Origin of the sequence: Pseudomonas sp. B2021 (genome assembly GCF_018135665.1) — a bacterium.
Taxonomy (GTDB): Bacteria; Pseudomonadota; Gammaproteobacteria; order Pseudomonadales; family Pseudomonadaceae; genus Aquipseudomonas; species Aquipseudomonas lactis.
Genome location: NZ_SMOF01000001.1, coordinates 421,398 through 479,068, shown reverse-complemented (window position 1 = coordinate 479,068; position 57,671 = coordinate 421,398). Strand labels below are relative to the sequence as shown.

Genomic DNA, 57,671 nt, shown 5'->3' with positions numbered 1-57,671 from the left:
CGGTGAACACATCAGCCTGATACAACTGGGCTGCATCGCCCTGTGCTTGATCGGCGTTGTGCTGTCCAGCATCCACAAGGACAACGGTACGCCCCACAACAACCCGCGCCTGTCGATTGCCTACGCCATGTTCGCCGCAACCTTGTACGGCACCAGTTTCTGGCTGCAAGGCCGCTACACACTGCCGGCGTTGGGGCCGATCAGCATGTTGTGGCTGGGTTACCTCGTGGGCCTGTGCGTGCTGGTGGGGATGGTGCTGAAGATCAAGGATGGCCTGAAGATCCCGCCACTGAAAAACTGCGCGACGTTGACCGGTGCGAGCTTGATGAACCTCGGCGGGTTCTCGGCGTTTTCGTGGGGCGCGATGGCCGGCTCGGTGTCGGTGGTGACGGTGATCAGTACGCTGTCGGGAGGGATTGCGGCGATCCTGGGGTTTGTGTTTTTCAAGGAACGATTGTCAGCGGTGCAGGTGGCAGGCGTCGTGCTGGTGCTGGTCGGTGCAGTGGTACTGCACATCGCCGACTAATCGTTCGCCCATAAAAAAGCCGCCTGCTTAAGAGGCGGCTTTTTTACAACCAGCGAATCTTACAACTTAGGACCCGCCGCCTTGATCGCATCACTGACTTCAAACTTCTTGAAGTTTTCGATGAACAGGCCAGCCAGCGCCTTCGCCGCTTCGTCGTAGGCAGCCTTGTCAGCCCAGGTGTTGCGTGGGTTCAACAGGCCGGTTTCAACGCCCGGTACGGCCAATGGCACGTCGAGGTTGATGGTGTCCAGGTGTTCGGTTTGCGCACCGATCAACGCGCCGCTCTGGATCGCTGCAATCACGCCGCGAGTGGTCGGGATGTTGAAGCGTTTGCCGACGCCGTAGCCGCCGCCGGTCCAGCCGGTGTTGACCAGGTAGACCTTGGAGCCGAAACCACGGATGCGCTTGATCAGAAGCTCTGCGTATTCGCCGGCCGGGCGCGGGAAGAACGGTGCGCCGAAGCAGGTGGAGAACGTCGACTTGATGCCGCTGCCCGAACCCATTTCGGTCGAGCCCACCAGAGCGGTGTAGCCGGACAGGAAGTGGTAGGCCGCTTGTTCTTCGCTGAGGATCGACACAGGCGGCAGTACGCCGGTCAGGTCGCAAGTCAGGAAGATCACCGCGTTTGGCTCGCCGCCCAGGTTCTTTTCGGAACGCTTGGCAACGTGCTCCAGCGGGTAGGCGGCACGGCTGTTCTGGGTCAGGCTGACGTCGGCGTAGTCGGCGTGCTTGGCCTCGTCGATCACGACGTTTTCCAGCACCGCGCCATGCTTGATGGCTTTCCAGATAACGGGCTCGTTCTTCTCGGACAGGTCGATGCACTTGGCATAGCAACCGCCTTCGATGTTGAACACCACGCCTTCGCCCCAGCCGTGCTCGTCGTCACCGATCAGGTAGCGGCTTTCGTCGGCCGACAGGGTGGTCTTGCCAGTGCCGGACAGACCAAAGAACAGGGTCACGTCGCCTGCTTCGCCAATGTTGGCGGCGCAGTGCATTGGCAGCACGTCAGCAGCCGGCAGCAGGAAGTTCTGCACCGAGAACATGGCTTTTTTCATTTCACCGGCGTAACGCATGCCGGCAATCAGTACTTTTTTCTGGGCGAAGTTGAGGATCACGCAACCGTCGGAGTTGGTGCCGTCACGCTCTGGCACGCACTCGAAGTTGGCCACGTTGAGCACTTGCCACTCGTCACGACCGGCCGGGTTGTACTGGGCCGGGTTGATGAACAGGCAACGACCGAACAGGTTCTGCCAGGCAGTCTGGGTGGTCATTTTCACGGCCAGGTAGTGGTCTTCTGCAGCCCCTACGTGAACATGGGAAACGAAATGCTCTTGCGCGTTGTTGAAGGCCTCGACGCGAGCCCACAGAGCATCGAACTTGTCGGCCGGGAACTTGCGGTTGATCGGGCCCCAGGCAATGGCGTCCTGGGTGGAAGGCTCTTCAACGATGAAACGGTCAACCGGCGAACGACCGGTGCGATGACCGGTTTCTACGACCAGCGCGCCAGTATCGGCAAGCACGCCTTCACCGCGCTGCAGGGCTTCTTTGACCAGATCGTCAACACTCAGATCGGTGTATACGGCGTTATTGGCTTGCGTCATGAGGTTCCCCGTCGGCCTATGGCCGAGTGCTCCAAACGTTTTGTAGTAGAAAGTTGCGCACTACTACCGCGAAAAAAGTGGGCCGGATTATGCCAGAAAAGCCCAAAAAGAGTAGGGCCCTCCCGTCAGAACACCTCTAATCCGGCGTTTGTCAGGTGATTTACCTGTGCTTAAACGTTTTAGTGGCGGGTGTCGGAAGGGGTGTCGCTGCCTGCGCCAGCGAACAATTGCGCTACATCAGCCGCATCGAACAGGTAGCGCTGGTTGCAGAACTGGCAGTCGATCTCGATATGGCCGCCGTGTTCCACCACCAGATTTTGCGCATCTTCCAGGCCCAGACTGACCAGCGCGTTGCCGGAACGCTCGCGCGAGCAGCTGCAATTGAAGCGCAGGCCTTGTGCGTCGAACAGGCGCACGGCTTCTTCGTGGTAGAGGCGGTGCAGGATGGTTTCGTTGTCCAGGCCCAGCAGTTCTTCGGCCTTCAAGGTGTCGGCCAGGGCGATGATATGCCGCCAGCTTTCGGCACGGTCATCCTCATCCTTGATGCGATCGGCCGGCAGTTGTTGCACCAGCAAACCGCGAGCGCGCTTGCCGTCGGCGTTAAGCCAGAACTTGGTGCCCACTTGCTGGGACATGACGAAGTAGTTGGTGAAGCATTCCGACAGGGTCTGGCCGTCGAGGTCGACAATACCCTGGTAGCGCTGGCCTTCGGTCGGGTCGACAGTCAGTGCCAGGACGCCGTTGGGCATCAGGTCGGCCAGGGTAGCGTCTGCAGCAATCTGCTCAGCGTCATAACGAGCCAGGCCACGGATCTCGCGCTCGCTCGAGCACTCGATCATCAACATGGGCACCGGCCCTTCGGAACGCGCCTGCAAGATCAGCAAACCGTCGAACTTCATGGTGCCCACCAGCAGCGCCGCGGCGGCCATCAACTCGCCGAGCAATTGCGCGACCGGCTCCGGATAGGCGTGTTTGGCAAGGACTTCGGCATAGCTGAGCTCCAACGAAACCATCTCGCCGCGGGCATCGCTCTCATCGAAGATGAAGCGTTGGGTGAAGTCGGTATCCGGTAGATCAGTCATAGGTCTGGGTATCTGAAGTGATGACAAAATGATTACAAGGTTTATAAAATTAAACGCTTTAGCACCATCTTGGTGCGACTTCTCCTGAATTCAAGGAGCACAATAGAGCGATGAGGGACAGTTTATGAACAATCCGGGTTTGTTCCAAGCCAACTGGAACCTCCGGCGATGGGCTCTTTGCAATCTACTCGCTATCGGGCTGCTGTGTTTTTGGCTGTGGCCCACGGGCCAAATGCTCTGTGTAATTTTCGACGAGTGGCTGTTTCACCTGCTCAATGGCCCATTGGCCACAAACTCGACCTGGTTGCATGTATGGGCCGTGGCCAGCCTGCGGCCGTTTGATGCAGTGGTCGGCGTGATCTTGCTGGCACTGCTGATTCGCGGCGACTGGGTGTTCAAGGCCGTGCAGGTGCGCCAGGCGTTTTTTGGCTTCCTTGGCATCCTGCTGCTGTTGCTGTTTATCCGCATGCTGTTCTCCAAACTCGCGGCGCACATGGGCTGGCAGCACAGTAGCCCGTCGATGGTCATCAGCGGCGCGATTCAAATGAGCGACTTTTTCCCAGGGCTGGAGAAAACCTGGGAATTGAAGGACCGTTCGAGCCAGAGCTTCCCCGGCGACCACGCTTCGGTGCTGTTGATCTGGGGGATGTTCATGACCGTATTTGCCAAGCGCATCGGCCAGGTGCTGGTGATCTGGGGCCTGGCGCTGCTGTTCATGATGCCGCGGCTGGTCGCGGGCGCGCATTGGGGACAGGACGACTACATCGGTGGCGTACTGCTGGCGCTGCTGGCGTTGGGCTGGGGATATTACACGCCGTTTGCGGCGAAGGTGTCGGGCGCCTTGTTGCGCATGACGGCGCCGCTTTTCGGGCTACTGAGCAAGTTGCCCGTTATTGGGCGGTTGAGTGTGATGCGCACAACTGCGTAACTCCTCAGGGCTAAAAGTGGGAGCGGGCTTGCTTGCTCCCACTTTTGATCGAGTTTGCATAGGCGATTCGTGCAATCAATCGTCATTGCCGCTGCCGCGGAATTTGAACAGATCGCGGCGCTGCTTCTTGCTCGGCTTGCCATCGGTGGTCAAGCCTGAAGCACCCGCCTTGCGCATGGCCGCAGCGTTCTCACGCTTGGCGATACTGGCTTCGGTTTCCGCATACAGCACCTGCGCTTCAGGCGCGCCGCGGCGTACGATGGAAAGTGCCTGCACCACGATGGTTTTTTCATCAAAACCTGTACGAATCTGATACTCGTCACCGACGCGTGGTTCCTTGCCCGGTTTGCAGCGCTCGCCGCGATGGTGCACCTTGCCGCTCTCTATAGCCGCCTTGGCCAGGGCGCGGGTCTTGTAGAACCGGGCTGCCCACAACCACTTGTCCAACCGGACCTTCTCTTGCTCTTCCTGCTTTTGAGCCACTTGAATTCCTCGCTCTGAAAAATGTCGCAACTTTACCGTTGAAACCCTTCGACGCATAAACCCCAAGGCTCACCTAAGATACGCCAGGTAGCACCCTGTTTTCGCGAGGATACGCCGTGACCGACTTTCCTATTTCACTCACCTCGCCCAACCAGCGGTGCGTGGGTTGCCAGCAAAGCGAGCCGCTGGGGTTCGATTTTGCGTTCGCCTACCAGCCTATCGTAGACCTGCGCGATCATTCTATTTTCGCCCACGAAGCCTTGGTACGCGGCACCCAGGGAGAAGGCGCGCTGTCGGTGCTGGCTCAGGTCAACGAAACCAATCGCTACCGCTTCGACCAGCGCTGCCGGACCAAAGCCATCGCCGGTGCCGCAGCCCTGGGCCTGCAGACTCACCTTTCCATCAACTTCATGCCCAATGCCGTATATCGCCCGGAACTGTGTATCCGCAGCACTCTGGAGGCAGCCCGGGCGCACAATTTCCCGCTGGACCGGCTGATTTTCGAGACCCTGGAAAGCGAGCACGTAGATAACTATCGCCATTTGACGAATATTCTGCGTGAATACCGCGAATTCGGCTTCAAGACCGCCATCGACGATTTCGGCGCGGGCTATTCGGGGCTGAACCTGCTGGCCGATTTCCAACCTGACTTGATCAAGCTCGACATGGCGCTGATTCGCGATGTCGACCAGGATCGTGTCCGTCAGGTGATCGTCCAGGGAATTGTCACAATCTGTGAGCAGTTGGGGGTTACTGTCATCGCCGAAGGCATCGAAAGTGCCGGCGAGCGCGACTTCCTATCCGACTGCGGAATATTTCTGATGCAGGGCTTCTGGTTCGCCAAGCCTGCATTCAAAGCGTTGGCTGAGGTATCTCCTCAAGCCTGGGCAAATTGACCGGTTAACCCTATTGAAGACATTTGACCATTTGACCGTTGTAGGTCTGCGTGAGTGGGTGGCACTTCCCGACTTGGGAGTGGCGGGCCTGCGCGCGAAGATCGACACCGGCGCCAGCACCTCAAGCCTGCACGCCACCGATATCGAGCCCTTTGAGCGCGACGGTGAAAAGTGGGTGCGATTTACCGCGCACCTGGGCAGCGTGGTGCAATTGCGTCACCGGCGCTGTGAAGCGCCCCTGGTGACGATGAAAACCATCAAGAGCTCCAACGGCCATGCGCAGGTGCGCTACGTGATCAGTACCACCCTGGCCCTGGGTGATCGGGTATGGCGGGTGGAGTTCACCCTCGCCTGTCGCAAAGCCATGCGTTACCGCCTGCTACTGGGCTCCAAGGCGCTGATTGACGGCCAGTTGGTGGTCAATCCGGGCCTCAAGTACGTTCAAGACAAGCCGGTGTTCCCGGTCTCCACTATTTCTACCCCAGGTGCTGCATGAAGATTGCTGTGCTGTCGCGAAACCCGCGTCTGTATTCCACCCGCCGCCTGGTCGAGGCCGGCACTGAACGTGGCCATGAAATGGTGGTGATCGACACGTTGCGTGCCTACATGAACATTGCCAGCCACAAGCCGCAGATCCACTACCGGGGCAAACCCCTGGAAGGCTTTGATGCGGTGATCCCGCGTATCGGCGCTTCGGTGACGTTCTATGGCTGCGCGGTACTGCGCCAGTTTGAAATGATGGGCGTGTTTCCGCTGAATGAATCCGTGGCCATTGCGCGCTCGCGGGACAAGCTGCGCTCCCTGCAACTGCTGTCGCGCCGGGGCATCGGCCTGCCGGTCACCGGTTTTGCCCACTCCCCGGATGACATTCCCGACCTGATCGAGATGGTCAACGGCGCACCGCTGGTGATCAAGGTGCTGGAAGGTACCCAGGGCATCGGCGTGGTGCTGTGTGAAACAGCAACGGCAGCGGAGTCGGTGATCGAGGCGTTCATGGGCCTCAAGCAGAACATCATGGTGCAGGAATACATCAAGGAAGCTGGCGGCGCGGACATTCGCTGCTTCGTGGTGGGCGATAAGGTGATTGCGGCCATGAAGCGCCAGGCCAAGCCCGGTGAGTTCCGCTCCAACCTGCACCGTGGCGGCAGCGCCAGCCTGATCAAGATCACCCCGGAAGAACGCATGACCGCGCTACGGGCGGCCAAGGTGATGGGGCTGAGTGTGGCGGGTGTGGACATCCTGCGCTCCAACCATGGCCCGCTGGTGATGGAAGTGAACTCATCGCCAGGCCTGGAAGGAATCGAGACCACCACCGGTAAGGATGTGGCGGGGATCATCATTCAGCATCTGGAGAAGAACGGCGGCCCGAATATGACTCGGACCAAGGGCAAGGGCTGAATACCCCCACCTACCACCCATCACAAAACACCTGTGGGAGCTGGCTTGCCTGCGATAGCGGTAGCTCAGTCAACAACGATGTTGAATGTGCCGCCCTCATCGCAGCATAGGTATCTACACACTGACCCTGTGGCGAGGGAGCTTGCTCCCGCGACCTGACAGCCGACGCCTATCTACCTGACGCCCCGCGATCTAATTGTGGGAGCTGGCTTGTCGGGTCGCCGCATCGCTGCGAAGACGGCCTGACAGCCGACGGGGATGTTGGATTTGACCGCGTACATATCCGTTATTTAGGTAAAGGCCACTTAGGGTTCCGCCCTGACGGCGGCTCACTTTCGAAAAGCGCGAAAGTAAGCAAAGCGCTCTTGCCCCACCACTCGGCACCTCGCCTAGGCTCGGTGTGCCCGTAATCCGCCAGCGTGGTTTAACGGGGCGCCTAAGATCAAAAGCAGATCAAGATCAAGAGCGACTCGCTTCGCATCGTAGTTACCGTCGGCTGCTACAACGTACAAAATTGTGTAAATACCTATGCTGCGATAGCGGTAGCTCAGTCAACAACGATGTTGAATGTGCCGTCCTCATTGCAGGCAAGCCAGCTCCCACATTTGCATTCATATTGCTTGTTAGACAGCGTCTCTAGGCAACATCAACCCCAGCGGCAGCCGCACTCGTGCTTCCAACCCACCGCCTTCCCGGTTGCGCAACTCAACATTGCCGCCATGCATCGACGCAATCCGCCGCACAATAGCCAACCCCAACCCGGTGCCCTTGCCACCTCGGGCTCGGTCGCCACGGGTGAAGGGGTTGAAGATACCTTCCAGTTCCGCCGGATCGATTCCTGTGCCACGGTCCATCACGCTCAGCACCACGTAAGGGGCGGCACTGTCGCCAGAAACGTACGCCGCCACTTCTACATCGGAACCGGCATGGTGCAAGGCGTTGCCAATCAAGTTGTTCAGCAGGCGCTTCATCGACACCCGGCGTAAGGCGAACGGCTGGATCGGCTCCAGGCGCGTGCGCACCTGCTCACCGTTCTGGTTATAGGGCGCAACCACCTCACGCACGAGGTCGGTGAGGTCGACCTCCTCGACCACCTCATCCCGCCCGTCGCGGATGAACGCCAGGAACTGGTCCAGGATGGCGTCCATGTCTTCGATGTCGCGCACCATGTCATCGGTGAGGTCGGTATGGTCACCCATCAGTTCCAGGGACAAACGCAATCGCGTCAAGGGTGTGCGCAAGTCATGGGACACGCCCGCCAGCATCAACTCGCGCTCGCGCCCGGCCTGTTCGACATCTTCCGCCATCTGGTTGAAGGCGCCGTACACCTCGGTCATCTCACTAGGGGTGTCGCTGACCGGCAGGCGCACACTGCGCCCCTGGCCCAGTTGGCGAGCGGCAAACACCAGGCGTTTGAGGGGTTGGTTGAGCTGGCGGACGAAAATCCACGCAGACGCCGTTGAGAGCAAGCCAATGGCCAGGAACCAGCCCAATACGTTCCAGATTTTTTGCCCACGCAGCGGGTGCGGATAAAGCGGAACCTTGATCCACGCATCCCCCAGGCTGGGCGCTCGCACCCACAACGCAGGCGAAACATGCATACGCAGGCGCACCTCGGTGTCGGCGCCCAATTCGGCCTGCATCTGGCGCTGGTAAATCTCGCTGTAAGGCCAATGTTGCTCGCCTTCAGGCACACCCGCGCCATCAACCCGAGTCAGGGTCGATGCCTTGGCTACCTTTTCGCGGTTCTCAGGGTCTACGGCCCAATAGCCCCGCAACGTCAGGGCCACACCGTGGCTGTACTGCCGATCCACCAGCACGTCTTCGTTCATCAACAGATAAACCAGCGTGAGCGCCTTGGAAAACAGAACGACAATAAGCACCAGCCAGAGGGTGCGGGAGAAGAAACTTTGTGGGAACCACAGCGGGGTTTTCATAGATGAAAGCTGCACACCTTGCAGGAACGAGCGGTGCTCGCAGAATTGCAGACGCCGGGCATCCCGTCGACCCTCATGGAGTCAAACGCCAGGATACCCGCCCCTGCAAATCATCGGTCACTTGGTTGCGGTGCCATCCGGCACGAACACATAACCCACACCCCATACCGTCTGGATATACCGCGGCTTGGAAGGGTCCGGCTCGATCATCCGGCGCAGTCGGGAAATCTGCACGTCGATGGAGCGCTCCAGTGCGTCCCATTCCCGGCCACGGGCCAGGTTCATCAGCTTGTCACGGGTCAGCGGCTGGCGAGCGTTCATCACCAAGGCCTTGAGCACTGCGAATTCACCGGTGGTGAGCATGTGCACTTCTTCACCGCGCTTGAGCTCACGGGTGGCCAGCGACAGTTCGTAGTCGCCAAAGGTGACGCTTTCGTCTTCGCTGCCCGGTGCGCCCGGTACCGCCGGTGCCTGGCGACGCAATACGGCCTTGACCCGCGCCATCAGCTCATCGGGGTTGAAAGGCTTGGCCAGATAGTCATCAGCACCCAGTTCCAGGCCCTTGATACGGCTCAGTTCATCGCCCTTGGCGGTGAGCATGATGATCGGGATCTGGTTGTTAGCACCGCGCAGGCGTTTACAGGCAGTAAGGCCGTCTTCGCCGGGCAGCATCAGGTCGAGTACGACCAGGTTGAAGACTTCACGCCCCAAAAGGCGATCCATCTGCTCGGTGTTCGGCACCGCCCGGGCCCGATAGCCCTTGGAGTTGAAAAAACGCTCCAGCAGGCTGCTCAGCCCCGGATCGTCATCAACGATGAGAATTTTTTCGCCTTCAGCAGTTTGTGCGGTGCTGCTCATTGGATGCTCCTCTTATCTCGGCGCGCATTATGGCGTAGCTGCCGTTATACGCACCGTGTGCATTGTTAGCAGATTTTTCATCTACTGCCAGCGAACCCGCGCCCTGCAACCTGCGGCGCAGTACCCCCGAAGGGCAGAACGCTGGTTATAATGCGGCGCCTGCGTGCAGGGCAACGTCAGATCGTTACCGTTTACTGCCGGGCTTTTTTTACCCGCTTGTCGTGAATTTTTCGATTTCGAGGGTCAATAGCCAGCCTCTTGACCCAGGCAGCGGCGCCAGTCGGGCCGCTCAACCAGCCTCGCCGGCCTTTTTCTACGGGCCTGCGTGCTGATTTTAAGAATTTCAGGTGGTTTTATGGACAGCATCAACAGCCGCATCGCCGAGGAACTCGGCGTACGCCCACAACAGGTCGAAGCGGCCGTCGCTCTACTGGATGAAGGCTCCACGGTGCCTTTCATCGCCCGTTACCGAAAAGAAGTGACCGGCAGCCTCGACGACACCCAACTGCGTCACCTGGAAGAGCGCCTGCGCTACCTGCGAGAACTCGACGAACGGCGTATCAGCATCCTCGCCAGCATCGAGGAACAGGGCAAGTTGACCCCACAACTGGAACGCGACATCAAGCTTGCCGACACCAAGACCCGCCTCGAAGACCTTTACCTGCCGTACAAACAGAAACGTCGTACAAAGGGCCAGATCGCCCTGGAAGCCGGCCTGGGTGATTTGGCCGATGGCCTGTTCAACGACCCGTCGCTGACGCCAGAAACTGAAGCCACGCGCTTCATCGACGCTGAAAAAGGCGTCGCCGACGTCAAGGCCGCCCTCGAAGGGGCCAAGTACATCCTGATGGAGCGCTTCGCCGAAAACGCCAGCCTCCTGGAAAAACTGCGTACCTACCTCAAGCAAGAAGCCATCCTCAGCGCCCGCGTCATCGCCGGCAAAGAGGAAGAAGGCGCCAAGTTCCGCGACTACTTCGAACACGACGAGCCGCTCAAAAGCATGCCGTCCCACCGCGCCCTGGCGATTTTCCGCGGCCGCAACGAAGGCATTCTCAGCTCCGCGTTGAAAGTCGGTGACGAGCTGCCGGGCACCATGCACCCGTGCGAAGGCATGATTGGTCAACAATTCGGCATCCAGAACCAGAACCGCCCGGCAGACAAATGGCTCGGCGAAGTGGTGCGCTGGACCTGGAAGGTCAAGCTCTACACCCACCTGGAAACCGACCTGCTCGGCGAGCTGCGCGACGGCGCCGAAACCGAGGCAATCAACGTGTTCGCCCACAACCTGCACGACCTGCTGTTGGCAGCACCAGCCGGCCCGCGTGCCACCCTGGGCCTCGACCCGGGCCTGCGCACCGGTTGCAAGGTCGCGGTGGTCGACGCCACCGGCAAACTGCTGGACCACGCCACGGTGTACCCGCACGTTCCGCACAACAAGTGGGACCAGACCCTGGCGATCCTCGCCGCCCTGTGCGCCAAGCACGCGGTGGACCTGATCGCCATCGGCAACGGCACCGCCAGCCGCGAAACCGACAAGCTGGCCGCCGAGCTGATCAAAAAATACCCAGCCATGAAGATGACCAAGGTCATGGTCTCCGAAGCAGGCGCTTCGGTGTACTCGGCGTCGGAGCTGGCCTCCAAGGAATTCCCGGACCTCGATGTGTCGATCCGTGGCGCGGTGTCCATCGCCCGTCGCCTGCAAGACCCGCTGGCCGAACTGGTGAAGATCGACCCTAAATCCATCGGCGTCGGCCAGTACCAGCACGACGTGTCACAGCTCAAACTGGCACGCGGCCTGGATGCGGTGGTGGAAGACTGCGTAAACGCCGTGGGCGTGGATGTGAATACCGCATCCGTGGCCCTGCTGGCGCGGATCTCCGGCCTCAACGCCACCCTGGCGCAGAACATCGTCAGTCACCGCGACGAAAACGGCGCGTTCAAAACCCGTGCTGCGCTGAAAAAGGTCGCACGCCTGGGTGAAAAAACCTTTGAACAGGCTGCTGGTTTCCTACGCGTAATGAACGGCGACAACCCGCTGGACGCCTCTGCGGTTCACCCGGAAGCCTACCCGTTGGTGCAACGCATTGCCGCCGAGACCGACCGCGATATCCGTTCGTTGATCGGTGATGCCGCGTTCCTCAAGCGCCTGGACCCCAAGAAGTACACCGACGAGACCTTCGGTGTGCCGACTATCACCGATATCCTGCAAGAACTGGAGAAACCGGGTCGCGACCCGCGCCCGGAGTTCAAGACCGCCGAGTTCCAGGACGGCGTCGAAGACCTCAAGGACCTGCAACCGGGCATGATCCTCGAAGGCGTGGTGACTAACGTGACCAACTTCGGCGCATTCGTGGACATCGGCGTGCATCAGGACGGTTTGGTACACATCTCCGCGCTTTCGGAGAAGTTCATCAAGGACCCACGTGAAGCGGTGAAAGCCGGGGACGTGGTCAAGGTCAAGGTCATGGAAGTCGACATCCCGCGCAAACGCGTCGGCCTGTCGATGCGCATGAGCGACACCCCCGGCGAAAAAATCGACGGTGCACGTGGTGCTCGCCCCGGTTCGGCGCCGCGCCAGTCGCAGAACAACGCGCCGCGCAAGGAAACCGCGACTGCCGCGCCAAGCAACAACGCCATGGCGTCGCTGTTTGCCAACGCTAAACAGCTGAAGAAGCGTTGATGGAGATTCCGGCCGGTTTGACCCAGAGCGCATTCAGCGAACTGATCGGCTGCCGCCTGCAACGCCTGGAAGAGGGCGTTGCCGAGGTGGCCCTGACCCTGGAGCCGCACCTGCGCAACCGCGCGGGCAAGCTCCATGGCGGGGCGATTTTCAGCTTAGTGGATATAACCATGGGCCTGGCGTGTTCCAGCGCCCACGGTTTCGACCAGCAGAGCGCCACCATCGAATGCAAGATCAACTATATTCGCGCCGTGGAAGACGGTGATGTGCTGTGCACCAGCCGGGTGATCCACACCGGTCGCCGCACCCTGGTGGTCGAGGCCGAGGTGTACCAAGGCGAAAGACTTGTCGCAAAAGCACAGGGCACGTTCGCTGTCCTATAGCTCCCCACCCCCGATTTGAGTTAATTTCGGCGCTGCGATAACAGCGTCGGAATTTTCTCGCTGCGCTGTAGCCCAATTCATGGAGTGAAGTCGGCAAATTCAGAGCGGGTCAAATCGACTCAAAACCAGGCGATCACGCCAGTTTCAACTTCACCCTTGTAGACCGTCCTGCCCACCCCCATATTGGGGCGACTGACGCGTGAAGGAATCCAACTTGAGCGAACTTCTCAACCGCCGCCTGGCCCTGCTCGGCAAGCGCGAACACCTCTCCCTGCTAGAGCAATGCTTGCACGGCATCGAGCGCGAATGCCTGCGTGTCACCAACGAAGGTCGCCTGGCGCAAACGCCGCACCCCGAAGCCTTGGGCGCCGCGCTGACCAATGAACAGATCACCACCGACTACTCGGAATCGCTGCTGGAGTTCATCACCCCAGCCCTGCCCAACCCGGCCGAGACCCTGAGCAGCCTGGACAAGATCCATCGCTTTGCCTACTCCAAGCTGGGCAGCGAATACCTGTGGAGCCCCTCGATGCCGTGCCCGTTGCCGGCCGAGGAAGATATTCCGATTGCCTACTACGGCACCTCCAATATCGGTCAGCTCAAGTACGTGTACCGCAAGGGCCTGGCCCTGCGTTACGGCAAGACCATGCAGTGCATCGCAGGCATCCACTACAACTTTTCCCTCCCGGAAGCGTTGTGGCCGTTGCTCAAGGAAACAGAAGGGTTTGTCGGCACCGACCGTGACTATCAGTCCACGGCCTACATCGCGCTGATCCGTAATTTCCGGCGCTACAGTTGGCTGTTGATGTACCTGTTCGGTGCCTCGCCCGCCCTGGACGCCGGCTTCTTACGCGGGCGCTCGCACCAGCTTGAAGTCCTCGACGCCGACACCCTGTACCTGCCCTACGCCACCAGCCTGCGCATGAGCGACCTGGGTTACCAGAGCAATGCCCAGGCCGGCCTGACGCCGTGCTACAACGACTTGGCCAGCTACACCGATAGCCTGCGCGAAGCGGTGGCAACGCCCTACGCGCCGTACGTTGAAGTCGGCACGCACAAGGATGGCGAGTGGGTGCAGCTGAACACCAACATCCTGCAGATCGAAAACGAGTACTACTCCAACATCCGTCCCAAGCGCGTGACCTACACTGGCGAGCGGCCGATCCAGGCGTTGATGGCCCGCGGCATCCAGTACATCGAAGTGCGCTGCCTGGACATCAACCCGTTCTTGCCGATGGGTATCGACCTGCCGGAATCACGTTTCCTCGACGCGTTCCTGCTGTACTGCGCACTGAACGACAGCCCGCTGTTCGCCAACAACGAGTGCGGCAACGCCAGCTCCAACTTCCTCAGCGTGGTCAAGGAAGGCCGCCGTCCGGGCCTGCAATTGCAGCGTGACGGCCAGCCGGTGGACATGAAGGAGTGGGCGGCCGAGTTGCTGGAGAAGATTGCCCCGCTGGCCGCCCTGCTCGATCAGAGCCATGGCATCACTGAGCACAGCGAGGCACTGGACGCCCAGTTGGCCAAGGTCAAGGACCCGTCCCTGACGCCGTCGGCCCAGGTATTGGCGGCCATGGCCGAGCGCAAGGATAGCTTTGCGCAGTTCTCCCTGCATCAAAGCGAAGTGCATGCTGAATACTTCCGCAAGGAGCCTTTGGCGCCTGAGGAACAAGCGCACTTTGAAGAACTGGCCCGTGCGTCGCTGGCGCAACAGGCGGAGCTGGAGCAGAACGAAGTGGGCGATTTCGACGTGTTTGTCGGCTCGTACCAGGCAAGCATCCTGGCCATCAGCAACTAACCTCAGGCTCGCTCCCCTGTGGGAGCTGGCTTGTGTGGGAGCTGGCTTGCCTGCGATATCGGTGGGTCAGCAACCCACCTGTTGACTGATACACCGCTATCGCAGGCAAGCCAGCTCCCACATTATTCTGCCAGCCTGAAAACAGGCTTCGCCATTTACCCTCATAAGCTAATTCGAAAAAGTTATTTATTTTCGAGTTCTTAGATCATTTAGTCTCCTCTCACGCCGACCCTCGGCCGCCTGATTGAGGAGCTTCCCCTTGAAACTGCTGACCCCTCTGCGCCTGTTGGCCGCATTGTCCCTGGCCGGTGCCAGCCTGTTTGCCCAGGCGGCGGATGTGACCATTGCGTACCAGACCACCGTAGACCCGGCCAAAGTCGCCCAAGCCGACGGCGCCTATGAAAAGGCCACCAACGCCAAGATCGACTGGCGTAAATTCGACAATGGCGCCGACATCATCGCCGCCATCGCGTCCGGCGACGTGCAGATCGGCTATCTCGGTTCCAGCCCACTGACTGCCGCAATAACCCGCAAAGTCCCGGTGCAAACTTTCCTCGTCGCCACCCAGATCGGTGGCGCCGAAGCCCTGGTGGCCCGTAACGGTTCGGGGATCAACAGCCCTGAGGATCTGGTCGGCAAAAAAATCGCTGTGCCCTTCGTTTCCACCGGCCACTACAGCCTGCTCGCCGCCCTGAAACACTGGAACATCGACCCGGCCAAAGTCACCATCCTCAACCTCGCTCCGCCGGCCATCATCGCCGCCTGGAAGCGTGGTGATATCGACGCCACCTACGTGTGGGACCCCGCTCTGGGGGTGGCCAAAGAAACCGGCAAGGTGCTGATTACCTCCGGCGAACTGGCCAAGTTCGGCGCGCCGACGTTCGATGCATGGATCGTGCGCAAGGATTTTGCCGAGAAGCACCCAGAGATCGTCACCGCCTTCGCCAAAGTCACTCTGGATGCCTACGCCGCCTACCGCAAAGACCCACAAGCCTGGCTCGCCGATACCGGCAACGTCGACAAACTGGTGAAACTCTCCGGCGCCAAGGCCAGCGACATCCCCTTGCTACTGCAAGGCAACGTCTACCCGTTGGCCGCCGACCAGGTAACCCTGTTGGGCGCGCCGACCACCAAGGCTGTCACCGACACCGCTGCGTTCCTCAAGGAACAGGGCAAGGTCGATGCCGTGCTGCCCGACTACGCCCCTTACGTCAGCGCCAAGTTCATCACCAACTGACCCAGGAGTTCACTGCGATGGCCTTGCTACAACTGGAGCGCATCAGCGCACAGTACCCAGGCGCTCCGGAACCGGTACTGTCCGATATTTCACTGGAGCTTGGGCCCCAGCAGTTGCTGGTTGCCCTGGGCCCGTCCGGCAGTGGCAAGACGTCGTTGTTGAACCTGATTGCCGGCTTCGTCGAACCGTCTGCCGGGCGTATCACCCTTGATGGCGTGCCGGTCAAAGGCCCCAGTGCCGAGCGCGGCGTGGTGTTTCAGGACGACGCCCTGCTGCCCTGGCAGGACGTGCTGGCCAATGTGGCTTTCGGCCTGGAACTGGCCGGCGTGCCCAAGGCGCAGCGCGATGTGTGCGCTCGTGAAATGCTCGCACTGGTGGACCTGGCCGGCTTTGACAGCCGGCGCATCTGGCAACTCTCCGGCGGCCAGAAACAGCGCGTCGGCCTTGCCCGCGCCTTGGCGGCCGACCCTCGCGTATTACTGATGGACGAACCCTTCGGCGCCCTGGATGCCTTCACCCGTGAACAGATGCAGGAGTTGCTGCTGCAAGTGTGGCGGCGCACGGCCAAGCCGGTGTTCCTGATTACCCACGACATTGAAGAGGCGGTATTTCTCGCCACCGACCTGATCTTGCTCGCGCCCAACCCCGGCCAGATCGTTGAGCGGTTGCAGCTGGACTTCGGCCAACGGTATGCCGCCGGAGAATCGGCCCGCGCCATCAAGTCCGACCCACGCTTTATCGAAACCCGCGAACACGTGCTGGGCAAAGTGTTCTCCCAAAGGCAGGTGTACGCATGAGCAGCTACGAACTTCCCGCCACGGCCAACAAGCCGGTGGCACCTGCCGTTATCCCGGTACGCCGCAGCCTGAGCACGCGCTGGATCAGCGTACTGACCCTGGTCGCTCTGCTTGCCTTGTGGTGGGCGGTGACCGCCACCGGTTTGATCGAACCTTTGTTCCTGCCGCCACCGTCCGCCGTGTTGCAAAAAGGCTGGCTGCTGGCGACCACCGGCTACATGGATTCCACCTTGTGGCAGCACCTGGGCGCTAGCCTGAGCCGCATCGGCCTGGGCCTGGGCTTTGCGGTGCTGACCGCCGTGCCGGTGGGGATTGCCATCGGTGCCAACCGCATTGCCCGAGGCATTTTCGATCCGTTGATCGAGTTCTACCGGCCAATTCCGCCGCTGGCCTACCTGCCGCTGATCGTGATCTGGTGCGGCATTGGCGAGCTGTCCAAGGTGCTGCTGATTTACCTGGCAATTTTCGCCCCGATCGCCATCGCGACCGCAACCGGGGTGCGCACCGTCGACCCGGCCAAGCTGCGGGCTGCGCAGTCGCTGGGCGCCACCCGCGCACAACTGATTCGCCATGTGATCCTGCCCAGCGCCCTGCCCGATATCCTCACCGGTGTGCGCATCGGCCTGGGCGTGGGCTGGTCGACCCTGGTCGCCGCCGAGCTGATTGCCGCCACCAGCGGCCTGGGCTTCATGGTGCAGTCGGCGGCGCAGTTTCTGGTCACTGATGTGGTGGTGCTGGGGATCCTGGTGATCGCCCTGATCGCCTTCGCCATGGAAATGGGCCTGCGCGCCCTGCAGCGTAAATTAGTGCCCTGGCATGGCCAGGCACACTGAGTGAAGAATCCACAATGAGCAGCCTGACCATTACCCCATTAAGCACCGCCCTGGGCGCCCAGATCAGTGGCGTCGACATCACTCAGCCGCTGAACCCTGAACAGCGCGAGGCCATTGAACAGGCGTTGCTCGACTATTCGGTGCTGTTCTTCCGTGACCAGCCGATCACCCCGCAGCAACAGGCACGCTTCGCGGCAAACTTTGGCGACCTGCACATCCACCCGATCTACCCCAACGTGCCGGAACAGCCCGAAGTGCTGATCCTCGACACCGCCGTCACGGATGTGCGTGATAACGCGGTGTGGCATACCGACGTGACCTTCCTGCCCACGCCGGCCCTGGGCGCTGTGCTCAGCGCCAAGCTGCTGCCAGCCTTCGGCGGCGATACCTTGTGGGCGAGTGGGATTGCGGCGTATGAGGCGTTGTCCGAGCCGTTGAAGCGCTTGCTCGATGGCCTCACCGCCACACACGATTTCACCAAATCGTTCCCGCTGGAGCGCTTTGGCAACACCGCCGAAGACCTTGTGCGCTGGGAAGCAACCCGCAAGAAAAACCCGCCGCTATCGCACCCAGTCGTGCGCACGCATCCGGTGAGTGGGCGTAAGTCGCTGTTCGTCAGCGATGGCTTCACCACCCGAATCAATGAACTGGAACCGGCCGAAAGCGAGGCGATTCTCAAGCTGCTGTTCGCCCACGCCACCCGCCCGGAATTTACCATCCGCTGGCGCTGGCAGGAGAATGACGTGGCGTTCTGGGATAACCGCGTCACCCAGCATTACGCCGTGGATGACTACCGGCCGCAGCGGCGGGTGATGCACCGGGCGACGATTCTTGGGGATGTGCCGTTCTAACGCTTGGCGACAGATCGTTCCCACGCTCTGCGTGGGAACGCCTCCTGTGACGCTCTGCGTCACGACTTTAAAGCGGACGCCGAGCGTCCGGGGCTGCATTCCCACGCAGAGCGTGGGAACGATCAGAGGGCCTGCTTTTTCAAGGTTATTCGGCGGTGGATGGCTTTTCCCACAAGTTGATCCCGCCTTCCTGCGCAAACCGATCAATCTCCGCCAATTCTTCTGCACTGAAGCTCAAGTTCTTCAACGCCCCGACGTTTTCGATAATCTGCTCCGGCCGGCTCGCGCCGATCAGCGCACTGGTTACCCGTGGATCACGTAATGTCCACGCCAGCGCCAACTGGGCCAGGCTCTGGCCACGGCGCTTGGCGATTTCATTCAGGCCGCGTACATGGGCGATGTTGGCTTCGGACAGGTGCTGGGCCTGCAACGAGCCACCACCCGGACGGTTCACCCGCGCATCGGCCGGTACGCCGTTGAGGTATTTATCGGTCAACAAACCCTGGGCCAGCGGCGTGAAGGCGATCACCCCGGCGCCGAGTTCTTCAGTGGTGTCCAGCAGGTCTTTTTCCACCCAACGGTTGAGCAGGTTGTAGGCCGGCTGGTGGATCAACAACGGCACTTTCCACTCGTTGAGCAACGCTGCGATTTCGCGGGTTTTAACCCCGGAGTAAGACGAGATACCGATGTACAACGCCTTGCCTTGTTGCACGGCAGTGGCCAGGGCGCTGGCGGTCTCTTCCAGGGGCGTGTCGGGGTCGAAGCGGTGCGAGTAGAAAATATCTACATAATCGACGCCCAGGCGTTGCAGGCTCTGGTCCAGGCTCGCCAATACGTATTTACGCGACCCGCCACCCTGGCCGTAAGGGCCGGGCCACATGTCCCACCCGGCTTTGCTGGAGATGATCAACTCGTCGCGATAGTGCTTGAAGTCTTCGCGCAGCAACCGACCGAAATTGATCTCGGCGCTGCCGTAGGGCGGGCCGTAGTTGTTGGCCAGGTCGAAGTGGTTGATACCCAGGTCGAACGCGGTGCGCAGCAAAGCGCGCTGGGTGTCGATCGGGGTGCTGTCGCCAAAGTTGTGCCACAACCCCAGGGACAGTGCCGGCAGCACCAGTCCACTGCGGCCTACGCGGCGATAAGGAATAGATTCATAGCGGTTTTCGGCAGCAATGTACGTCATCGAATCCTCTCTTGATCTAGGGCAAATAAGGCCCGGGAATAGGCATATTCCCGGGCCTTTTAAGCAGCTGAATCGCTTAAGTCTGCGTCTTCCTTTTACAGCAAAGACCTACTTGAGAGGAACGCTATCAGCGCACCATGTGCAAGAACTGCAGATGGCGCTCGTACTGGTCGAGGATGTCATTGATGATCTGCTCTTTGGTGTAGCCCACCAGGTCATAGTCCTGGCTGCCCTCACTCAAGTGCACTTCGGCCCGATAGTAGCGGCGGTTGTTGATCTCTTTCTTGCCAATGCCGCCCAAGGCGAACGACGGTGTGAAGTAGCCACGCATCTGCACCTGGTAGATGAACGGGCGTTCTTCGCCATGGCCAATTTCGAGGCTGACGCTGTCGTTGGACGGGTCGGGCTGGGTCACCACCGTAAGGCCCTTCTCGACAAACACTGCGGTCACTTCCTCAATCGCCGGGCGCACCGTGGTGTCGAGGAAACGGTATACCTCATCGCGGGATGGGAAATGCACCGCCTGGCTCAAACGCTGGCGCCAGCCACCTCGGCCTTTGCGCGAAGCGGAGATCGGCGCCAGGGAATGCAACTGCGCAATCTGCTTTTGCGACTCCAGGTAGAACGCCTTGTGCAACCCCCACATCATCAGCAGCAGGATCAGCGAGAACGGCAGCGAGGTCAGTACCACCGCCGACTTGAGCGAGTCGATACTGCCGGCGAACAGCAACGCACTGGTGACCAAGGCGGTCATCGCGCCCCAGAACACACGCAGCCACTTCGGCCCGTCTTCGTCAGCGTTGCCGCCTTTGGACGACAGGGTGGAGAGCACCACAGTGCCGGAGTCAGCCGAGGTCACGAAGAACACAAAGCTGATGAACACCGTGACCGCGATCACGGTCTTGCTCCACGGGTAGGTTTCCAGCAGCAGGTAGAGGCTCATCGATGGGTCATCGATCGCCGACTGGCCCAGTGCTGCCATGCCATGGTTGAGCACCTGATCGATGGCGCTGTTACCGAAGATCGACATCCACGCCAGGGTGAAGCCCAGCGGAATCAGCAGCACGCCAAACACGAATTCGCGGATGGTGCGGCCACGGGAAATGCGCGCGATAAACAGGCCCACGAACGGCGACCATGCGATCCACCAGGCCCAATAGAACACCGTCCAGCCGCCCAGCCAGTCGCTCGGCTCGTTGTAGGCGTACACATCAAAACTCTTGGTGGGCAACGCGCCCAAATAGTCACCGATGTTCTGGATCAAGGTGTTGAGCAGGTGCTGGGTAGGCCCGGCGAACAACACGAACAGCAGCAGCGCACAGGCCAGCAGCATGTTGATGTCGGACATCACCCGCACGCCCTTGTCGACGCCGGCCACGGCCACGATGATCGCCGCGCCCATCATCAACGTAATCAGGCCCACCTGGATCCACTGGGTATGGGCAATGCCAAACAGGTAGTCCAGGCCAGAGTTGAGGTGCAGCACGCCAAAGCCCATGTCGGCACCCAGGCCGAACACCGTGGCAATGATGCCAAAGCCATCCACCGCGTAACCGATAGGGCCATTGATGCGCTTGCCGATCAGCGGGTACAGCGCCGAGCGCAACGCCAGCGGCAGGTTATGCCGGTAAGCGAAATACGCCAGGGCCATGCCGACAAACGCGAACACGCCCCAGCCATGCAGGCCCCAATGCAGGAACAACACCTGCATGGCCTGGCGCGCCGCATCGGCGTTCATTGCTTCGCCCTGGGGCGGCTGCACCAAGTGCGTCAGCGGCTCCGAGACGCAAAAGAAAAACAGCGTGATGCTGATCCCGGCGGCGAACAACATGCCGGCCCAGGACAGGTAACTGAATTCGGGCTCGTCGTGGTCGGCACCGAGTTTTATCTTGCCGTAGCCCGATAGCGCGGTGACCACCACGAAGACCAGATACAGGGTCATCGCCAGCATGTAGTACCAGCCGACCGTGTTGGCCGCCCAGTTTTGCGCCGCCAGCAACCAGGCACCGGCCTGTTGCGGGATAGCGATGACAGTGATGCCAAACAGCAGGATGACGGTCGCGGCAAAGTAGAAAACGGGCGCATTCATGCGCACCATGCCGCTGGAAGGGGTGGACGATGCACTCATGAACGATGCACCTCAAGGTTGCGGGATATGGCTGTAAAAAACGGACTCAGCAAAGGTAAGCCTCCTGTTGTGAGCGGGCAGCGAACCACCGGTTTAACTTGAACGAACGTTCAAGTTAAACATGAATAGGCGGTCTGGGACTAATCTCGGGGCTGAGTGGTAGGTGTTTCCTACACTAGCTCAGGGATTGGTATGACGGATGAAGGAGGCAAATCGTTCAGCGACCCCACGTTGAAATACATTCTAAATGTGGGAGCTGGCTTGCCTGCGATAGCGGTGGGTCAGCCGCCCTTCCTTTGACTGATACCTATCGCAGGCAAGCCAGCCCCCACACTGATGGGTGTCTACTCAGGTATTACTTCTGCGCCCCATCATCATGCTGCAAGTTCGCCTGAGTGATATTCGCCCCGGCCGGCACGCTGCGGGTCAGCCACACATTGCCGCCAATGGTCGAACCCTGGCCAATGGTGATCCGCCCCAGGATCGTCGCCCCGGCGTAGATCACCACATCATCTTCAACAATGGGGTGACGCGGGTGGCCTTTCTGCAATTGCCCATCTTCATCCGCCGGAAAGCGTTTGGCCCCCAGTGTCACGGCCTGGTAGATGCGCACGCGCTCGCCGATGATCGCCGTCTCGCCAATCACCACGCCCGTGCCGTGGTCGATAAAGAAACTCGGGCCGATCTGCGCGCCGGGGTGGATATCAATGCCGGTGGCCGAGTGGGCGATTTCTGCACTGATCCGCGCCAGCAGCGGCAGGCCGGCGCGGTACAGGTGGTGGGCCAGGCGATGGTGGATCACCGCCAGGATGCCCGGGTAGCACAGCAGCACTTCATCCACACTGCGTGCGGCCGGGTCGCCGTGGTAGGCGGCCAGTACGTCGGTGTCCAACAGGCTGCGTAGGGATGGCAACGCCAGGGCAAAATCCTGGATCAGGCGAATAGCCTGGGCGCTGACTTCACTGTCATCCTCACCGCCCTGGCGCGCGGCATAGCGCAGCTCCAGGCGCGCCTGGGCTAGCAAGGCGTTGAGCGCGACGTCGAGGGTATGGCCCACGTAGAAGTCTTCGCTTTCTTCGCGCAGGTCCGCCGGGCCCAGGCGCATCGGAAACAGGGCGCCGCACAAGGCCTCAAGAATCTGCGCCACCGCCTCGCGGGACGGCAACTCGCGGCCACCATGCTCGCCACTCAAACGCCCATTGCGCGTTCGCCACTGGTCGCGGGCGCCGCGCAGCTGGCTGACGATGGTCTGCAATTGCCAATGACTGGAACGCTCACTCACGGTATTCACTCCTGACGAAATGGCCATCACTTTACGGTATGCACCCAGGCAGCTCTTAAGAACCAATGGTGTGAACATAAGAACCTTTCGTCATAAGCGATTGACGGTTGCCCGATGAAAAGTGCCTGCCTATAGTCCCCCCATCACTCAGCCACCGTGCGTAACCATGATCAAACAACAGCTCGCCCGTTTTGACCGCCTGGAACTACTGGGCAATGCCACCGCCCTGGAAAAACTCGAGCGGCTGTCGGCCTGGCTGGGCAGGGACATCTACGTCAAACGCGATGACACCACGCCGCTGGCCATGGGCGGCAACAAGCTGCGCAAACTCGAATACCTGGCCGCCGACGCGCTTGCCCAGGGCGCCGACACCTTGGTCACCGCTGGCGCGATCCAGTCCAACCATGTGCGCCAGACCGCCGCGCTCGCCGCCAAGCTCGGCCTGGGCTGTGTTGCCCTGCTGGAAAACCCTACCGGCACCGACGACCCCAACTACCTTGGCAACGGCAATCGCCTGCTGCTGGAGCTGTTCGACGCCAAAGTGGAACTGGTGGAAAACCTCGACAACGTCGACGACCAACTCAACGCCCTCGCCGACCGCCTGCGCAGCAACGGCAAGAAGCCGTACCTGGTGCCTATCGGCGGCTCCAATGCCCTCGGCGCGTTGGGTTACGTGCGCGCCGGGCTGGAGTTGGCCGCGCAGATTGAAGACAGCGGCATCCAATTCGCCGCGGTTGTGCTTGCCTCTGGCAGCGCCGGCACCCACAGCGGCCTGGCCCTGGCCTTGAGCGAAGCATTGCCGCAGTTGCCGGTGATCGGCATCACGGTGTCGCGCACCGAGCAAGCGCAATTACCCAAGGTGCAGGGCCTGGCCGAACGCACCGCCGAGTTGCTCGGTGTGGCTATTCCCGAAGCCTTTAAGGTGACCCTGTGGGACAAGTATTTCGGGCCGCGTTATGGCGAGCCAAACGCTGGCACCCTATCGGCGATCAAACTTTTGGCCAGCCAGGAAGGTCTGTTGCTGGACCCGGTGTATACCGGCAAGGCCATGGCCGGTTTGCTCGACGGCATCGGGCGCCAGCGCTTTGAAGAGGGGCCGATTATTTTCCTGCACACCGGTGGCGCGCCGGCGTTGTTTGCTTATGACTCAGTTTTCAACTGATTGAATACGGTCGATGTGGGAGCTGGCTTGCCTGCGATTGGGGTGGGTCAGCCAGAAACTTGGCACTGACACACTGCAATCGCAGGCAAGCCAGCTCCTACACAAGCCGCACATATTTCCAAAAAGAATATGAAATTGTATTTTTATTATTTTCAAGACTTAAAAACCCGTCTTAACATAGCGCCGAAGGCGAAGACGCGCTTCGCACTTTAGGGCAGGATACGACTACCGCGTCACCTGCTTCGCTCATCATAAAAACACAGGGGCTCTCCATGACTATTTCTGCATTTCGTCGCACGCTGTTGGTTGGCACTTTGGGCCTGGCGCTTGGCGCTGGCTGGCTGGGCCAGGCGGTTGCCGGCGAGCAGTTGAACACTATCAAGAAGGCCGGCGAGATCAAGATCGGCCTGGAAGGCACCTACCCTCCGTTCAGCTTCGTCGATGAAAGCGGCAAGCTCAGCGGTTTTGAAGTGGAACTGTCCGAGGCGCTGGCCAAGGAGCTGGGCGTGAAGGTCAAGCTGCAAGCCACGCCATGGGACGGCATCCTCGCCGCGCTGGAATCCAAGCGCCTGGACGCTGTGGTCAACCAGGTAACCATCTCCGAAGAGCGCAAGAAAAAATACGATTTCTCCAAGCCTTACACCGTGTCCGGCATCCAGGCGCTGGTGCTGAAAAAGAACGTCGACTCGATCAAGAAAGCCGACGACCTGGCCGGCAAGAAAGTCGGTGTGGGCCTGGGCACCAACTACGAACAATGGCTCAAGGACAACCAGCCTAAAGCTATTATCAAGACCTACAACGACGACCCGACCAAGTTCCAAGACCTGCGTATCGGCCGCATCGACGCCATCCTGATCGACCGCCTGGCCGCCCTGGAATACGCCAAGAAAGCCCCCGACACCGCCGCTGCCGGCGACGCCTTCTCCCGTCAGGAATCCGGTATCGCCCTGCGCAAAGGCGAGCCTGAATTGCTCGACGCGGTGAACAAGGCTCTGGACAAACTGCGCGCCGACGGCACCTTGAAGACGCTGTCCGAGAAGTACTTCAACGCTGACGTCACGCAATAATGGAAGCAGGTTTCCAACTCGCGCTGGACTCCGCGCCCTTTCTGCTCAAGGGCGCGTATTACACGGTAATCCTCAGTCTGGGCGGGATGTTTTTCGGCCTGCTGCTGGGCTTCGGCCTGGCCTTGATGCGCCTGTCGCGCTTCAAGCTCTTGAGCTGGACGGCCCGGGTCTACGTGTCGTTCTTTCGCGGCACGCCGTTGCTGGTGCAGCTGTTCCTGATCTACTACGGCTTGCCGCAAGTGGGCATCGAGCTGGACCCGATCCCGGCCGCCATGATCGGCTTTTCGCTGAACATGGCCGCCTATGCCTGTGAAATCCTGCGGGCCGCCATCGCCTCCATCGAGCGTGGCCAGTGGGAAGCCGCTGCCAGTATCGGTATGACCCGAGCGCAAACGTTGCGCCGGGCCATCCTGCCCCAGGCGATGCGCACGGCGTTGCCACCTTTGGGCAACAGCTTTATTTCGCTGGTCAAGGACACGGCGCTGGCCGCCACCATCCAGGTGCCCGAGCTGTTCCGCCAGGCCCAACTGGTGTCGGCACGTACCTTCGAAATCTTCACCATGTATCTGTCCGCGGCCCTGATCTACTGGATCCTGGCGAGCATCCTGGCGCATCTGCAAAATCGTCTGGAAGACCGGGTCAACCGGCATGACCTGGAGTCTTGAAGCATGATCGTGGTTGAAAAACTGACCAAACAATTCAATGGTCAGGTGGTGCTCAACGGCATCGACCTTGAGGTCAAGGAAGGCGAAGTGGTCGCCATCATCGGCCCCAGCGGTTCGGGCAAGACCACCTTCCTGCGCTGCCTGAACTTCCTCGAAGAGCCCACCAGCGGCCGTATCAAGGTGGGTGACATCGAGATCGACAGCAGCAGGCCGCTCAACCAGCAACAGGGCCTGGTGCGGCGTCTGCGTCAGCATGTGGGCTTCGTGTTCCAGAACTTCAATCTGTTCCCCCACCGTACCGCGCTGGAAAACGTCATCGAAGGCCCCATCGTGGTCAAGAAGATGCCACGGGAAGCGGCGGCCGAACTGGGGCGCACGCTGTTGGCCAGGGTCGGCCTGGCGGGCAAGGAAGCGTCTTACCCGAGGCGGCTGTCCGGCGGCCAGCAACAGCGTGTGGCGATTGCCCGCGCATTGGCCATGGAGCCGGAGGTGATCCTGTTCGACGAACCCACCTCGGCTCTCGACCCGGAACTGGTGGGCGAAGTATTGGCGACCATTCGCAGCCTCGCCGAAGAAAACCGCACCATGGTTATCGTCACCCACGAGATGAGCTTTGCCCGTGATGTAGCCAACCGGGTGATCTTTTTCGACAAGGGCGTGATCGTCGAACAGGGCGAAGCCAAGGCGCTGTTTGCCAACCCCAGGGAAGAACGTACCAAGCAATTCCTGAGCAAATTCCTCGCCCACTGACACCTCCCAATGTAGGAGCGAGCTTGCTCGCGAAGAACGTTAACGATAACGCGGTGAATCAGATTGACCGAGTTGCCTGGACGTTCTTCGCGAGCAAGCTCGCTCCTACAAGGGGTTGCAGGTTGAGCGCGTAAAAGCCCCCGTCGTAAGCGCCTTAAAATCCCCCGCCCCGTCAGACCCTTCTGAATTTCTCCAAACCCGCCGTTAAGCCCTTTGCCTCCATTGACGCTCCCTGGCCAACCCTCTTATCTAGCGCCTTGAGGATTGGATCCCATCCCGGCTACTGACTGAATCGTGCCTTTCGAACCCCCTTGCGCCTGTGCGTCGAGGCTTCGGAACGATTGCTGCTGGCTGCATCAAGGAGATTACTTATGACACACACTCAAACCCCGGCCACGCTCCGTGCCCCAAGGCTGCCCCAGGCTATTGGAAACGGCATCAGCGCCCTGGCGTCCGCCCATTTGCAGGTCGATATCTCGCCCTATCCGAGCATGGAAGAAGGTGACCTGATTGAACTGTTCTGGAACAACTGCTTTGCTGCCTCGCGTAAGGTGACGGCTTGCAAGATCGGCACCTATACCCACCTGTGCGTACCGCAGAGCTTTGTGCAGGATGGCCCGGCACGCGTCCATTATCAGGTCTTGCAGATCGGCCATGGCCCGATGCGCTCGGCGGTGACCCTGGTGCGGGTCAAGACCAGCTACCCCGGCGGTCAGCCTTCGCCGCGCCTGAACCCGGAGGGCAGCGATGAAAACCAGAACCTGGCGCCCGTGAACCTGCCCGAGACGATCCGCCGCCATGGCGTCAACAGCAGCCAGGTAAGGCGCGGCATTCCGCTGACCATCGAGCCTTACCTGAACATGAGCACGGGCGATGCCATCACCTTGCGCTGGGGCGATGTACGCCTGGACCTGCCCCGCATACAGGCCCAGGGCGTCGGCCTGGCGGTGCAGGTGTGGGTGCCGCCCCACATCATTGTCGAAGCCGGCGACGACTGCCGATTGGAGGTCACCTACTGCATTCTCGACCGCGTGGGTAACAACTCCCGCTGGGCGCCCGCCCGTACGCTGCGCATCGCCGCCTGCACACCTACTCCCTGCCCAGCCTCGCCCGCCCCGGGCTATCAACCGCGTCGCTTCGGCTCACCCTGTGAACCGGGGTGAGCCCTTCTATGCATATTCCTAAAAGTTAGTTTATTTAAATAATTAACACGCTTAGGGTATATGCACCGGACCACCGGACATTCCTGATTTTTCTGTTTATTTCATTGAATGCGAGGTCGGTATGGTCAGAATTACCCCGGTGCACAACGCCAGGGCATTGCGTGCAGCCAAGGAGCGGCGCTGATGTCTAACTTGGCTCTAACATCCCCCCAGAGTGATCTGGACGTAGCCCCCCTGCTGTTGCCCGCCACGGTGCTGCGCAACGACGCCCAGGCGCTGAGCGCCGCCCACGAGCTGGCCCAGGCTGCGCGTGCGCAGGCCGCCCAGCGCGACCAGCAACGCAAACTGCCCTGGGCGCAGCTCGAACAATTCACCCGCAGCGGCTTGGGCAGTATTTCCATTCCCCGTGAATACGGCGGCCCCCAGGTGTCGTTTGTGACCCTGGCCGAAGTCTTCGCGATCATCAGCGCGGCCGACCCGGCACTCGGGCAGATCCCGCAGAACCATTTCGGCATCTTGCACGTATTGCAGGGCACCGCCACCGAGCGTCAGAAAAAGCAGCTGTTCCAGAGCGTGCTCGACGGCTGGCGCATCGGCAACGGCGGACCGGAACGCGGCACCAAAAATACCCTTGAGCTCAAGGCGCGCCTCACGGCCGAAGGCGACGGTTACGTGCTCAGCGGCCAGAAGTTCTACTCCACAGGCGCGCTGTTCGCTCACTGGGTGGCAATCAAGGCCCTGAACGATGACGGCAAGCAGGTCATGGCCTTTGTACGTCGCGGCAGCGAAGGGCTGCGCATCGTTGATGATTGGTCCGGCTTTGGCCAACGCACTACCGCCAGCGGCACCGTCTTGCTTGACCGCGTGGCAGTGGACACGGAACTGGTCATCGACAACTGGCGCCTGGGCGAAAGCCCGAATATCCAGGGGGCCGTGTCGCAACTGATCCAGGCCGCCATAGACGCCGGCATCGCCCGGGGCGCCCTCGACGATGCCATCGCCTTCGTACGTGAGCGTTCGCGCCCGTGGATCGACGCCAAGGTCGAGCGAGCCAGCGACGACCTGTATGTGATCGCCGATATCGGCAAGCTGAAGATCGAACTGCACGCCGCCGAAGCCCTGCTGCGCAAGGCAGGCCAGGTGCTGGACCAGGTCAGCGCCGCGCCGATCACCGCGCAATCCGCCGCCCACGCCTCGATTGCCGTGGCCGAGGCCAAGGTGCTGACCACCGAAGTGGCGTTACAAGTCACCGAGAAGCTCTTCGAACTGGCCGGCAGCCGCGCCACCCTGGCCGAATTCAACCTTGACCGTCACTGGCGCAACGCCCGGGTGCACACCCTGCACGACCCGGTGCGCTGGAAGTACCACGCCATCGGCGCCTATCGACTCAACGGCACCTTGCCGGCTCGTCATTCCTGGATTTAACCAACCAGAACACTTTTTCCACGAGCTTCTGGAGAAACTCATGACCCTTTCTCACCCCGTCGCGGTCATCACCAGCGACGAACAAGCGCTTATTGTCGCCAGCGACCTTGCTGAAGACTTGCGCCGTGACAGCGCCCAACGCGACCGCGAACGCCGCCTGCCATTGCCCGAACTGGACGTGTTTTCCCGCTCTGGCCTGTGGGGCATCAGCGTGCCCAAGGCCTACGGCGGCGCGGGAGTGTCCAACGTCACCCTGGCCAAGGTCATCGCACTGATCGCCCAGGCCGACGGCTCGTTGGGCCAGATTCCGCAAAACCATTTCTATGCCCTCGAAGTACTGCGCGTGAACGGCAGCTCCGAACAGCAGCAACGCCTGTACGCCGAGGTATTGGCCGGCCAACGCTTTGGCAACGCCTTGGCGGAACTGGGCACCAAGACCGCCCATGACCGCATCACCAGCCTCACCCGCGACGGCGATGGTTTTCGCATCAGCGGGCGCAAGTTCTACGCCACCGGGGCGATCTATGCCCAGCGCATCCCCACCTCGGTGGTGGATGCAAACGGCGTGCAGCAACTGGCCTTCGTGCCGCGTGACAGCGCGGGCCTGACGGTGATCGACGACTGGAGCGGCTTCGGCCAGCGCACCACCGGCAGCGGTTCGGTGGTGTTCGACAACGTGTGGGTCGCGGCGCAAGACGTGGTGCCGTTCCAGAGCGCGTTCGAACGCCCGACCACCGTCGGCCCGCTGGCGCAGATTCTCCACGCAGCCATCGACACCGGCATCGCCCGCGCAGCCTTTGAGGACGCCTTGCATTTTGTGCGCACCAAGACCCGCCCGTGGATCGACGCCGGCAACGACAAAGCCACCGAAGACCCGCTGACACTCAAGAGCTTCGGCCACCTGAGCAGCCGCCTGCACGCCGCCGAAGCCTTGCTGGAGCGCGCAGGTGAATTCCTTAATCGCGCCCAGGCCGACAGCAATACCCAGACCGTCGCCGCAGCCTCCATCGCCGTCGCCGAAGTGCGCGCCCTGAGCACAGAGATTTCCCTGGCAGCCGGCAGCACCTTGTTCGAACTGGCCGGCAGCCAGGCGACCCTGGCCGAGCATGGCCTGGACCGCCACTGGCGCAACGCCCGGGTGCACACCCTGCACGACCCGGTGCGCTGGAAATACCATGCGGTCGGCAACTACTACCTCAACGATGAAAACCCGCCGCTGCGGGGGACCATCTGATGAGCAAAAAAAAGATCCTGCTCAATGCTTTCAACATGAACTGCATCGGGCACATCAATCACGGTTTGTGGGCTCATCCACGAGACAACTCGACCGAGTACAAGACCCTCGAATACTGGACTGAACTGGCGAAGATCCTGGAGCGCGGGTTGTTCGACGGTTTGTTCATCGCTGATATCGTCGGCGTGTATGACGTCTATCAGGACTCCATTGACGTGCCCCTCAAGGAGTCGATCCAGCTACCGGTCAACGACCCGCTGCTGCTGGTGTCGGCCATGGCCGCCGTCACCCAGCACCTTGGCTTCGGCCTTACCGCCAACCTCACCTACGAGCCGCCGTACCTGTTCGCCCGGCGCATGTCGACGCTGGATCATCTGAGCCGCGGCCGGGTGGGTTGGAACATTGTCACCGGCTACCTCGACAGCGCCGCCAAGGCCATGGGCCTCACCGAACAGGTCGAGCATGACCGGCGCTACGACCAGGCCGATGAATACCTGCAAGTGCTGTACAAGCTCTGGGAAGGCAGCTGGGAAGACGACGCGGTGCGCAACGATCGCCAGGCGCGGGTGTATGCGCAACCGGGCAAGGTGCACAAGGTTGCGCACCACGGCGAGTTCTATCAGGTGGAGGGTTATCACCTGTGCGAGCCATCGCCGCAGCGCACGCCGGTGCTGTTCCAGGCCGGCAGTTCCGAGCGCGGCTTGCTGTTCGCAGGGCAACATGCCGAGTGCGTGTTTATCAGCGGGCAGAACAAACCCGCGACCAAGCGCCAGGTGGACAAGGTGCGCGCCAGCGCGGTGGAGGCTGGGCGCAACCCGGATGACATCAAGGTGTTCATGGGCCTCAACGTGATCGTGGGCGCCACCGAAGAGCTGGCGTGGACCAAGCACGCCGAGTACCTGAGCTACGCCAGCGCGGAAGCCGGCGTGGCGCACTTCTCGGCCTCGACCGGGATCGATTTTGCCCAGTACGCGTTGGACGAACCGATTCAGTACGTCAAAAGCAACGCGATCCAGTCGGCCACCCAGAACCTGCAGAACAACGACTGGACCCGGCGCAAATTGCTTGAACAGCACGCCTTGGGCGGGCGCTATATCACCTTGGTGGGCTCGCCTGAACAGGTGGCCGATGAGCTGGAATCCTGGATCAGCGAAACCGGGCTGGATGGTTTCAACCTGACGCGCATTGTGACGCCGGAGAGCTATGTGGATTTCATTGAGCTGGTGATACCGGAGTTACAACGACGGGGCTCGTACAAGACCGAATATGCGCCGGGAACGCTGCGGGAAAAAGTCTTCCACGACACGGCCCGCTTACCCAAACAACACACCGGCTCTACCTACCGCCACGTTGTTTGATCGTTCCCACGCTCCGCGTGGGAATGCCTCTTGGACGCTCTGCGTTCGCTTTGGGGACGCGGAGCGTCCCTGGCTGCATTACCACGCGGAGCGTGGGAACGATCTCGCTATCTAAGACCTTATGACTGGAAAACCACTATGAAAAAGACATTCTTAAACCACCCAGTCAAAGCACTGGCCCTGGCCTTCGGCTTATTCAGCTCGGCGGTATTCGCCGCCGATGCCCCGCTGAAAGTCGGCACCACCGCCGCCTTCGCCATACCGCTGGAAGCCGCCGTAGAAGAGGCCGGCAAGCAGGGCCTGAAGGTCGAGCTGGTGGAGTTCACCGACTGGATCGCGCCCAACGTCAGCCTCGCCGCCGGCGATATTGACGTGAACTACTTTCAGCACATTCCCTTCCTGGAAAACGCCAAGGCCGCCGCCGGGTTTGACCTGGTGCCGTACGCGCCAGGGATCATCAACAACGTCGGGCTGTACTCGAAAAAGTACAAGAGCTTCAACGAGCTGCCCGCAGGCGCCAGCGTGGCGATTGCCAACGACCCGATCAACAGCGGTCGCGGCCTGCAACTGCTGGCCAAGGCCGGGCTGATCACCCTCAAGCCGGGTGTGGGCTACAAGGCCACCGAGGAAGACATCGTCGCCAACCCGAAAAACATCAAGATCCTGCAAGTGGAAGCCGTGCAACTGGTGCGCGCCTATGACGACGCCGATCTGGTGCAGGGCTACCCGGCGTATATCCGCCTGTCCAAGACCTTCGATGCCGAGTCGGCGCTGTTGTTCGACGGCCTCGACCACCCGGAATACGTGATTCAGTTCGTCATCCAGCCCAAAAGCAAAACCGACCCACGGGTGATCAAGTTCGTCGATATCTACCAGCACTCGCCTGTAGTGCGCGCTGCCCTGGACAAGTCCCTGGGCAAGCTCTACCAGGTCGGCTGGGAAGCTAAACCATGAGTGCCGCCAACGCCCGCTTGCGTGACCTGGAGCACGCGCCCAGCCACGCCGAACAGACTGAACTGCACCCGGACTTGAACCGCGCCCATGTGCGGTTCATCAACCTGGGCAAAACCTATGACGGCACGGTGCATGCGCTGCAAGGCATTGACCTGGCGATCCAGCGTGGCGAAGTGTTCGGCATCATCGGCCGCAGCGGCGCCGGCAAGTCGTCGCTGATCCGCACCATCAACCGTCTGGAACAACCCAGCAGCGGACGGGTGCTGATCGACCAGGTAGACATCGGCGGCTTCGATGAAGACCACCTGGTGGCGCTGCGCCGACGCATCGGCATGATCTTCCAGCACTTCAACCTGATGTCGGCCAAGACCGTGTGGCAGAACGTCGAGTTGCCGCTCAAGGTCGCCGGTGTGTCCCAGGCACAACGCGCGCGAAAGGTGCATGAACTGCTGGAACTGGTAGGCCTGCAAGACAAACACAAGGCGTACCCGGCGCAGCTGTCCGGCGGGCAGCAACAACGCGTCGGCATCGCCCGCGCGCTGGTGCACGACCCCGAGATTCTGCTGTGCGACGAAGCCACTTCGGCCCTCGACCCGGAGACCACCCAGTCGATCCTCGGCCTGCTGCGCGAGATCAACCAGCGCCTGGGCCTGACCATCGTGCTGATCACCCATGAGATGGCGGTGATCCGCGACATCTGCGACCGCGTGGTGGTGCTGGAGCACGGGCGTATCGTCGAGCAAGGGCCGGTATGGCAGGTGTTTGGTGATCCGCAACATGAGATCAGCAAGACCCTGCTCGCACCACTGCAACACGGTTTGCCGCCAGAGTTGCAACGCCGCCTGCAACCCTCGCCCGCCTCGGCCGACGCCGCGCTGGTGCTGCGCTTGCAGTTCACCGGCAGCGATACCCTGGAGCCAGACCTCGCGGCGCTGTTCAGTGCCCTCGGCGGCCGCGTGCGTTTACTGCATGGGGGCGTGGAACGCATCCAGGGGCATGCCTTGGGGCAACTGCTGCTGGCAGTGAATGCATCGCCGCACAACGGCGAAGAGCTGCGCAAACGTGCGGCCAATTGGGCACAACAGGTGGAGGTGCTGGGCTATGTGGTTTGATCGTTTAGTGCAGGGCGCCATCGACACCTTGTTGATGGTGGGGGTGTCGTCGCTGATCGCGCTGCTGGTGGGCATCCCGCTGGCAGTGTTCCTAGTCACCAGTGACAAGGGCGGCATCTACCAGGCACCGGCCCTTAACCGCGTGCTGGGAGCGTTCGTGAATCTGTTCCGCTCCATACCGTTCCTGATCCTGATGGTGGCGCTCATCCCGTTCACGCGCCTGATCGTCGGCACCACCTATGGCGTCTGGGCGGCAGTGGTACCGCTGACCATCGCCGCCACACCGTTCTTTGCACGCATTGCTGAAGTGAGCCTGCGCGAGGTCGACCATGGCCTGATCGAAGCCGCTCAGGCCATGGGTTGCCGCCGCTGGCACATCATCTGGCATGTGCTGTTGCCAGAGGCGCTGCCCGGCATCGTCGGCGGCTTCACCATCACCCTGGTGACCATGATCAACTCATCGGCCATGGCCGGGGCGATCGGTGCCGGTGGCCTGGGCGATATTGCCTACCGCTACGGCTACCAGCGCTTCGATACGCAGATCATGCTCACGGTGATTGTGCTGCTGGTGGTGCTGGTGGCGGTGATCCAACTGAGCGGGGACCGATTGGCGCGGGTATTGAACAAGCGCTGAGTGCGCGTTCATACCTGTCAACTATGACAGTTGTTGGCCATGTTCTTTGTATATCTAATCAGACCGTGAATGTTTCCCCAAGGACGGACTGATGATCAAAACACACCTAATGAAAATCGCGGGCAGCCTGTTGGCGAGTGTACTTGCATTGACAGCCAATGCTGCCCACTACGTCAAATTGGGGCCTATGGCTGGGCAGTGCGAAACCACCAGCATCAACGACAACGCTATTGCTGTCGGCAACTGCTCGCCGCCCGATTCCAGCGCTAACAATGCGCCTTGGGTGGTAAACCTGAACACACCGAACGCACAGCTAGCACTGAAACCACTGGTGGAAACTCAGCCCTGCTACGCAAGTGCTGTCTCCAACGGTGGCTGGATTGCTGGCATCTGCAAGAACGCTAACAATGTCGATACCGCCGTGATCTGGAACGTGACTACCCCGACAAGCACTCCTACAGCGCTCGCTCCGCTTCCTGGCACACTACTGCGTGCTGCAGATGTACGGACCACCGTCAACGCGTTCAACCAGCGCGGCGATATGCTCGGATCAAGCATCAGCAGCGACGGCAAAGAGTACTCCACAGTTGTGTGGCTTGCCGGAACTGGCACGCCTATGCGCGTTTTTTCGTCGCTACTCGGGTTGGCAGGGTACAACGACGCATGCACTCCTCAGGACATAAACAACACGCTTACGAGCAACTATCCGGGGATTGCCCTGAACTGCCCGGGCAGCAACGGCACTACCGTTCCCAAGTTAGCTCAAGCGAATGCCACCGGTTATACCGTGACACCCTTGCCCCTCGCTACCGGGGCCAACCATTGCGTGGTCACTGGCCTCAATAACGCCCTACAATCCATAGGCTTTTGCGAGTATCCCAACACCAATGCCAACCCGGCCCGAACAGCAGCCTGGAATACACCCACGTCGGCTCCGCTGACTCTGAATCTGGCAATCGGAACCATGAACTATGGACGCGCAATCAATAACAACGGAATTGCCCTGGTAGAGCGCAAGGATAACGACGGCAGGACCAGCTATTTCACGTGGATTCCTCCTGCCGGAATATTTGGTATCCAGCTGATTGAGCCTCCACCGAACACATGGACCCAGGCATTCAGCATTGCTGACAACAACACGGTGGCTCTGAACAGGACTAATGATGCTCAGTACACAGTCGGATGTATCTGGCATCCTGCTTCCGGTGAAATTCCTGCCAAATACAGCTGCCTTGAAGCAATTGACGGTGGCCGAAACAGTGCGCTCAAGGCCGTTTCCCAAAGCGGGAATTATGCCGCTGGTCAGAACGTTGATAGCGAGCAGGACGTTCAAGCTGTGGCGGTAAAACTTTACTGAAAGGGATGCTTACGAGCTCAAACACCATTTAATACTCGACACATTCGACCTAGGAGATTCAGCACATGCCAAACCTCATGACTTCCAGCGGCTTCGTGTCGGCCGTCCTCGTGCTGTTCGCTACCGTAAACGAAAATGCAGCAGCCACTCCCATTTCTTCTGCACCGACATTCGTTGTGCCACAGAACTTCGCAATCACTGTCCGAGCCGCGGAAAACGGTTTTTCTTGGATCAGCTCTCGAACCGATAACCGTTCGATGCAGGAAGTGAGAGCAGTGGGCTCCGCCCGCCTGGAAACCCGCTAGCTCACGGGCACTCATCCAGTTGGGCAACGCTGGCGCGGGGCACGAAGGTGATGGTTTTTTCCTTGGCCTGCCAGGGCCGCACGATGTAGCTGCCATCCGAGTCGGCCATTACCCGCAGTTTTACGCTGCGCTTGGGGTTGTCGGCGTCGACCAGCGCGCCGAGAACCTTGGCGTCTGCCGCCCAGGTCATCAACGTACAAACCCGCCCTCCCGAGGCGGAGCCTTGCAGCGGCAGGCCGCCCAACTTGGCCCCACTCGCCGGGATCAGCCCGAGTAAAACGATGAGCGCAAAGGCCACCAACGAGGCGAACGCCACCGGGTTTTTCTGAACGCGCATGCGCACCACCAGGCAGGCGGCGCTCCCCTGGATCAGAAATAGCACGGCCATTTCGGCGGCCATGAACGGCGCAAAGAACACGGCGCTGTCGGAGTACTCGCTGAAGGCGCGGGAGACCGGCACCGTCACCATCAGAATGACCACCATTTGAATGGCCCCGGCGCCAGCACTGGCCAGCCAGAACTCGCCGGACAACTCACGCAGGGCAACATGGGCGGGCCGGGCACGAATGATGATGCCGACATAGGCCACTACCGCCGCCATGATCGCCACGATCCAACCGAGCGTCAGCAAAAGCCCACTTTCGGCGTTCACGGACAGGTATACGGCGGACATCCAGAACACAAACATCACCAACAGGCTGGCCCCCCAATGTCCCAGTAACCTCCTGTGCTGGGCCGTCTCTTGCGGCGACTGCGGGCTGAGATTGAGTTGATCACTCAGACGCACACCTGTGCCGTTCAGGCGCGTGAACAAGATGAACGTGGGCACCAGGATCGATGCGCCCATCATGCCGATCACAAATACCAACATGGCGAACATCGCTGGCAATGCGGTGAACGCCGACGCCGACAAGATACTCAGCGGCACCTTTTCCATCTGGATGTACTGGTACAGGTACAGGCCTGCCACCGAGAGAATCCCCACCGTCAGCGGCCAGGCACGCTCATTGAGCCAGAACAGCCCATTGCTTAATCTCGTGGCGTATTGGTCGACCTTGTTCGGTGCGGTGTCGTTGCCAACGGGTGAACGTTTTTCCTCTTCCATGGATGTATAGCCCTCTGCAAATGAGGGCCGAATCTTACCCACAATTCCCCGTGGCGGTCTGTCGGATGCGCACACTGCGAACGCCATGAAGCGCCCTACAGCGGATACACGGTTTTCAACTCAAGAGTGGGCCAGGGTATAGTCCCGTTACTTCAGCCGCAGCCGTGCGCCATGCCATGAAACTTGCTCCCGACGACCTCAATCAGATCACCGCCACCACCTTGGGCCATTACAACAAGGTGGCCGAAGACTTCCGTGAAGGCACCCGCGATCACGATGTGAGCCAGAACATCGACGCGCTGCTGCGGCATATCCAGGGCACGCTGCCGTTTACCGTGCTGGATTTCGGCTGTGGGCCAGGGCGGGATTTGCAGACGTTTACGCGCATGGGGCATATCGCCGTGGGCCTGGATGGCTCCGAGCGTTTTGCGCAGATGGCCCGCGAAGACAGCGGCTGTGAGGTGCTGCAGCAGGACTTTCTCAAGCTGGACCTGCCCGCTGCGCGCTTTGACGGGGTGTTTGCCAATGCGGTGCTGTTTCATATTCCCAAGCAGGAACTGCCGCGCGTGCTCAAAGAACTGCATGGCGCGTTGAAACCTGGAGGCGTGCTGTTCAGCTCCAACCCTCGGGGCGAGAACCAAGAGGGCTGGAATGGGCCGCGGTATGGGTCTTATCACGATCTGGAGGCGTGGCGAGCCTTGCTGACCGAGGCCGGGTTTGAAGAGCTGGAGCACTACTACCGGCCGGCCGGGTTACCGCGGGAGCAGCAGCCTTGGTTGGCGAGTGTATGGCGCAAGCCTGCCTGATCAGCGAGCCAGTGAGAGACCATCCACAAAGACTTCACGAATGTCTTTCACTCCACCTGCAAACACCAGCGCGGCATAAGGTTCCTGCCAGGGAGTGAAGCTACCTGGGTCCACCAGGAGCATGTCAGCACGTTTACCCAACTTGAGACTGCCCAGCTTGTCCTCCACCCCCAGCACCTCGGCGCTGCCCAGCGTGTGCATGCGCATCACTTCATAGGCTTGCATCGCGGCCGCCCGTTGATGGACGGCGCGCACCTGATACAAGCCCATGCGCATATTCTCGAAGGGATCCGCTCGGTCGGCACTGGCTTCGCCATCCACGCCCATGCCCACTTTCATGCCCGCGGCGCGATAAGCCAGCACATCCGCCATCCCGGACCCCAGGCGACCGTTAGACATCGGATTCCAGACCATGGCGACACCCGCCTTGGCCGCCGCAGCAGTCAGCTCGGGTGTGGAGTGAATGAAGTGGCCAAAGATCAAGCGCGGCCCGATGATACCCGCCTGTTCAAGTACCGGATAACGGGCGCGCTCCCCCGCGGAATCTGCTACGGACTCAAGATAGTGCTGCTGGTTGCCCAAAGAAAACTCATGCATCAGGTCGCCTTCAACCTGGGCCTGCCCGACCGCAGCGTCGACGAACCCAGCGCCGCCGGCAAGCATCGTGCCCAGATAACGCCCTGATTCAGATTGCGCGTCGGCCCACATCAGGAATGCCGCAGTACGCTCACGGGCCATGGCGGGAGTCCAGCTTTCGCTGATGGTGCGTACATTGAACCCGTGTATCACACGCCCCCCCGCGTCGAGCGCGCCGCGCAGTTGTTGGCGGTCCACTTCGCCGCTGCGGTCCGCCCCGGTATAGGTAAAGTTGAACATCGTGGTAATACCGTTGCGCAGGGACTGGCTCGCACCGCGCCGGGTCAGTTGATAGAGCTGCGCGGCGTCCAGCTTTGGCGCTTCAACGCCGTAAAGCCGGGCAAGCCAACCTTCAAGGTTTTCATTCGCGGCAATCCCGTAGAACCCGCTTTGCCACAGGTGGCTGTGCGCCGACACAAACCCCGGCATCACCCATTGCCCCCTTGCATCAATACGGCGTTGCGCCACTAACCCGGGGGGCGCTTTGCCGGCGGCCAATCCGCTGATGGCGCCGGCCTGATCCACCAGCAGGTAGCCCATGAACGGACGGGGCTGGTCCGGCTCCATGGTAAAGATGTAGGCGTTCTCGATCAGAAGCCGTGGGCCAGCCTGAGGAGACTCGTGCTGGCACGCGATGACAATCAGCAAGCAAAATGCCAACAACGCAGATTTGATATACATGAGGATGACTCCCTTCCTGACCGGCAAGGGTGCCCTCGCTCAATGTAGAGGGTTGCCGGCGCGATACTGCATTACGTTGTCGCCTGCCTCGAACGCGGTAATGCTGTATTCATCAAGGGTGGCCCCAGCGATCTCACGGATTTGCCCAGAGAAGTTGGCAACCAGCCGAGTACCATCGGCAAACGTGGTTTGTTGCACCTGCCGGTCATCGCTCAACCAGCGAAAATCGATCATCGCCTGAGTAGCCAGACGCTGGTGTAGCGCACGGAAAAAGGCATCCTGGCGTTGTATCACCGGCAAGCGCTGTTTGAGTGTAGCTGTGCTCAGGTGATACAGCGGCGGCACGTTATAGAGCAGTTGGGTCAACTCGTTCTCGACCTGCACATTGCTCAGCTTGAGGCTGTCGAACAGCCAATGATGGGTGGTGATCACCGAGCCGTGGAACACCGCCTGATACAACGGCAGGCGCATCGTCGGCTCGAAATACACGGTGCGAAACGGCTCCTTCAACGGCACCGATTTGAAGAACACCGCCGGTTGCTCCGTGGGGTACCAGTTGCCGACGAAGTACGGCGACTGTTGGTCCTTGGTCATCTCAGGATCCCCCCAGCCGATCACCGGGGTCTGCATGCCGTGGGCAAACAGGATGCCCTGGGCGGTGATGGCGTTGCCGTCTTCGGAGCCGGTGACCAGCTTGGGCACGGTGTTTATCCAGCGGGAGGCTTCGATATTGCCTTCGGCGTTTTGCGCCTGGGTCATGCTGGCGTCGCTGCGGTAACTGTCGAACAGCATGCTGGTGGCGTAGGCATCGAGAAACCAGGCGTTGAAACCAGCTTTGGCTTGTACCGCTTTCACCCGCGCCTCCAGCAAAGGCCGTACACAACGCGGGTCGGTGTAGTGGCCGGACTTCTGGAAGCCGGTTTTCAGCTTGCCGTCTTTCAGCACGATCGCGCAGTCGCGATAGGCCTTGGCGCCCAGGTGGGCGGTGGTCCAATCGGGGTTTTCCGTGGCGGACAGGGCCGTTTCATAGGAGTCGTAAGGCGCCATCAGAAAACCGGCATCCACCCCCGCGCGAATCGCTTCGGGATGCCAGAGGCCACCCTCCCAACCTTCGCCCAAGGTCAGCAACAGACGCTGCAGCCCGGCGTCGCGCAGGGCTTGAATGGTGCTACTGCCCCAAGTTTGCGGGCTATCACTCAAGGCCCCCGCAAAGTCCACGGCCAGTTCACTGCGCAGCTCACCATAGCGAGCGGCAAGGCGGGTCATGTCGGGATCTTCCACCTGCCAGGCCTGCCGGGCCTTGGTGTTGATCGCCGCGTTGAGGCCGCGCAGCAGCACGGTTTGCTCATAGCGATTCAAGGGAGTGGACTGCGCCAGCAGCTGTGCGCTCTCTTTGTCCATCAGCGTCTTGAGTTCATGGCTGCGCAGCCGTTTGATCAGTTTCGGCCAATCACGCACATCACCCAAAGCCAGCAGGCCGTTGTCCCAGAGGTACACATGGCTTGCGCCCAGCAGCTTCTGGGCTTCAGGCGTCTGCCGCAGTTTGTCCGCCAACGGTTCATAGCGGCCCTGCTCCACCAGCCACTGGCGGTAGCGCTTGGCGCCAGCCAACGGATCGGCATCGCCCAAGGACAGGCGCAGTGTCATCGGCGCGTCGGGCGCCAGCGGGGTGAATTCGTGGGAAGCTGAGAGGGCCAGGCCGTTGCCGTCGGCTTGCCATTGCAGGCGGTTGTTGTAGGGGTTGGTCAATAGCCAGTTCAAGGTGAAGCCAGCGTGATCCACGCCCCACAGCGGCAGGCTCAGGTCCTGGGTGGTATTGAACTCGCCCCGCTCCAGCAGAAACGCGTTCCAGATGGCATTGCCGGCAGGCACGTAATGCCCCTCGGCCAAGGGCCAGATCAACCCTCGTCCCATGGCCTCGGCGGGCTGGCGCAGCAGGGCCAGCTCACCGGGCTCACGGGCGTTGATGGTCAGGGCCAGGTCGCGCTGTTGCAGGCGGGCGCTCAGGCGATAGGCGCCGTTGTCCCATTGCCAAGTGGCCTGGTCAGGGGTGATCCGCAATTGGCTGACGGCATGCGCAGCCACACCGCTGGAGGCCTGCACCGAGGCTTGGCCCGCAGGTGTCACGCGCAGCGCCAGGGTGGCGGGGTCGAGCTCGACACGCCATAAAGCGTTTTCCAGTACGGTGGCGGCGAAGGTGGGCGGCGCAAGGAGCAACGCGCAGAGCAGCAAGGTGAAACGCAGGCACTGCATGAGGATCGACCTGGGTTTGGAATAAGGACCAGAGGGTACAACATGCAATGGTCAGCCAGGGCGACGTTGGGATTTTTCAGAAGCTTCACACAGCCTCAGTCAGTTAAGGCTTTTTTGTAGGAGCGAGCTTGCTCGCGAAAAACTCACAGGCGCCGCGTTTACTCAGGAAGCACGCGTTATCGTTGACGTTTTTCGCGAGCGAGCTCGCTCCTACAGAAGGGGGGCTGCGCTTAACTGGCAGCCCCTCTCTCAGTGTTAATCCTGTTTCGGCTCGCGGATCTTGTACCAGGCCACATACAGCGCCGGCAGAAACAGCAACGTGAGCAATGTCGCAATGATGATCCCACCAATCATCGCGTAAGCCATCGGCCCCCAAAACACCTCCCGTGCGATCGGGATCATGCCCAGGCTCGCCGCCGCAGCAGTCAGCAGAATCGGTCGACGCCGGTGTTCGGTCGCCTCCACCACCGCATCCCACGGCGTGTAGCCGGCCTCTTCGTATTCGTGGATCTGAGTGACCAGAATCACCGAGTTGCGGATGATGATGCCGATCAGCGCCAGAATCCCCAGGATCGCCACAAAGCCCATGGGCGTGCCCGTGGGGATCAACGCCAGTACCACGCCGATCAGCCCCAGTGGCGCGACACTCGCCACCAGGAACATCTTCTGCACGCTGTGCAACTGGATCATCAGGAAGGTGGCCATCAGGAACAGCATCAACGGCACCACCTTGGCGATAGGCCCCTGAGCCTTGCCACTTTCTTCCACGGTACCGCCGGTGGCGACTTTGTAGCCCACCGGCAAGCCTTCGCTGAATTTCTCGATGGTCGGCGCCAACTGCTTGACCAGGTCGGTCGGCTGCATTTCATCGCGCACGGCGGCCTTGATGGTGATGGTCGGCTTGCGGTCGCGGCGCCACACCAGCGGCTGCTCCAGCTCGTAACGCACGGTGGCGAACGCCAGCAGTGGAATCGAGGTGCCGTTGGGCGTGACGATCTGCAGGTTCTGCAAGGTCTCCGGGGTGCCCCGCTCGGCATCTTCGGCGCGGCCGACCACGTTGATCAGGTAGATATCGTCGTGCACCTGGGTCACCGCCGCGCCGCTGACCACGCTGTTCATCAACTGCGCCACGTCTTCCGACGACAGCCCCAATTGCCGCGCCTTGTCTTGGGCGATGTCCACCCGCAGCACTTTGCCCGGCTCGTTCCAGTCGTAGATGATCTCGCCCAAATGGGTGTTCTGGTCGAGCAAGGTCGCCAGTTCAATGGCGTGCTTGCGCACCTGGTCGATGTCTTTGCCAGACACACGGTACTGGATCGGCCGCCCTACCGGCGGGCCCATTTCCAGCGGCTGCACGTAGCTGCCGATACCGACAAAATCATCGCGCAGGCGCTGTTGCAGGCGGGCGATCAGGGCGCCACGCTCTTCCAGGCCCTTGCTCACAATCACCAGTTGCGCGTAGTAGGGATTTTCCAGCTGCTGGTCCAGCGGCAGGTAGAAACGAATCGCGCCCTGGCCGATGTAGGTGCTCCAACGGGCGATGTCCGGGTCGTCCTTGATGATCGCCTCGAGGCGGTCGACGGCCTTGCGCGTCTCGTTGATCGAGGCGTTTTGCGGCAGGTTCAGGTCGACGAGGATTTCCGGGCGGTCCGACGACGGGAAGAATTGGTTCTGCACAAACTGCATGGAAAACACCGAGGCCACGAACAGCGCCACGGTGATGCCAATCGCCCACCAGCGGTTGCGCATGGCCCACAGCATGCCGCCATTGAAGGCCCGGCCAATGCGCCCTGGCTCGGCGTTGTGCGGTTTCACATTGGCGCTGAGGATATGCACGCCGATCACCGGCGCAAACAGCACCGCCACCACCCACGACACCAGCATTGCCACGGCAATCACCGCGAATAGAGTAAAGGTGTACTCGCCCGCCGAACTGGCGTTGAGGCCAATCGGCACGAAGCCGGCCACGGTCACCAGGGTGCCGGTGAGCATCGGGAACGCCGTGGAGGTATAGGCGTAAGTCGCCGCCTGTTCCTTGGTTTCGCCTTTTTCCAGGCGCGTGATCATCATCTCCACGGTGATCATCGCGTCATCCACCAACAGGCCGAGGGCGATGATCAACGCGCCCAGCGACACACGCTGCATGGTGATGCCGCTGTATTCCATGAACACAAATACCAGCGCCAGCACCAACGGGATCGAGCACGCCACCACCAACCCGGCGCGCATGCCGAGGCTGATAAAGCTCACCACCAGCACGATGATCACCGCCTCGAACAATGCGCTGGTGAAGCCGCCGACGGCCTCCTCCACCACTTCGGCCTGATCGGACACCTTGTGCACGCCGACGCCCACCGGCAGGTCGGCGGTCAGCTCGTCCATGCGCCCGTGCAGGGCCTTGCCGAACGACTGGATATTGCCGCCCTTCTGCATGGCGATGGCCAAGCCAATCGCCGGTTTGCCGTTGAAGCGGAACATCGGCCGCGCCGGGTCCACATAACCACGGCTGATGTCGGCAATATCCGCCAGCCGGTAGAAACGGTCATTGAGGCGCAGGTTGACGTTGGCCAGGTCTTTCTCCGAGGCGAACTGCCCGGAGGTGCGCACGGAGATGCGTTCGGGCCCTGCCTCGATCACCCCGGCCGGGGTCACGGCGTTTTGCGATTGCAGGCTTTGCACGACCTGGCGCTGATCAATCCCCAGCGCCGCGAGTTTGCGCGTGGAGAAATTCAGGTAAATCACTTCGTCTTGCTGGCCGATCATCTCGACCTTGCCCAGCCCCGGTACCGAACGGATTTCGGCGCGCACCTGCTCCACGTAGTCACGCAACTGGCGCATCGACAGGCCATCGCCGGTAAAGGCATACACCGAGCCGAACACGTCACCGAATTCATCGTTGAACGACGGCCCCTGCAAGCCCTGGGGGAAGGTGCCGCGAATGTCATCGATCTTCTTGCGAACCTGGTACCAGATTTCCGGAATGGCCTTGGCGCTGGTGGTGTCCTTGAGGAACACGAACACCGTGGACTCGCCGGGCCGGGTGTAGCTTTTCACGTAGTCGAGGGAGTCGAGTTCCTCGAGTTTTTTCTCGATGCGGTCGGTGACCTGCTTGAGGGTTTCTTCCTGGGTCGCGCCCGGCCAGCGGGTCTGGATGACCATGGTCTTGATGGTGAACGACGGGTCTTCTTCACGGCCCAGGTTCATGTACGAGAACACGCCCATCAGCAGCGCGACGAACATCAGGTACCAGACGAAGGACTGATGCTTGAGGGCCCAGTCGGATAAGTTGAAGCTCCCTTTCATCGCGGGCTGTCCTCGTCGATTTTGACTTTTTGCCCGGGTTTCAGGCTGTTCACGCCGGCGGTGACAATGCGCTCGCCGGGTTTGACGCTGCCATTGAGCAAGGCGCTGTGAGCATCACGACTGATGACCGTGACCTCGCGGGGTTGTACGGTCTGGCTCTGGGTATCGAGCAGCCAGATACGGGTCTTGCCGTCGACTTCCTGCAAGGCGCTCAGGGGCAGTTCGATGCGCGGGGCGATGGCGGTGCTCAAAGTCACGCTGATTGCCGTGCCCAGGCGGAACGCGGGCGGGGTTTCGGCCAGGCTCAGGCGTGCGCGACGGGTGCGCGTGGCGCTTTGGGCCTGAGGCTCGATCTCACGCACCACGGCGGTGGTGTGCACGCTGGGGTCCAATTGCCCGGCGACCAGGAACACCACATCGGCAGGCAGACGTTCAGCCAGGCCGGCGGGCAAGTCGATCACGGCTTCCTTGATGTCCGGACGGGCCAGGGTCACCACCTGCTGGCCGGCGCTGACCACCTGGCCGGCCTCGGCATTCCAGGCGGTGACGATGCCGGCGTGGTCGGTGCGCAGTTCGGCGTAGTTGAGCTGGTCCTTGGCTTGATTGACCGAGGCGCGGGCCTGGTCGAGGGTCGCCTGGGTGGTTTTCAGGTCGGTCTGGGCCACATCCAATTGAGCCTGTGCGCCGACGCCACGGTTGAACAGTTCCTGTTGCCGCCGAGCGTTGGCCTGGGCGTTGATGAACTGCGCCTGTACCCGCGCCAGGTCGCCCTGGGCGGCACGTAATTGGTTCTGCTGGTCGGTGGGGTCAAGCACGGCGAGCACGGCGCCTTTCTGCACTTCGGCGCCGACATCCACGGCGCGACGGGCGATGCGGCCAGGCACGCGGAAACCCAGGTTGCTTTCATAGCGGGCCTGGATGGTGCCGGCGAAACGACCGAGGTTTTCCTGATCTTCAGCCTTCACTTCCATGGACAGCACGGGCCGTATGGGTTCGGGCGGCGCCTCTTCCTTGGAGCAGGCCACCAGCAACAGGCTGACGGCGACAATGAGCGTCAGTTGCTTCATGGCTGCGCTCCGGGTTGGGCGATCTCGACGACCATGCCGGGGTGCAGCAATTGCCCACCGGCTATCACGACTTTTTCACCGCCGTTGAGGCCCTCGCCGATGATCACTTTGCCGGTGAGGTAGCGCGCCACGGTGACCTTGTGCAACTGCGCCTTGCCCTCGCCGTCCACCAGCCATACGGCTGGCTCGTTGAGGTCTTTGGTCAGGGCCGACCAGGGCAGCTCGATGCTCGCCTTGGCCGGGCCATTGGCGGTGGCGCTGACCACCGAGCCCAGCTCCATGCCCTTAGGCAGGCTTTGCAGGGCGATCTTCACTTGCACGGTGCCGGTATTGGCGGCCACGGCGGGCGTGACTTCGCGGACTTTGCCCACGGCCTTGATGCTCGGGTTGTCCAGCAGGCTGACGGTAATCGGCGCGTCGGGCGGCGGCTCAACCAGCAAGGACTCATACACGTTGAACACGGCGTCACGCTCGCCATCGCGGGCCAGGCTGAAGATCGGCACGGTGGCTTGTACCACTTGGCCGACTTCGGCCTGGCGCGCCGTGATGATCCCCGGCGCATCGGCGATCAACGCGGTGTAGCCCAATTGTTCGCGGGCATTGGCCAACTGCGCCTGGGCAGCGGCCAGGGCACTTTGACTGCTGCGCAGCGCGGCCTGGGCGGCGTCGTATTCGCTGCGGCTGGTATAACCTTTGGGCAAGAGTTTTTCCTGGCGCACGAAGGCGGCGGCGGTCTGCTTGACCCGCGCCTGTTCAGCCACAACCTGAGCCTGGGCGGAATCGACATTGGTTTGCAGGTCCTTGGGGTCGAGCTTGGCCAGCACTTGCCTGGCCGTTACTCGGTCGCCCACGTCGACCATGCGCTGGATGATCTTGCCTCCCACGCGAAAGGACAGATCGGTTTGCACCCGCGCCTGGATATCACCGGTCAACGTGACCGCCGCGGCAAAATCCGCCGACTGCACCGTTTGCACGAACACCCGTGAATGCTGCTTGGGCTCGGCCTTGTCTTGGCCACAGCCACTGAGCAGCGCCAGGAGGCCAAGGCTGAAAATAAATGTCGAGGTGCGACCGCCCATGCAGGCTCCTTTTGCGTGATGCCGACGTTCAAGTGTGTATGCGACTGTGAGCTTAGATCAGGGTTCCTTATCTGCATGGAGGATCCCATACTCCAATGGTTCCCACGCTGACTAAATACACATGCTTAAAACCCTCGCGGTGGCCAATTACCGCTCGATCAACAAATTGGTGGTGCCCCTGGACCGGCTGAACCTGGTGACTGGGCCCAATGGCAGCGGCAAGTCCAACCTGTATCGCGCCCTGCGCCTGTTGGCCGAAACCGCCCAGGGCGGGGTGATCAATGCGCTGGCCCGTGAAGGCGGGCTGGATTCCACATTCTGGGCCGGGCCGGAAAACATCAGCCGGCGCATGCGCAATGGCGAAGTACCGGTGGAGGCCGTGGTCGCCCAAGATGTCAAACGCTTGCGCCTGGGCTTTGCCGGGGAGGACTTCAGCTACGCCATCTCCCTGGGCATGCCCATCCCGGTTCCCGGCAGCGAGTTCAAACTGGACCCGGAGATTAAAAAGGAATGTATCTGGGCCGGCCCCCTCTACCGCCCGGCCAGCCTGTTGGTGCAGCGTTCGGGCCCGATGGTACGCGCCCGTGATGGCCGCGCCTGGGACGTACTGGCCCAGCACACGCCCAACTATCACAGCCTGTTCGATCAGGTCGGCAGCCTGCGCGGTTCGCCGGAAGTGTTGCTGCTGCGCGAAAGCATCCGTGGCTGGCGTTTTTATGATCACTTTCGCAGCGATGTGGATGCGCCGGTACGCCAGCCGCAATTAGGCACGCGCACGCCGGTGCTGCATCACGACGGTCGGGATCTGGCGGCCGCGTTACAGACGATTCGCGAAGTGGGCGATGTCGAGGCGTTGCAGCACGCGGTCAGTGATGCCTTCCCCGGCGCACGGTTGCATATCGAACCCTTGCAGGGCGGACGCTTTGCCATTGAGTTCTATCAAGAAGGCTTACTGCGCCCGTTGTCGGCGGCGGAGCTGTCGGACGGCACCCTGCGCTACCTGCTGCTGATCGCCGCGCTGCTGACGCCAAGGCCACCGACCATGATGGTGCTGAACGAGCCGGAGACCAGCCTGCACCCGGACTTGTTGCCAGCACTGGCGCGCTTGATTATCCAGGCCTCGAAACAGTGCCAGGTGTGGGTGGTGAGCCATGCCAGCCGGTTGATTGCGGCGTTGCAGCAGGATGAGGAATGTAATTCGATTGTGTTGGAGAAGGTGATGGGGGAAACGCGGGTCGCGGGGCAAGGGATGCTGGATGCGCCGGCCTGGCACTGGCCGGAGTAGGCGTTGCCTGCACCGGCCTCATCGGGGGCAAGCCCCCTCCCACATTTTGATGTGTGAATACATTCAAAGGTGGGAGCTGGCTTGCCTGCGATAGCTATCTCAGCCCTGCCACTTACCGCCTTCCACAATCACACTCTCAGGCTTGGTGTCATCGCTCAGCTCTTTACGCACATATTGGTCATAGAGCTTGAGTAGGAATTTCTCCTCGCCCAACTTTGCCAGCTCGGCATTCACCCAGTCACGCAGCTCGGTATTGCCCTTCTTCACCGCCGGGGCAATTGGCGCTTCATCACCCAGCTTCTCTTCCAGCACGCGGTAGCCTGGGTTCTGCTTGGCCCAGCTGAACAACACCAGATTATCCTGCGCATACGCATCACCACGGCCAGCCGACAGCGCCTGCAGCGACTCGGAGTTCTTCTCGAACTTGAGCAGCTTCCAGTCCGGGTGGTTCTTGGTCAGCCAGATATCGGCGGTGGTGCCGGTGGTGACGATGGTGGTACGGGTTGCCAGGTCATCCAGGCTTTTGACGGCGCTGTCATTCGGCACCAGGGCCTGCACCGCGACTTTCAGATTGGGGTTGGTAAAGTCCACCGCTTCCTTGCGTTCAGGCGTCACGGTCATATTGGCGAGGATCAGGTCGACCTTGTCGCTTTGCAGGAAGGGAATGCGGCTGGCCGGTTCCACGGCGACAAATTCCACTTTGTTTTCGTCGCCCAGCAGGTCCTTGGCGAATTGCCGGCCGATGTCGGTATCGAAGCCGACATAGCGACCGGCTTCGTCCACAAAGCCGAAGGGTGGCTTGTCCGTAAACACGCCGACAATCAGCTTATCCCGCGCTTTGATTTTGTCGATGTAGCTCACAGCCGCAGGTTTTACCGGCTCTTCGGCCTTTTTATCGCAGCCGGCCAGCAAGGCGACGGCAAACAGTGGCAGCAGTAACTTTTTCATATCAGCTCCAGTTCCTTGATCTTTTTGGGCAGTGTTGAAACAAAGGAGAACTTCTCCAGGAACTGCTGCGCGCGTGCGGTCTGCGGGTTCGTAAAGAATGCCTCGGGGGTGTTGTGTTCGAGGATTCGACCGGCCTCCATGAACACCACGCGGTCGGCGACGGCGCGGGCGAAGGCCATTTCGTGGGTAACGATCAGCAGGGTCATGCCATCGCGGGCCAGGCCCTGGATCACTTCCAGCACCTCCTTGACCATCTCCGGGTCGAGGGCCGCGGTGACTTCGTCAAACAGCATGACCTGGGGGTTCATGCACAACGAGCGCACGATAGCGATGCGTTGTTGCTGGCCGCCGGAAAGCTGGCGAGGGAAGGCATCGCGCTTGTCGGCCAGGCCCACGCGCTCCAGCAGTTTTTGCGCCTGCTCACGGGCCTCGCGGGGGTCGCGCTTTTGCACTTTCAGCGGGCCGAGCAGGATGTTGTCCAGCACGCTCATGTGCGGGAACAGGTGGTAGCTCTGGAACACCATGCCGATGTCCTGGCGTACCTGGCGCCAGTCGGTGGTTTTATCCAACAGCTCAAGGCCTGCAAACCGCAGACTGCCGCTGTGTGCCACTTCCAAACCGTTCAAACAACGCAGCAAGGTGCTTTTGCCACAACCGCTGGGGCCGAGGATCACCACCACCTCGCCGCTTTGCACGCTCAGGTCGATGCCCTTGAGCACCTGCGTCTCGCCGAAGAATTTGTTGAAACCCTGGAACTCGATCAATGCGCTCATGCTTGGGCCCAGCGCCGTTCCAGCACCTTGGAGGCGGCTGACAACGGGTAGCAGATAAAGAAGAAAAACAGGAACAGCGCACCGTAGATCAATACAGACTCATAGGTGCGCTCGATGATTTGCTGGCCGACCTTGATCACATCCACCACACCAATCAGCACCGCCAGGGAGCTGGTCTTGATGATGCGCGTGTACACGTTGATGGTCGGCGGCGTCATGCGCTTGAGGGCCTGGGGCAGCAGCACATAGCCGTACAACTGTGGGCCGGACAGGCCAATCGACAGGCCCGCTTCGCGCTGGCCACGGGGCAACGAATGCAGCGCGCCACGCACCACTTCGCCCACCTCGCTGGCGCCCCACAACGACAGCACCAGCACCGCGCACCAGAAACTCGGAATGCTCAGGCCGAAGAAGATCGGCAGGCCAAAAAACAGCAGGTACAACCACACCAGCACCGGAATGGCGCGAAACAGTTCCAGGTAGACCCGCAGCACGCCGTTGATCGCCTTGTTATTCAAGGTGCGCAACACGCCGTAGAGCACGCCGCCCACCGTACTGAAGGCGATGCTCAAAAACGAAATCGACAGGGTTTGCGCAGCGCCCTTGCTCAGTTGCGGCAACGACACCCAGAGCAACTCAAGACCCGAACTGGCCATGCTGGAGCCTCCTTTCCAGGCGGCTGAGCAACAGCGACAACGGCAGGAACAACAGCACGCAAATCAGCGTCAGTACGGCGAGCATTTCGTAGGTCTTGTAGTAGAGGGCGATGTAGCTCTTGGTGGTGTAGAGAATCTCCGGCACCGCCACCGCGGACACCACGGTGGTTTCCTTGAGCAGGAAAATGAAATTGGCGAACAACGCCGGCAGGCTGAGGATACCGGCCTGGGGCAGAATCACATGGCGCAGCAGTTGCCAGTCGGACAGGCCAATGGACTTGCCCGACTCGATTTGCGCCAGCGGCACCGCTTCCACACCGGCGCGCAGCACTTCGGTGAGGTAGGCGCCGCCCAGAAAGGTCATGGTGATAATCGCCGCCCAGAACCCGGAAATATTGAAACCCAGGGCCGGCAGCGCGAAGTAGACGAAAAACAGCTGGATCAACAGCGGCGTGTTACGCGCCAGCTCTACATACAACGCCACCAGGCGCGACAGGTAAGGCGTGCGAAACACCAGCAGCGCAGCGTTGATCAGCGCCACCAGCAAGGACGTGGCAATGGCGATCAGGCCGACTTGCAGCGTCACACCCACGGCCTTGAGAAACGCCGGCAGGGTGCTGAGGATAAAAGCGAAATCGAAGGTCATGTGCAGTCCATATCGCCGCATGGGTAATGCCGCGAGCGCAGTCCGTGCCGACGTGGATAACGTCAGCTAGCGCGAACTTTAAAGGTATAAAAATCAAAGTTTAAATACCTAGATAGCATATCCATATCACCAAAAAACTTACCTCTGTGGGAGCTGGCTTGCCTGCGATAGCGGTCCGTCAGGTACAGATGTGACACTGACCCACCGCTATCGCAGGCAAGCCAGCTCCCACAGTTTTGAATGTATTTCAGATAAAAAAACGCCGACGCTGTAGTAGCCGTCGGCGTTGAAACCTTGAAGGAGTTTTGGCTTACATCAGAACGCTGGCACCACCGCGCCGTTGTACTTCTTCTCGATGAAAGCTTTGACTTCCGGGCTGGTCAGGGCCTTGGCCAACTTCTGGATAGCATCGCTGTCCTTGTTGTCCGGGCGCGCCACCAGGAAGTTCACGTACGGCGACTTGGCGTCTTCGATGATCAACGCGTCCTTGGCCGGGTTCAGGCCAGCTTCCAGGGCGTAGTTGGTGTTGATCAGGTCGAGGTCAACCTGGTCCAGTACCCGTGGCAGCAGGGCCGATTCCAGCTCTTTGAATTTCAGGTTCTTGGGGTTGCTGGCGATGTCTTTCGGCGTGGCCAAGGCGTTGGTCGGGTCTTTGAGGGTGATCACACCGGCCTTTTGCAGCAGCAACAGGGCGCGGCCGCTGTTGGAGCCTTCGTTAGGGATAGCCACGGTGGCGCCGTCTTTCAGATCTTCAATTTTCTTGATCTTTTTCGAGTAGCCGCCGAAGGGTTCAACGTGCACACCCACCACGGTAATCAGGTTGGTGCCCTTACCTTTGTTGAAGTTTTCCAGGTACGGCAGGGTCTGGAAATAGTTGGCGTCCAGACGTTTCTCAGCGACTTGCACGTTCGGTTGTACATAATCGGTAAAGACTTTGATCTGCAGGTCCACACCTTCCTTGGCCAGGGTCGGCTTGATCAGCTCGAGGATTTCGGCGTGCGGGATCGGCGTAGCAGCCACCACCAGCTTTTCGTTGGCCTGGGCGAAGCCGGCAGTCAGGGCAGCCGCCAGAGCGGTAAACAACAGAACCTTTTTCATGCAATGTCCTTCTAACGACCGTTTTTATGTGAGGTGCCAGCGAAGTGCTATCGCGGCGTGGTGAGGACAATACCTAGATTTTTTATTCCCGAACAATATCTTTTATTCACGTTGATATTCCATTTTGCTCATACAGGAATTTACGCACCGATTCCTTCTCGGCTGGGCTGGCGCTGGCAAAAATTCGTCGTACTTGCTCCAGCGGCGAACCCGCCACCGGCAAGTTCAAATGCTCGGGCAAGATTTCATCGCCACTGCTCACCAGCAAGGCAAAGTGAATGACGTTTTCCAGTTCACGGGTATTGCCCGGCCAGGTGTGTTGCTCCAGCACCTGCTGGGCGGCGTCGCTGATCAGCGGCACCGGGAGGTCCAGGCGCTGGCTGTAGATGCCGAGGAAATATTCGGCCAGGGACAAGATATCCCCCACCCGCTCGCGTAGCGCTGGCAGGTCCAGCCGGCCTTCGCTCAAGTAATGAAACAGACGCTCGTGGAACTTGCCCACGGCCACGGCTTGGGCCAGGTCGATGCTGGTGGCGGCCACCAGGCGCACATCCACCGGGCTCGGCTGATGGGCACCGACACGGGTGACTTCGTGGTTTTCCAGGGCCGCGAGCAACTTCACCTGGATCGGCAGCGGCAAGTCGCCAATCTCATCCAGGTACAAGGTGCCGCCGTTGGCCGAGCCGAACCATCCCGCCCGGCTGCTCGCCGCACCACTGTGGCTACCGGCGGCATAGCCGAACAACTCGGCATCGGCATAGGTGGGGCTGATGGCGCCACAGTTGACCGAGACAAACAGGCCAGTACGGTCACTGCCACGGTGGATGTGCCGCGCCAGCAATTCTTTACCGCTGCCGGTTTCTCCGCGAATCAGTACGGGTAAGGCACGCGGCGCAAGGCTTTCCAACTCTTCACGCAGTTGGCGTGAGCGTGGGTCGACGAACACCAGCGCCTTGGCGCGGATGCTCAACGGGCTTTTTTCAGCATCGGGAAAGGTCAGCAGCGGCTGACCAAAGGTTTCATGCAGACTCATGGCAGGCTCCCGCCCCAATCCACTCAGGGACGGGCGTTGTAAAAAATATTAGGCGCTGCGCCGAGCGTGGTGCTCGAGGCGATGTTGCAGGCGATAGAGGTAAGCAAACCCTTGCTCCCAGCGCCGGTGGCCGGACTTCACATTGATATGCCCGGCGCCCGACAAGATGCCGGCTTCGGCGCCCCATTGACGCGCCAGTTCCAGAGCCCTGGGGGCGCTCACGGCACTGTCGTTATCGGAGCTGACCACCTGGCTGGGAAATGGCAGCAGGTCAGTTGGAATAGGGGCGAAATTGCGCAGAGCAGGGGCACACGCAGGGCGCTCGACATCCGCCGGAGCCACCAGCAACGCACCGCGTACCTGTCGCAAGAACTGCACGGGTGCGGTGGCGGCCCAGTGGGCCACGGTGATGCAGCCCAGGCTATGGGCGATCAGGATAACCGGCGTACTGTCAGCAGCGATGGCCTCGGCCAGTGCCGCCACCCAATCCTCGCGACGCGGCGTCAGCCAATCGGCCTGCTCCACCCGTGCGCTGTTGGGCAAGCTGTTCTGCCAATGGGTTTGCCAATGATCTTCTGGCGATCCTTGCCAGCCCGGCACGATCAGATAACGAATCGACTCGCTGTGCATGGGTGTGCCCTCCTGCAACGTTTAGCGTTGCAGCTCAGTATAGGGACGACCTTCAAACAGAATAAGGAATAAAAAAGAATTTATTAATAACAAAATAGAATTTAGCCATATCTCCCCGCCCACACCTCAGGAAACGCCATCGCTCGCCCCGACACCCAGGTGTCAGAGCGAGACGATGCCCTTCTCTTTGGCGAAGCTGGATTACTTTCCAGATGAGCAATCAGTGGCCACGTTCAAGCGTCCAGCGCTCACTTATTGCTCATGCCGCCAAGCCTATACCCGCATTAACGAGAATGCTGCATGGAGTGCTCCGCCCCGATAGAAACCCCAAACTTATGATTCATCGGCATATAATAATCTCTCAACTCAGTGTATTTTTTTGCATAATTTTCGGGAAGGAGAACACGAGCATTCAAGAGCTCGTTTATTTCATCGACAATCGGAAAGAAACCGTAGTTCTCTCGTTCGAGCACATCCCCAAACATTCTCGGACCGGTTATTTCAAAAATCTTTGTTTCATACTCTTTATAAGCCTGTTGCTCTGCGGTTGTCGCTTCCTCAGGCAGGAACGGACGATTTGCCTGCAACCAGGATTCATTAGCCTTGTATCGCTGATAAGATTCTTCCATAAGGGTATCGAGCAAAGGATTGTCGGGATGGCTCGCAAAATTACTTGTATTGAACCCATTGAAGTCCGTGGCAGCGTAAGTAACGGGCGAATTCATAAGAATATCATTTGGAGTGGCTTTCAGCATGACATCGCCTACCCCCTTAGTCAGAACATCGTCAGTATCGAGATAAATACCACCGTATTTTTTTATCAGCGCAACGCGCATGACGTCAGACGAGGCCGATAAATTCTGCCCTTGTCCTGAGCGAAAATACTGATACATCTCCCCATACTTGCCGGCATTGAGTTCTCGAAAAGCCTCCTCTTCTTTCAAATCGTGAACTTCAAGCCCACCCACTCGGTGATCCAGAGCGGATTTTATCTTCTGAAAGGCCCCAGCGTTATTGGCATCCACGTGAACGATAGACTTATACCCCGGGCTTTTCCTGGAGTTCTCAATAATATTTTCGAGCAAATGCTCTGGCATCTCATTGCCTGCCCAAAAATAGTGGATGACTTTTGGCACTTCTGTAGCGGCGGAAGGCAGCGACGGCAGTGGCGGTACTTTCAGTGTTTTATTAATAGTCGAAACCGGTGCACTTTTACTCCCGGCAGTCGCCTCCGCTTTAGTACCACTCAGCCACTTTCCTTGCCCCTTACGCCAATAAAAAATGTCATTCACTTGCCCGTTCTCGTTGAGCCCACGCCAGAGGCGTGCCTCTACGTCATACGTAACTTTTGTACCGTACTGATCTACAAAAACCATGTAGTCTTGCGAGAACATTTGATGGATATCGTCCATCGGAATCGTGAATTCCTCGAGGATCTTCGGAGGCGCAACAGGGCTCATCGGGTATCCTATCTGGCCATTGACACGTCGTGGCGGGTTGAAGTTTGGCCGCCCTTGTTCGGTGACTTGAGTGGGCGCCTGGGCTGCAATATCACCCCCTGCAACAATGCCCTCCCCGGAGACCCGCTCTGTCAGCACCTTCGCAAGCGGCGCCCCCGCATGAGTGGCTAATGGCGGCACGGCGTTCAATACGCCAAAAACGATACGGTCAGCCCCCGTCGCTTTGCCTTTGACGACATCATCAATACCGATGCCTGCCTGGGTGACCCCGGCAGCCAGGAAGAAAATATCCAGCCCTATGGCTACTTCCGGCATGACCAGCGCCAGTGGTGTCATGAACATTGCGACCTTTGTGGCCTCTTCCACACCCTGCAGTATCTTGTTCTTGGTGTAGTCGCCATCGCTGACAATGGCATTGTCGGCATCCGAGTAAGAACGCTCTTTTTGCCGAACCTTGACCGCTTCAAAAGGATCGCCACTTAATGGATCAACGGTGATAAAACGATCCGGCACCCAGCCATTGAGCCCCGAAAGAAACGCGTTCCCTGACGCCTGCGCTTCGGACCAATTGGCCATCCCTTCCAAGGTTTGCCGCACACCGTCTGAAAACGACCTTCTGGCCTGGTCCTTGAGGGAGAAATGCGTCAACAGTGATTCACGCTTTACAGGATCCCTGGCTTGCTCGGCCAGCCACGTTTTCATTTGTTCCGGATTGTCGAAGCGATGGATCGGCGAGGAATTGCCAGGGATGTAAAGCAATGTGAGCTGGGTTTTGCGGTCGGTCACACACATCAAGTCGGTGGACTGAAAGCCATTGATGCTCAGCAGACCGACATCCAGATCCGGGTCCTTGACCGCAGGCATTGTAAAATCCTGGGCGGTCAGCTCGGACCATTCCTTTTGCGCAACAGGCCCCAACGCACGCTGGGCGAGTGCTGCCTCGGCAGGCTTAAGCGAGCCTTCCAAGCGTTGTAGATTGATCGCTTTAACAAAAGAGATTTTACTCAATGATGTATATGAGCCGCTGTGCTTGTCCCAAAAGCTATCAAGGGTATTTTTATACAGTTTAGTCCGGTCTGTATCCCAGACTAATGTTTTAAAATCATCAACGGGTATGGATACCTGAGTATCCGAAGTATAAGGCGCAGCCCCCTGAGCACTCGGTTCCCGGTAAATACCTTGCCGACTGTTTGCCTCTTCGACCCAGCCGTCAATTTTATTGTAAACATACACTACCGGAGAAAAATATTTGGCAATTTTTCGAAACCAACCCTCATTATCCTCAATCGTTACATCTTGCCTGTTCTTCAGCGCCGCCTGTGTCAGTGTTATTTTTTCGACGACGTCTTTTTCGTCTTCCCCATTATCTTTAAATGTAACCAGAAACGTTTTATCGGGATCAAGATCCAATCCCCAGCGCTGCTTTATCGCTGCGGACAAGATTGTTGAAATTTCTTTTTCGGGGGTTATAAAATCGCCAGAATTCTTAATAATATAAGACTCTATATTAGCGTTTTTCTTCAATGTCGAACTTCCGTTGTTCGTCCCCCTGGAGACGCCGGCAGACTCCCCCCCTTTTGATGCACCGTATTTTCTCTGGTAGTCAACCAAACTTGGCGGCTTACAGGCTGAAGGATGTTTGAGACGTGGTGAACCGGAGGGTGGAGAGACCACCACCGGGGAATTTTCTACAGGCTTATCAGTTGACACCTGCGGATTTACAAACGTGTTTACCAGCTGAACAGGAAACCGTATAGGCATGTAATTTCTCCATTAATTAAATTGCTCCATGCACTGCCCAGCATAATCATGTCGTCCAGAATTGCACGCTTGGAAACACTCAAAAACATGTAAATTCTTTTCCTGTGCAACATCCATAAATACCTGACCCTTAAATAAAAAAAGGCCGCACCCTGCCAAGGAAAGCGGCCCAAAAACTGTCGAGATTTTTTGAAACTACCGTGCGGTGATCACCGACAACTTGGTAATCCCCGCGCGCTCGATCGACGCCATGGCGCGCGCCACTTCGCCATAATTCACACCGTCATCGGCCTGCAGTTGCACCCGTACATCGGGGTCCTTGGCCTTGGCCGCCTGCAGGTTGAACTCCAGCAGGTCCGGCTGGATGGCGTCCTTGTTGATAAA

General features: G+C 60.1%; 49 protein-coding genes (2 of these 49 cut by a window edge). 26 read left to right on the top strand and 23 right to left on the bottom strand.

Translation table 11 applies throughout. The features are described 5' to 3' along the window. Positions 1-526, top strand: the 3' portion of a protein-coding gene (locus E1K68_RS02145; protein WP_244858765.1) for an EamA family transporter. The gene continues 338 nt to the left of window position 1, outside the view; the window shows 526 of its 864 coding nt (coding positions 339-864); its start codon lies beyond the left edge, outside the window; its stop codon occupies positions 524-526. Between the two features lie 59 nt (positions 527-585). Here E1K68_RS02145 and E1K68_RS02140 read toward each other — a convergent pair whose 3' ends face one another. Next, the gene (locus tag E1K68_RS02140) at positions 586-2,127 is read right to left on the bottom strand and encodes a phosphoenolpyruvate carboxykinase (RefSeq protein ID WP_003187687.1); all 1,542 of its coding nucleotides are present in this window, start codon (positions 2,125-2,127) and stop codon (positions 586-588) included. A 179-nt stretch (positions 2,128-2,306) separates the two neighbouring features. After that, positions 2,307-3,209 carry an Hsp33 family molecular chaperone HslO gene (hslO, locus tag E1K68_RS02135; RefSeq protein WP_003187686.1) on the bottom strand — a complete coding sequence of 301 codons (903 nt, stop codon included), beginning with the start codon at positions 3,207-3,209 and terminating at the stop codon, positions 2,307-2,309. A 124-nt stretch (positions 3,210-3,333) separates the two neighbouring features. Between hslO and E1K68_RS02130 the strand changes: the two genes are divergently transcribed. After that, positions 3,334-4,137 carry a phosphatase PAP2 family protein gene (locus tag E1K68_RS02130; protein WP_094775498.1) on the top strand — a complete coding sequence of 268 codons (804 nt, stop codon included), beginning with the start codon at positions 3,334-3,336 and terminating at the stop codon, positions 4,135-4,137. 75 nt (positions 4,138-4,212) lie between these two features. Here the strand turns inward: E1K68_RS02130 and E1K68_RS02125 are convergent, their stop codons facing one another. Further along, on the bottom strand, positions 4,213-4,620 hold the full coding sequence (locus E1K68_RS02125) for a S4 domain-containing protein (protein ID WP_003187681.1): 408 nt from the start codon (positions 4,618-4,620) through the stop codon (positions 4,213-4,215). A gap of 116 nt (positions 4,621-4,736) precedes the next feature. Here E1K68_RS02125 and E1K68_RS02120 point away from each other — a divergent pair, with 116 nt between their 5' ends. Genes E1K68_RS02120 through rimK form a run of 3 tightly spaced genes read left to right on the top strand, consistent with a single transcriptional unit; the run spans position 4,737 to position 6,914 of the window. Next, on the top strand, positions 4,737-5,516 hold the full coding sequence (locus tag E1K68_RS02120; RefSeq protein WP_212613733.1) for an EAL domain-containing protein: 780 nt from the start codon (positions 4,737-4,739) through the stop codon (positions 5,514-5,516). Between the two features lie 46 nt (positions 5,517-5,562). After that, on the top strand, positions 5,563-6,012 hold the full coding sequence (locus E1K68_RS02115) for an ATP-dependent zinc protease (RefSeq protein ID WP_199520738.1): 450 nt from the start codon (positions 5,563-5,565) through the stop codon (positions 6,010-6,012). Further along, positions 6,009-6,914 (top strand): 30S ribosomal protein S6--L-glutamate ligase, encoded by a 906-nt coding sequence (gene rimK, locus E1K68_RS02110; protein ID WP_003187674.1) that lies wholly within the window; start codon positions 6,009-6,011, stop codon positions 6,912-6,914. The genes E1K68_RS02115 and rimK overlap by 4 nt, the downstream gene beginning before the upstream one ends. A 623-nt stretch (positions 6,915-7,537) precedes the next feature. On the opposite strand, the gene E1K68_RS02105 is transcribed toward rimK, so the two are convergent. Together E1K68_RS02105 and ompR are read right to left on the bottom strand one after the other, a co-directional pair. After that, positions 7,538-8,851 carry an ATP-binding protein gene (locus tag E1K68_RS02105; protein WP_003187671.1) on the bottom strand — a complete coding sequence of 438 codons (1,314 nt, stop codon included), beginning with the start codon at positions 8,849-8,851 and terminating at the stop codon, positions 7,538-7,540. A gap of 117 nt (positions 8,852-8,968) precedes the next feature. Beyond that, entirely contained in the window at positions 8,969-9,709 is a 741-nt protein-coding gene (gene ompR, locus E1K68_RS02100; protein WP_003187669.1) for a two-component system response regulator OmpR, read from the bottom strand. A gap of 355 nt (positions 9,710-10,064) precedes the next feature. Between ompR and E1K68_RS02095 the strand changes: the two genes are divergently transcribed. The 7 genes from E1K68_RS02095 (at position 10,065) to tauD (ending at position 18,288) form a co-directional block, all read left to right on the top strand. Further along, a complete protein-coding gene (locus tag E1K68_RS02095; RefSeq protein WP_003187667.1) occupies positions 10,065-12,389 on the top strand; it encodes a Tex family protein in 2,325 nt (774 codons plus the stop codon). Next, positions 12,389-12,772 carry a PaaI family thioesterase gene (locus E1K68_RS02090; protein WP_212613732.1) on the top strand — a complete coding sequence of 128 codons (384 nt, stop codon included), beginning with the start codon at positions 12,389-12,391 and terminating at the stop codon, positions 12,770-12,772. Before E1K68_RS02095 ends, E1K68_RS02090 begins: the two co-directional genes overlap by 1 nt. Positions 12,773-12,986: 214 nt before the next feature. Next, entirely contained in the window at positions 12,987-14,570 is a 1,584-nt protein-coding gene (gene gshA, locus E1K68_RS02085) for a glutamate--cysteine ligase (protein WP_212613731.1), read from the top strand. A 259-nt stretch (positions 14,571-14,829) separates the two neighbouring features. Continuing rightward, positions 14,830-15,807, top strand: coding sequence for a taurine ABC transporter substrate-binding protein (tauA, locus tag E1K68_RS02080; RefSeq protein ID WP_003187660.1), 978 nt, complete (start codon positions 14,830-14,832; stop codon positions 15,805-15,807). Positions 15,808-15,824: 17 nt separating this feature from the next. Then, the gene (gene tauB / locus E1K68_RS02075; RefSeq protein ID WP_212613730.1) at positions 15,825-16,604 is read left to right on the top strand and encodes a taurine ABC transporter ATP-binding subunit; all 780 of its coding nucleotides are present in this window, start codon (positions 15,825-15,827) and stop codon (positions 16,602-16,604) included. Further along, a complete protein-coding gene (gene tauC, locus E1K68_RS02070) occupies positions 16,601-17,437 on the top strand; it encodes a taurine ABC transporter permease TauC (RefSeq protein ID WP_003187657.1) in 837 nt (278 codons plus the stop codon). The genes tauB and tauC overlap by 4 nt, the downstream gene beginning before the upstream one ends. Positions 17,438-17,451: 14 nt before the next feature. Next, a complete protein-coding gene (gene tauD / locus E1K68_RS02065; protein ID WP_212613729.1) occupies positions 17,452-18,288 on the top strand; it encodes a taurine dioxygenase in 837 nt (278 codons plus the stop codon). A 145-nt stretch (positions 18,289-18,433) separates the two neighbouring features. On the opposite strand, the gene mgrA is transcribed toward tauD, so the two are convergent. The 3 genes from mgrA to epsC form a co-directional block, all read right to left on the bottom strand. Continuing rightward, the gene (gene mgrA, locus E1K68_RS02060) at positions 18,434-19,471 is read right to left on the bottom strand and encodes an L-glyceraldehyde 3-phosphate reductase (protein WP_034125489.1); all 1,038 of its coding nucleotides are present in this window, start codon (positions 19,469-19,471) and stop codon (positions 18,434-18,436) included. A gap of 127 nt (positions 19,472-19,598) precedes the next feature. Next, entirely contained in the window at positions 19,599-21,560 is a 1,962-nt protein-coding gene (betT, locus tag E1K68_RS02055) for a choline transporter BetT (protein ID WP_169856569.1), read from the bottom strand. Between the two features lie 394 nt (positions 21,561-21,954). Then, the gene (epsC, locus tag E1K68_RS02050; RefSeq protein ID WP_212613728.1) at positions 21,955-22,881 is read right to left on the bottom strand and encodes a serine O-acetyltransferase EpsC; all 927 of its coding nucleotides are present in this window, start codon (positions 22,879-22,881) and stop codon (positions 21,955-21,957) included. A 166-nt stretch (positions 22,882-23,047) separates the two neighbouring features. Here epsC and E1K68_RS02045 point away from each other — a divergent pair, with 166 nt between their 5' ends. The 12 genes from E1K68_RS02045 to E1K68_RS01990 all read left to right on the top strand — a co-directional run bounded on the left by E1K68_RS02045 (position 23,048) and on the right by E1K68_RS01990 (position 35,762). After that, entirely contained in the window at positions 23,048-24,043 is a 996-nt protein-coding gene (locus E1K68_RS02045) for a D-cysteine desulfhydrase (RefSeq protein WP_212613727.1), read from the top strand. A 272-nt stretch (positions 24,044-24,315) separates the two neighbouring features. After that, complete coding sequence (gene tcyJ / locus E1K68_RS02040) at positions 24,316-25,110, top strand: cystine ABC transporter substrate-binding protein (RefSeq protein WP_014716462.1); 795 nt, start codon at positions 24,316-24,318, stop codon at positions 25,108-25,110. Continuing rightward, complete coding sequence (gene tcyL, locus E1K68_RS02035; protein ID WP_003187646.1) at positions 25,110-25,775, top strand: cystine ABC transporter permease; 666 nt, start codon at positions 25,110-25,112, stop codon at positions 25,773-25,775. Before tcyJ ends, tcyL begins: the two co-directional genes overlap by 1 nt. A 3-nt stretch (positions 25,776-25,778) precedes the next feature. Beyond that, positions 25,779-26,525 (top strand): L-cystine ABC transporter ATP-binding protein TcyN, encoded by a 747-nt coding sequence (gene tcyN, locus E1K68_RS02030; RefSeq protein ID WP_192002168.1) that lies wholly within the window; start codon positions 25,779-25,781, stop codon positions 26,523-26,525. Positions 26,526-26,896: 371 nt separating this feature from the next. Further along, positions 26,897-27,688, top strand: a complete 792-nt coding sequence (locus E1K68_RS02025; RefSeq protein WP_034135361.1) for a hypothetical protein — start codon at positions 26,897-26,899, stop codon at positions 27,686-27,688. Between the two features lie 183 nt (positions 27,689-27,871). Next, positions 27,872-29,113, top strand: a complete 1,242-nt coding sequence (locus E1K68_RS02020; protein WP_212613726.1) for an SfnB family sulfur acquisition oxidoreductase — start codon at positions 27,872-27,874, stop codon at positions 29,111-29,113. Between the two features lie 40 nt (positions 29,114-29,153). Continuing rightward, positions 29,154-30,347, top strand: coding sequence for an SfnB family sulfur acquisition oxidoreductase (locus E1K68_RS02015; protein WP_212613725.1), 1,194 nt, complete (start codon positions 29,154-29,156; stop codon positions 30,345-30,347). Next, positions 30,347-31,705 (top strand): LLM class flavin-dependent oxidoreductase, encoded by a 1,359-nt coding sequence (locus tag E1K68_RS02010; RefSeq protein WP_212613724.1) that lies wholly within the window; start codon positions 30,347-30,349, stop codon positions 31,703-31,705. Before E1K68_RS02015 ends, E1K68_RS02010 begins: the two co-directional genes overlap by 1 nt. Before the next feature lie 138 nt (positions 31,706-31,843). After that, positions 31,844-32,659: a MetQ/NlpA family ABC transporter substrate-binding protein gene (locus E1K68_RS02005; protein ID WP_212613723.1), complete on the top strand. Its 816-nt coding sequence runs from the start codon at positions 31,844-31,846 to the stop codon at positions 32,657-32,659. Further along, entirely contained in the window at positions 32,656-33,771 is a 1,116-nt protein-coding gene (locus E1K68_RS02000) for an ATP-binding cassette domain-containing protein (RefSeq protein WP_212613722.1), read from the top strand. Before E1K68_RS02005 ends, E1K68_RS02000 begins: the two co-directional genes overlap by 4 nt. Then, positions 33,761-34,405, top strand: a complete 645-nt coding sequence (locus E1K68_RS01995; RefSeq protein WP_003187635.1) for a methionine ABC transporter permease — start codon at positions 33,761-33,763, stop codon at positions 34,403-34,405. The genes E1K68_RS02000 and E1K68_RS01995 overlap by 11 nt, the downstream gene beginning before the upstream one ends. A 91-nt stretch (positions 34,406-34,496) precedes the next feature. Then, a complete protein-coding gene (locus E1K68_RS01990; RefSeq protein WP_003187633.1) occupies positions 34,497-35,762 on the top strand; it encodes a hypothetical protein in 1,266 nt (421 codons plus the stop codon). A gap of 306 nt (positions 35,763-36,068) precedes the next feature. Here the strand turns inward: E1K68_RS01990 and E1K68_RS01985 are convergent, their stop codons facing one another. After that, positions 36,069-37,172 (bottom strand): hypothetical protein, encoded by a 1,104-nt coding sequence (locus E1K68_RS01985; protein WP_003187631.1) that lies wholly within the window; start codon positions 37,170-37,172, stop codon positions 36,069-36,071. 176 nt (positions 37,173-37,348) lie between these two features. Between E1K68_RS01985 and E1K68_RS01980 the strand changes: the two genes are divergently transcribed. After that, positions 37,349-37,978, top strand: coding sequence for a class I SAM-dependent methyltransferase (locus E1K68_RS01980; RefSeq protein WP_003187629.1), 630 nt, complete (start codon positions 37,349-37,351; stop codon positions 37,976-37,978). Here the strand turns inward: E1K68_RS01980 and E1K68_RS01975 are convergent, their stop codons facing one another. From E1K68_RS01975 to E1K68_RS01955, 5 genes are all read right to left on the bottom strand, one after another. Further along, positions 37,979-39,295 (bottom strand): amidohydrolase family protein, encoded by a 1,317-nt coding sequence (locus E1K68_RS01975; protein ID WP_003187627.1) that lies wholly within the window; start codon positions 39,293-39,295, stop codon positions 37,979-37,981. A gap of 39 nt (positions 39,296-39,334) precedes the next feature. Further along, complete coding sequence (locus tag E1K68_RS01970; RefSeq protein ID WP_212613721.1) at positions 39,335-41,548, bottom strand: glycoside hydrolase; 2,214 nt, start codon at positions 41,546-41,548, stop codon at positions 39,335-39,337. 255 nt (positions 41,549-41,803) lie between these two features. After that, entirely contained in the window at positions 41,804-44,851 is a 3,048-nt protein-coding gene (locus E1K68_RS01965) for an efflux RND transporter permease subunit (RefSeq protein WP_003187624.1), read from the bottom strand. Then, complete coding sequence (locus tag E1K68_RS01960; protein ID WP_212613720.1) at positions 44,848-45,918, bottom strand: efflux RND transporter periplasmic adaptor subunit; 1,071 nt, start codon at positions 45,916-45,918, stop codon at positions 44,848-44,850. Before E1K68_RS01960 ends, E1K68_RS01965 begins: the two co-directional genes overlap by 4 nt. Beyond that, a complete protein-coding gene (locus E1K68_RS01955) occupies positions 45,915-46,997 on the bottom strand; it encodes an efflux RND transporter periplasmic adaptor subunit (RefSeq protein ID WP_003187621.1) in 1,083 nt (360 codons plus the stop codon). Before E1K68_RS01955 ends, E1K68_RS01960 begins: the two co-directional genes overlap by 4 nt. 121 nt (positions 46,998-47,118) lie before the next feature. Between E1K68_RS01955 and E1K68_RS01950 the strand changes: the two genes are divergently transcribed. Then, complete coding sequence (locus tag E1K68_RS01950) at positions 47,119-48,282, top strand: AAA family ATPase (protein WP_212613719.1); 1,164 nt, start codon at positions 47,119-47,121, stop codon at positions 48,280-48,282. Positions 48,283-48,381: 99 nt separating this feature from the next. On the opposite strand, the gene E1K68_RS01945 is transcribed toward E1K68_RS01950, so the two are convergent. From E1K68_RS01945 to E1K68_RS01905, 9 genes are all read right to left on the bottom strand, one after another. Next, positions 48,382-49,230, bottom strand: a complete 849-nt coding sequence (locus E1K68_RS01945; protein ID WP_003187618.1) for a transporter substrate-binding domain-containing protein — start codon at positions 49,228-49,230, stop codon at positions 48,382-48,384. Continuing rightward, positions 49,227-50,003: an amino acid ABC transporter ATP-binding protein gene (locus E1K68_RS01940; protein WP_057709528.1), complete on the bottom strand. Its 777-nt coding sequence runs from the start codon at positions 50,001-50,003 to the stop codon at positions 49,227-49,229. Before E1K68_RS01940 ends, E1K68_RS01945 begins: the two co-directional genes overlap by 4 nt. Continuing rightward, the gene (locus tag E1K68_RS01935; protein WP_003187616.1) at positions 50,000-50,659 is read right to left on the bottom strand and encodes an amino acid ABC transporter permease; all 660 of its coding nucleotides are present in this window, start codon (positions 50,657-50,659) and stop codon (positions 50,000-50,002) included. Before E1K68_RS01935 ends, E1K68_RS01940 begins: the two co-directional genes overlap by 4 nt. Beyond that, positions 50,640-51,305 (bottom strand): amino acid ABC transporter permease, encoded by a 666-nt coding sequence (locus tag E1K68_RS01930; protein WP_003187615.1) that lies wholly within the window; start codon positions 51,303-51,305, stop codon positions 50,640-50,642. Before E1K68_RS01930 ends, E1K68_RS01935 begins: the two co-directional genes overlap by 20 nt. A 315-nt stretch (positions 51,306-51,620) precedes the next feature. After that, the gene (locus E1K68_RS01925) at positions 51,621-52,403 is read right to left on the bottom strand and encodes a MetQ/NlpA family ABC transporter substrate-binding protein (protein ID WP_003187613.1); all 783 of its coding nucleotides are present in this window, start codon (positions 52,401-52,403) and stop codon (positions 51,621-51,623) included. Positions 52,404-52,509: 106 nt separating this feature from the next. Then, a complete protein-coding gene (locus tag E1K68_RS01920; protein ID WP_056782590.1) occupies positions 52,510-53,436 on the bottom strand; it encodes a sigma 54-interacting transcriptional regulator in 927 nt (308 codons plus the stop codon). Between the two features lie 48 nt (positions 53,437-53,484). Continuing rightward, positions 53,485-54,066, bottom strand: coding sequence for an alpha/beta hydrolase (locus E1K68_RS01915; protein ID WP_034134614.1), 582 nt, complete (start codon positions 54,064-54,066; stop codon positions 53,485-53,487). A 284-nt stretch (positions 54,067-54,350) separates the two neighbouring features. Next, the gene (locus tag E1K68_RS01910; RefSeq protein ID WP_212613718.1) at positions 54,351-57,287 is read right to left on the bottom strand and encodes a DUF6543 domain-containing protein; all 2,937 of its coding nucleotides are present in this window, start codon (positions 57,285-57,287) and stop codon (positions 54,351-54,353) included. Positions 57,288-57,482: 195 nt separating this feature from the next. Next, positions 57,483-57,671: the 3' end of a biopolymer transporter ExbD gene (locus tag E1K68_RS01905; protein WP_003187607.1), read on the bottom strand. It continues 213 nt past the right edge of the window; only the last 189 of its 402 coding nucleotides appear in the window; its start codon lies beyond the right edge, outside the window — the gene reads right to left on this strand; its stop codon occupies positions 57,483-57,485.

What these genes read in the sequence shown, in the direction of transcription:
- E1K68_RS02140 (WP_003187687.1), bottom strand. Translation starts at nt 2,127, where the DNA reads ATGACGCAAGCCAATAACGCCGTATACACCGATCTGAGTGTTGACGAT.
- hslO (WP_003187686.1), bottom strand. Translation starts at nt 3,209, where the DNA reads ATGACTGATCTACCGGATACCGACTTCACCCAACGCTTCATCTTCGAT.
- E1K68_RS02130 (WP_094775498.1), top strand. Translation starts at nt 3,334, where the DNA reads ATGAACAATCCGGGTTTGTTCCAAGCCAACTGGAACCTCCGGCGATGG.
- rimK (WP_003187674.1), top strand. Translation starts at nt 6,009, where the DNA reads ATGAAGATTGCTGTGCTGTCGCGAAACCCGCGTCTGTATTCCACCCGC.
- E1K68_RS02105 (WP_003187671.1), bottom strand. Translation starts at nt 8,851, where the DNA reads ATGAAAACCCCGCTGTGGTTCCCACAAAGTTTCTTCTCCCGCACCCTC.
- ompR (WP_003187669.1), bottom strand. Translation starts at nt 9,709, where the DNA reads ATGAGCAGCACCGCACAAACTGCTGAAGGCGAAAAAATTCTCATCGTT.
- E1K68_RS02095 (WP_003187667.1), top strand. Translation starts at nt 10,065, where the DNA reads ATGGACAGCATCAACAGCCGCATCGCCGAGGAACTCGGCGTACGCCCA.
- E1K68_RS02090 (WP_212613732.1), top strand. Translation starts at nt 12,389, where the DNA reads ATGGAGATTCCGGCCGGTTTGACCCAGAGCGCATTCAGCGAACTGATC.
- tauB (WP_212613730.1), top strand. Translation starts at nt 15,825, where the DNA reads ATGGCCTTGCTACAACTGGAGCGCATCAGCGCACAGTACCCAGGCGCT.
- tauC (WP_003187657.1), top strand. Translation starts at nt 16,601, where the DNA reads ATGAGCAGCTACGAACTTCCCGCCACGGCCAACAAGCCGGTGGCACCT.
- tauD (WP_212613729.1), top strand. Translation starts at nt 17,452, where the DNA reads ATGAGCAGCCTGACCATTACCCCATTAAGCACCGCCCTGGGCGCCCAG.
- mgrA (WP_034125489.1), bottom strand. Translation starts at nt 19,471, where the DNA reads ATGACGTACATTGCTGCCGAAAACCGCTATGAATCTATTCCTTATCGC.
- betT (WP_169856569.1), bottom strand. Translation starts at nt 21,560, where the DNA reads ATGAATGCGCCCGTTTTCTACTTTGCCGCGACCGTCATCCTGCTGTTT.
- E1K68_RS02045 (WP_212613727.1), top strand. Translation starts at nt 23,048, where the DNA reads ATGATCAAACAACAGCTCGCCCGTTTTGACCGCCTGGAACTACTGGGC.
- tcyJ (WP_014716462.1), top strand. Translation starts at nt 24,316, where the DNA reads ATGACTATTTCTGCATTTCGTCGCACGCTGTTGGTTGGCACTTTGGGC.
- tcyL (WP_003187646.1), top strand. Translation starts at nt 25,110, where the DNA reads ATGGAAGCAGGTTTCCAACTCGCGCTGGACTCCGCGCCCTTTCTGCTC.
- tcyN (WP_192002168.1), top strand. Translation starts at nt 25,779, where the DNA reads ATGATCGTGGTTGAAAAACTGACCAAACAATTCAATGGTCAGGTGGTG.
- E1K68_RS02025 (WP_034135361.1), top strand. Translation starts at nt 26,897, where the DNA reads ATGACACACACTCAAACCCCGGCCACGCTCCGTGCCCCAAGGCTGCCC.
- E1K68_RS02020 (WP_212613726.1), top strand. Translation starts at nt 27,872, where the DNA reads ATGTCTAACTTGGCTCTAACATCCCCCCAGAGTGATCTGGACGTAGCC.
- E1K68_RS02015 (WP_212613725.1), top strand. Translation starts at nt 29,154, where the DNA reads ATGACCCTTTCTCACCCCGTCGCGGTCATCACCAGCGACGAACAAGCG.
- E1K68_RS02010 (WP_212613724.1), top strand. Translation starts at nt 30,347, where the DNA reads ATGAGCAAAAAAAAGATCCTGCTCAATGCTTTCAACATGAACTGCATC.
- E1K68_RS02005 (WP_212613723.1), top strand. Translation starts at nt 31,844, where the DNA reads ATGAAAAAGACATTCTTAAACCACCCAGTCAAAGCACTGGCCCTGGCC.
- E1K68_RS02000 (WP_212613722.1), top strand. Translation starts at nt 32,656, where the DNA reads ATGAGTGCCGCCAACGCCCGCTTGCGTGACCTGGAGCACGCGCCCAGC.
- E1K68_RS01995 (WP_003187635.1), top strand. Translation starts at nt 33,761, where the DNA reads ATGTGGTTTGATCGTTTAGTGCAGGGCGCCATCGACACCTTGTTGATG.
- E1K68_RS01990 (WP_003187633.1), top strand. Translation starts at nt 34,497, where the DNA reads ATGATCAAAACACACCTAATGAAAATCGCGGGCAGCCTGTTGGCGAGT.
- E1K68_RS01985 (WP_003187631.1), bottom strand. Translation starts at nt 37,172, where the DNA reads ATGGAAGAGGAAAAACGTTCACCCGTTGGCAACGACACCGCACCGAAC.
- E1K68_RS01980 (WP_003187629.1), top strand. Translation starts at nt 37,349, where the DNA reads ATGAAACTTGCTCCCGACGACCTCAATCAGATCACCGCCACCACCTTG.
- E1K68_RS01975 (WP_003187627.1), bottom strand. Translation starts at nt 39,295, where the DNA reads ATGTATATCAAATCTGCGTTGTTGGCATTTTGCTTGCTGATTGTCATC.
- E1K68_RS01970 (WP_212613721.1), bottom strand. Translation starts at nt 41,548, where the DNA reads ATGCAGTGCCTGCGTTTCACCTTGCTGCTCTGCGCGTTGCTCCTTGCG.
- E1K68_RS01965 (WP_003187624.1), bottom strand. Translation starts at nt 44,851, where the DNA reads ATGAAAGGGAGCTTCAACTTATCCGACTGGGCCCTCAAGCATCAGTCC.
- E1K68_RS01960 (WP_212613720.1), bottom strand. Translation starts at nt 45,918, where the DNA reads ATGAAGCAACTGACGCTCATTGTCGCCGTCAGCCTGTTGCTGGTGGCC.
- E1K68_RS01955 (WP_003187621.1), bottom strand. Translation starts at nt 46,997, where the DNA reads ATGGGCGGTCGCACCTCGACATTTATTTTCAGCCTTGGCCTCCTGGCG.
- E1K68_RS01950 (WP_212613719.1), top strand. Translation starts at nt 47,119, where the DNA reads ATGCTTAAAACCCTCGCGGTGGCCAATTACCGCTCGATCAACAAATTG.
- E1K68_RS01945 (WP_003187618.1), bottom strand. Translation starts at nt 49,230, where the DNA reads ATGAAAAAGTTACTGCTGCCACTGTTTGCCGTCGCCTTGCTGGCCGGC.
- E1K68_RS01940 (WP_057709528.1), bottom strand. Translation starts at nt 50,003, where the DNA reads ATGAGCGCATTGATCGAGTTCCAGGGTTTCAACAAATTCTTCGGCGAG.
- E1K68_RS01935 (WP_003187616.1), bottom strand. Translation starts at nt 50,659, where the DNA reads ATGGCCAGTTCGGGTCTTGAGTTGCTCTGGGTGTCGTTGCCGCAACTG.
- E1K68_RS01930 (WP_003187615.1), bottom strand. Translation starts at nt 51,305, where the DNA reads ATGACCTTCGATTTCGCTTTTATCCTCAGCACCCTGCCGGCGTTTCTC.
- E1K68_RS01925 (WP_003187613.1), bottom strand. Translation starts at nt 52,403, where the DNA reads ATGAAAAAGGTTCTGTTGTTTACCGCTCTGGCGGCTGCCCTGACTGCC.
- E1K68_RS01920 (WP_056782590.1), bottom strand. Translation starts at nt 53,436, where the DNA reads ATGAGTCTGCATGAAACCTTTGGTCAGCCGCTGCTGACCTTTCCCGAT.
- E1K68_RS01915 (WP_034134614.1), bottom strand. Translation starts at nt 54,066, where the DNA reads ATGCACAGCGAGTCGATTCGTTATCTGATCGTGCCGGGCTGGCAAGGA.
- E1K68_RS01910 (WP_212613718.1), bottom strand. Translation starts at nt 57,287, where the DNA reads ATGCCTATACGGTTTCCTGTTCAGCTGGTAAACACGTTTGTAAATCCG.